Origin of the sequence: Aquitalea sp. LB_tupeE, assembly GCF_013391415.1 — a bacterium.
In the GTDB taxonomy this organism is placed as follows: domain Bacteria; phylum Pseudomonadota; class Gammaproteobacteria; order Burkholderiales; family Chromobacteriaceae; genus Aquitalea.
Window position 1 is genome coordinate 167,284 of the sequence record NZ_JACAXB010000010.1, and the last position, 41,581, is coordinate 208,864.

35 protein-coding genes (1 of these 35 cut by a window edge) are annotated in these 41,581 nt (G+C 59.2%); 11 read left to right on the forward strand and 24 right to left on the reverse strand.

What is annotated here, in order from left to right:
• The 6 genes from dacB to HWX34_RS04040 all read right to left on the reverse strand — a co-directional run.
• Window positions 1-474, reverse strand: the beginning of a protein-coding gene (gene dacB / locus HWX34_RS04015; protein ID WP_178971093.1) for a D-alanyl-D-alanine carboxypeptidase/D-alanyl-D-alanine-endopeptidase. Its footprint begins 954 nt before the window's first position; 474 of the gene's 1,428 nt are visible here — the first part of the coding sequence; it begins with the start codon at window positions 472-474; its stop codon lies off the left edge, out of view.
• The gene (locus HWX34_RS04020; protein WP_370459666.1) at window positions 475-2,649 is read right to left on the reverse strand and encodes a primosomal protein N'; all 2,175 of its coding nucleotides are present in this window, start codon (window positions 2,647-2,649) and stop codon (window positions 475-477) included.
• Window positions 2,650-3,139: 490 nt separating this feature from the next.
• Window positions 3,140-4,201, reverse strand: a complete 1,062-nt coding sequence (gene hemE, locus HWX34_RS04025) for a uroporphyrinogen decarboxylase (RefSeq protein WP_178971095.1) — start codon at window positions 4,199-4,201, stop codon at window positions 3,140-3,142.
• Between the two features lie 62 nt (window positions 4,202-4,263).
• Complete coding sequence (locus tag HWX34_RS04030) at window positions 4,264-5,184, reverse strand: fatty acid desaturase (protein ID WP_178971096.1); 921 nt, start codon at window positions 5,182-5,184, stop codon at window positions 4,264-4,266.
• A gap of 75 nt (window positions 5,185-5,259) precedes the next feature.
• Window positions 5,260-5,781, reverse strand: a complete 522-nt coding sequence (locus tag HWX34_RS04035; RefSeq protein ID WP_218645044.1) for a chromate transporter — start codon at window positions 5,779-5,781, stop codon at window positions 5,260-5,262.
• Window positions 5,775-6,338: a chromate transporter gene (locus tag HWX34_RS04040; RefSeq protein ID WP_178971097.1), complete on the reverse strand. Its 564-nt coding sequence runs from the start codon at window positions 6,336-6,338 to the stop codon at window positions 5,775-5,777. The genes HWX34_RS04035 and HWX34_RS04040 overlap by 7 nt, the downstream gene beginning before the upstream one ends.
• 76 nt (window positions 6,339-6,414) lie before the next feature.
• Between HWX34_RS04040 and gcvA the strand changes: the two genes are divergently transcribed.
• Window positions 6,415-7,302 (forward strand): transcriptional regulator GcvA, encoded by an 888-nt coding sequence (gene gcvA / locus HWX34_RS04045; protein ID WP_178971098.1) that lies wholly within the window; start codon window positions 6,415-6,417, stop codon window positions 7,300-7,302.
• 15 nt (window positions 7,303-7,317) lie between these two features.
• On the opposite strand, the gene HWX34_RS04050 is transcribed toward gcvA, so the two are convergent.
• The 4 genes from HWX34_RS04050 to HWX34_RS04065 form a co-directional block, all read right to left on the reverse strand.
• Window positions 7,318-8,172 (reverse strand): transporter substrate-binding domain-containing protein, encoded by an 855-nt coding sequence (locus HWX34_RS04050; protein WP_178971099.1) that lies wholly within the window; start codon window positions 8,170-8,172, stop codon window positions 7,318-7,320.
• Window positions 8,173-8,318: 146 nt separating this feature from the next.
• Complete coding sequence (locus HWX34_RS04055) at window positions 8,319-11,429, reverse strand: efflux RND transporter permease subunit (protein ID WP_178971100.1); 3,111 nt, start codon at window positions 11,427-11,429, stop codon at window positions 8,319-8,321.
• Between the two features lie 10 nt (window positions 11,430-11,439).
• Window positions 11,440-12,552, reverse strand: a complete 1,113-nt coding sequence (locus HWX34_RS04060; RefSeq protein ID WP_255496565.1) for an efflux RND transporter periplasmic adaptor subunit — start codon at window positions 12,550-12,552, stop codon at window positions 11,440-11,442.
• 33 nt (window positions 12,553-12,585) lie between these two features.
• On the reverse strand, window positions 12,586-13,833 hold the full coding sequence (locus HWX34_RS04065) for a murein transglycosylase A (protein ID WP_255496566.1): 1,248 nt from the start codon (window positions 13,831-13,833) through the stop codon (window positions 12,586-12,588).
• Between HWX34_RS04065 and HWX34_RS21215 the strand changes: the two genes are divergently transcribed.
• A complete protein-coding gene (locus HWX34_RS21215) occupies window positions 13,799-14,392 on the forward strand; it encodes a BON domain-containing protein (protein WP_255496567.1) in 594 nt (197 codons plus the stop codon). The genes HWX34_RS04065 and HWX34_RS21215 overlap by 35 nt on opposite strands.
• A 408-nt stretch (window positions 14,393-14,800) precedes the next feature.
• Entirely contained in the window at window positions 14,801-15,919 is a 1,119-nt protein-coding gene (locus HWX34_RS04075) for a porin (RefSeq protein ID WP_178971101.1), read from the forward strand.
• A gap of 337 nt (window positions 15,920-16,256) precedes the next feature.
• Here HWX34_RS04075 and lysA read toward each other — a convergent pair whose 3' ends face one another.
• Window positions 16,257-17,492 (reverse strand): diaminopimelate decarboxylase, encoded by a 1,236-nt coding sequence (gene lysA, locus HWX34_RS04080; RefSeq protein ID WP_178971102.1) that lies wholly within the window; start codon window positions 17,490-17,492, stop codon window positions 16,257-16,259.
• Window positions 17,493-17,609: 117 nt separating this feature from the next.
• Between lysA and HWX34_RS04085 the strand changes: the two genes are divergently transcribed.
• The 4 genes from HWX34_RS04085 to HWX34_RS04100 all read left to right on the forward strand — a co-directional run bounded on the left by HWX34_RS04085 (window position 17,610) and on the right by HWX34_RS04100 (window position 23,645).
• Window positions 17,610-18,512, forward strand: coding sequence for a LysR family transcriptional regulator (locus tag HWX34_RS04085; RefSeq protein ID WP_178971103.1), 903 nt, complete (start codon window positions 17,610-17,612; stop codon window positions 18,510-18,512).
• A 193-nt stretch (window positions 18,513-18,705) separates the two neighbouring features.
• A complete protein-coding gene (locus HWX34_RS04090) occupies window positions 18,706-20,295 on the forward strand; it encodes a PAS domain-containing methyl-accepting chemotaxis protein (RefSeq protein WP_178971104.1) in 1,590 nt (529 codons plus the stop codon).
• 166 nt (window positions 20,296-20,461) lie between these two features.
• Window positions 20,462-22,321 (forward strand): ATP-binding protein, encoded by a 1,860-nt coding sequence (locus HWX34_RS04095; RefSeq protein ID WP_218645045.1) that lies wholly within the window; start codon window positions 20,462-20,464, stop codon window positions 22,319-22,321.
• On the forward strand, window positions 22,314-23,645 hold the full coding sequence (locus HWX34_RS04100; protein ID WP_178971105.1) for a sigma-54 dependent transcriptional regulator: 1,332 nt from the start codon (window positions 22,314-22,316) through the stop codon (window positions 23,643-23,645). The genes HWX34_RS04095 and HWX34_RS04100 overlap by 8 nt, the downstream gene beginning before the upstream one ends.
• Before the next feature lie 186 nt (window positions 23,646-23,831).
• Here the strand turns inward: HWX34_RS04100 and HWX34_RS04105 are convergent, their stop codons facing one another.
• Window positions 23,832-24,908, reverse strand: coding sequence for a type II asparaginase (locus HWX34_RS04105; protein ID WP_082696095.1), 1,077 nt, complete (start codon window positions 24,906-24,908; stop codon window positions 23,832-23,834).
• A gap of 165 nt (window positions 24,909-25,073) precedes the next feature.
• Window positions 25,074-26,342, reverse strand: a complete 1,269-nt coding sequence (locus HWX34_RS04110) for a dicarboxylate/amino acid:cation symporter (RefSeq protein WP_178971106.1) — start codon at window positions 26,340-26,342, stop codon at window positions 25,074-25,076.
• Window positions 26,343-26,744: 402 nt separating this feature from the next.
• Between HWX34_RS04110 and HWX34_RS04115 the strand changes: the two genes are divergently transcribed.
• Window positions 26,745-27,506: a tyrosine-protein phosphatase gene (locus tag HWX34_RS04115; RefSeq protein ID WP_178971107.1), complete on the forward strand. Its 762-nt coding sequence runs from the start codon at window positions 26,745-26,747 to the stop codon at window positions 27,504-27,506.
• A gap of 477 nt (window positions 27,507-27,983) precedes the next feature.
• Here HWX34_RS04115 and rpoD read toward each other — a convergent pair whose 3' ends face one another.
• The 9 genes from rpoD to gmk all read right to left on the reverse strand — a co-directional run bounded on the left by rpoD (window position 27,984) and on the right by gmk (window position 36,836).
• On the reverse strand, window positions 27,984-29,915 hold the full coding sequence (gene rpoD / locus HWX34_RS04120) for an RNA polymerase sigma factor RpoD (RefSeq protein WP_178971108.1): 1,932 nt from the start codon (window positions 29,913-29,915) through the stop codon (window positions 27,984-27,986).
• A gap of 71 nt (window positions 29,916-29,986) precedes the next feature.
• On the reverse strand, window positions 29,987-31,768 hold the full coding sequence (dnaG, locus tag HWX34_RS04125) for a DNA primase (protein ID WP_178971109.1): 1,782 nt from the start codon (window positions 31,766-31,768) through the stop codon (window positions 29,987-29,989).
• Between the two features lie 61 nt (window positions 31,769-31,829).
• On the reverse strand, window positions 31,830-32,276 hold the full coding sequence (locus tag HWX34_RS04130; RefSeq protein ID WP_178971110.1) for a GatB/YqeY domain-containing protein: 447 nt from the start codon (window positions 32,274-32,276) through the stop codon (window positions 31,830-31,832).
• Window positions 32,277-32,382: 106 nt separating this feature from the next.
• Window positions 32,383-32,595, reverse strand: a complete 213-nt coding sequence (rpsU, locus tag HWX34_RS04135; protein ID WP_045845443.1) for a 30S ribosomal protein S21 — start codon at window positions 32,593-32,595, stop codon at window positions 32,383-32,385.
• Between the two features lie 131 nt (window positions 32,596-32,726).
• The gene (locus HWX34_RS04140; protein ID WP_045845442.1) at window positions 32,727-33,521 is read right to left on the reverse strand and encodes a thiazole synthase; all 795 of its coding nucleotides are present in this window, start codon (window positions 33,519-33,521) and stop codon (window positions 32,727-32,729) included.
• 24 nt (window positions 33,522-33,545) lie between these two features.
• The gene (gene thiS, locus HWX34_RS04145) at window positions 33,546-33,746 is read right to left on the reverse strand and encodes a sulfur carrier protein ThiS (RefSeq protein ID WP_178971111.1); all 201 of its coding nucleotides are present in this window, start codon (window positions 33,744-33,746) and stop codon (window positions 33,546-33,548) included.
• Between the two features lie 3 nt (window positions 33,747-33,749).
• Window positions 33,750-35,906 carry a bifunctional (p)ppGpp synthetase/guanosine-3',5'-bis(diphosphate) 3'-pyrophosphohydrolase gene (locus tag HWX34_RS04150; RefSeq protein WP_178971112.1) on the reverse strand — a complete coding sequence of 719 codons (2,157 nt, stop codon included), beginning with the start codon at window positions 35,904-35,906 and terminating at the stop codon, window positions 33,750-33,752.
• Window positions 35,907-35,929: 23 nt separating this feature from the next.
• A complete protein-coding gene (rpoZ, locus tag HWX34_RS04155; protein ID WP_045845439.1) occupies window positions 35,930-36,136 on the reverse strand; it encodes a DNA-directed RNA polymerase subunit omega in 207 nt (68 codons plus the stop codon).
• Between the two features lie 70 nt (window positions 36,137-36,206).
• On the reverse strand, window positions 36,207-36,836 hold the full coding sequence (gene gmk / locus HWX34_RS04160; RefSeq protein ID WP_178971113.1) for a guanylate kinase: 630 nt from the start codon (window positions 36,834-36,836) through the stop codon (window positions 36,207-36,209).
• A 167-nt stretch (window positions 36,837-37,003) separates the two neighbouring features.
• On the opposite strand from gmk, the gene HWX34_RS04165 reads away from it, so the two are divergent.
• Together HWX34_RS04165 and HWX34_RS04170 are read left to right on the forward strand one after the other, a co-directional pair.
• On the forward strand, window positions 37,004-38,302 hold the full coding sequence (locus tag HWX34_RS04165) for an NCS2 family permease (protein WP_178971114.1): 1,299 nt from the start codon (window positions 37,004-37,006) through the stop codon (window positions 38,300-38,302).
• 100 nt (window positions 38,303-38,402) lie between these two features.
• Window positions 38,403-38,960, forward strand: a complete 558-nt coding sequence (locus HWX34_RS04170; protein ID WP_178971115.1) for an adenine phosphoribosyltransferase — start codon at window positions 38,403-38,405, stop codon at window positions 38,958-38,960.
• 67 nt (window positions 38,961-39,027) lie between these two features.
• Here HWX34_RS04170 and HWX34_RS04175 read toward each other — a convergent pair whose 3' ends face one another.
• Window positions 39,028-39,858 (reverse strand): DUF1700 domain-containing protein, encoded by an 831-nt coding sequence (locus HWX34_RS04175; RefSeq protein WP_178971116.1) that lies wholly within the window; start codon window positions 39,856-39,858, stop codon window positions 39,028-39,030.
• Window positions 39,855-40,193, reverse strand: coding sequence for a PadR family transcriptional regulator (locus HWX34_RS04180; RefSeq protein WP_131355748.1), 339 nt, complete (start codon window positions 40,191-40,193; stop codon window positions 39,855-39,857). Before HWX34_RS04180 ends, HWX34_RS04175 begins: the two co-directional genes overlap by 4 nt.
• A 214-nt stretch (window positions 40,194-40,407) precedes the next feature.
• Between HWX34_RS04180 and HWX34_RS04185 the strand changes: the two genes are divergently transcribed.
• Window positions 40,408-41,445, forward strand: coding sequence for a patatin-like phospholipase family protein (locus HWX34_RS04185; RefSeq protein ID WP_178971117.1), 1,038 nt, complete (start codon window positions 40,408-40,410; stop codon window positions 41,443-41,445).
• Window positions 41,446-41,581 lie beyond the last annotated feature (136 nt).

Consider the following 41,581-nt stretch of genomic DNA (forward strand, 5'->3'; position numbering starts at 1 on the left):
TTCCACGGTGAAGGATTTGCCTTCGTCCCCGCCAAAATTGTCAGCCGTCCCTATGCTGCTGAAGGCGCTCTTGTCCAGCAGCAGCCGGCCTTCAATCTGGCGAATGCCACGCAGACGCAAGTCATGCAGCAGGCTGCGCAAATTGGCCATGCCAAAGCGCGGATCGCCGGCCCCCACCCACACCAGGTCGCCCTTGAGCACGCCGTCCTGCACCGGGGCGGCGGAAACCAGCCGGGTGGTCCAGCGGTAGCCGGGGCCCAGCCGGCTAAGCGCAGTCCAGCTGGTGAGCAATTTCATGGTGGAGGCCGGGTTGACCGGCACATCCGCACGCAAGCTGGCCAGCTCCGGGCCGCCTTCTACCGGAGCAGCCCAGACAGCTACTTCGTCCGGTTTGAGTCCGTGCAGGTCAAGCGCGGCGGCAGTGGCAATGTGGCAGGACAGCGCCAATACCAGGACGGAGGAAAACACCTTCATTTACATCTCCTGCGGGTCGACATCCAGCGACCAGCGCAAACCGCGGCCATACTGGCGGGCCAGTTGATCCAGCAGCGGGGGTAGTTGATCGAGAAACTGATGCAGTTGCTGACGGTTGGCACATTCCAGCACCAGCTGGGCGCGCTCACGGTTGGCCAGCCGCACCATCAAGGCCGGGGCCGGGCCGGAAATCAGCACGCCTGCAGCTATGTTCTGTACCTGGTTGCGCACCTGAGTGAGAAAGGCCGTGGCCTGCGCCAGTTCGGTGGCATCGGCGCGCAGCAGGGCCTGATGCACCGACGGCGGAAAGGCCGCCTGACGACGCTCTTGCAGCAAGCTGGCGGCAAAACCGTCAAAATCGTGCGCCACCAGTGCCTGATACAGTGGGTGATCCGGCCATTGCGTCTGCACCAGCACTTCACCCGGCGCATCCGCCCGGCCAGCGCGGCCCGCCACCTGGGTGAGCTGGGCGAACAGGCGTTCGGAGGCGCGATAGTCAGCGGAATACAAGCCGCCATCGGCATTCAGTACCGTCACCAGCGACAGCGTGCCGAAATCGTGGCCTTTGGCCAGCATCTGCGTGCCCACCAGCATGTCCACCTCTCCGGCATGCACCTGGCGGTAAATCTCCTCCCAGGCCTGTTTGCGCTGGGTGGTGTCGCGGTCTATGCGCAAGATGCGCGCCGTCGGGAACAAGCGTCCCAGTGCGGATTCCAGCCGCTGCGTCCCCTCGCCCAGCGGCTTGATGTCCGGCGCACCGCACTCCGGGCAGGCATGGGGTACCGCTTCCTCCCAGCCGCAATGATGGCAGCGCAGCTTGCGCTCCAGCAGATGCAGTACCAGCCGGGTGGAGCAGCGCGGACAACCACTGGTCCAGCCGCAATCACTACAAGCCAGCACCGGGGCAAAACCACGCCGGTTGATGAATACCAGGCTCATTTCCCGTCGTTCCAGCCGGACGGCCAAAGCCTTGATCACCGGGTCGGACAACCCTTCGGTGAGCTTGGCGCGCCGGGTATCCACCAGCCGTACCTGCGGCAGCTTGGCCGCGCCATGTGCCCGCTGGCTGAGTTTGAGCTGGCGATAGCGCCCGGCTTCGACATTGGCCACGGTTTCCAGACTCGGGGTGGCGCTGCCCAGAATAATGGGCAAGCCGGCCCGGTGTGCGCGCCAGATGGCCAGATCGCGCGCATGGTAGCGCAAACCGTCCTGCTGCTTGAACGAACCATCATGCTCTTCATCCACCACAATCAACCCCAACCGTGGCATGGGGGTAAAGACCGACAAGCGGGTGCCGATCACGATATCGGCACGCCCTTGCCAGGCGTCCAGCCAGTTGCGCAGGCGCTCGCCCTCCGCCAGCTGGCTGTGCTGTACCGCAATGCGGGTAGCCGGAAAACGCTGGATGAAGCGCTCCACCAGTTGCGGAGTGAGATTGATTTCCGGCACCAGCACCAATACCTGCTGCCCGGCAGCCAGGCTATGGGCAATGTGCTGCAAATACACTTCGGTCTTGCCGCTGCCGGTAATGCCATGCAGCAGCCAGGGCTGAAAGCCGCCGGGCTGCGCCAGCAAGGCATCCAGAGCCGCCTGCTGGTCGGCATTCAGTTGCGGTGCACTGCCTAGCTGCAAGGCAGGCTTTTCTGCTGCCACACGCAGCACCAGCCCCTCGGCCAGCCAGTCCGCCAGAATCTTGCCCGCTTGCGGGGTGACCTGCCGGGCTTGTTCCTGTGTGAGCGGGCCATCGCACAGTGCCTGCCACAAGGCCAGACGCGCCCGTTGCCGTGCTGGTGGCTGGGCAAGCTGCCCCTGATCGCTCAGGCCAAACGGACGTTCATCGGCCGGAATGATGTCGCGTGCTTCACGCAGACCGGTGGGCAAGGCGGTAAACAGCGTCGGCCCCAGCGGATAATGGTAATAAGCGGCGGCAAATTCGGTGAGCGCCAGAAAATCCGCCGGTAGCGGCGGCAAGCCGTCAAACACCTGCTCTATGGCTTTGAGCTGACTGTCAGGCAAACCCTCGGGGGGTATGCCCGTGACAGCCACGCCACACAGCTGGCGTTTGCCAAAGGGAACCGCCACCCGTTGACCGGGTATGACATCAAAATGAGACAGGTAGGTAAATGCGCCAAACAGGGGCAGATCAACCACCACCTGAACTCTCTGAGAACCCACGGTAAATTTTCCCTTTACAGCAAACCCAGCACCGACAAGGCTTTGCGCCATCTATGCACAGAAGCTGTGGATATCTTTGTGAACAACTCTGCATCCCGGCATGGAAAGGCCATTAAATCAGCATTTCCATTAGATTGCACAAAAATTAATCAGAACAATATTTCTTTTAATTTCAATAACTTAACTACATTGCACTAATTTTGCCCATCGGACTTGACAATTTGCCGCCAAGGGCGATTCCAGTGTGCATAACTCCGAGAACAACAGTCGGTGCAACTGTCAACACCCCTTTCATGCATGCCATCCATTTACCGCGAGAAGCAGACAAAACCGCACGGCAAGGCAGGGTATACCCCCTCCCCCGCAGCCAGGAGAAAAGATACAGCAAGTGCGGAAAATCGAAAAACAATTGGAAATCAGGCAGGAAATAAAGCTTGGATTCTTGCAAATGGACAGGCCGGGGCAGCATGCCCCAGCCTGTCAGCAAGACTTACTGATGGTAGGAACGGGACAGGCGATGTACCGCTTCAACCAGAGCCGCGGCATGGGCCGGGTCGGCATGCTGGGAAATGCCATGCCCCAGGTTGAACACATGGCCGGAGCCCTGACCATACGCAGCCAGAATACGACCGGCTTCGGCCTCGATGGCCGCAGGCGAGCCGAACAAGGCATTCGGGTCGAAATTGCCTTGCAGTGCCACCTTGTCACCCACACGCGCACGGGCCAGGCCGATGTCGGTGGTCCAGTCCAGGCCGACACAGTCCGCACCGATGGCGGCGATGTCTTCCAGCCATTGACCGCCATTCTTGGTGAACACGATCACCGGCACGCGACGGCCGTCGGCTTCGCGCTTCAGGCCGGACACAATACGCTGCATGTAAGCCAGCGAGAATTCCTTGTAGGCCGCGTGGCTGAGCGCACCGCCCCAGGTATCGAAGATCTGCACCGCCTGGGCACCGGCGTCGATCTGGGCATTCAGGTAGTCGGTCACTGTCTGGGCATTGACCGCCAGGATGTGGTGCAGCAGTTCGGGACGGCTGTAGAGCATGGCTTTCACGTGGCGGAAGTCATCCGAACCACCACCTTCAATCATGTAGCAGGCCAGGGTGAACGGGCTGCCGGAGAAGCCGATCAGCGGCACGCGACCATCCAGCGCCTTGCGGATGCTGGACACGGCGTCGAACACGTATTGCAGCTTGTCCAGTACCGGTACCTGCAGTGCACGGATGGCTTGCTCGTCGCGCAGCGGGCGTTCGAACTTGGGGCCTTCGCCCTCGGCAAAGTACAGGCCCAGGCCCATGGCATCCGGCACGGTGAGAATGTCGGAAAACAGAATGGCAGCATCCAGCGGGAAGCGGTCCAGCGGTTGCAGAGTCACTTCGGTGGCGTAGTCAGGGCTGGTGCACAAGCCCATGAAGCTGCCTGCGCGTGCGCGCGTGGCGCGGTATTCCGGCAGGTAGCGGCCAGCCTGGCGCATCATCCAGATGGGGGTGTATTCAACCGGCTCCTTCAGGAGCGCACGCAGGAAAGTGTCATTCTTGAGCTGGGTCATGTCGGTGTGGGCTTGCTAGCCTGGCGTAATGAATTCAGCGGCATTATACCCATCCCTGACTTCTACAGGGGTATTACCGGCAGATGGTCTCTGGCCTGAAGCTGCCATTGCACCCCGGTCAAACGCTCCAGATAAGCCCCATCCCAGTCCAGGCCGGTACTGGAAAACTGCTGTGGCAGCGCTTGCCAGGGTAGATGCGGCCAGCGCTGGTGTACACCGCGCAGATGGCTGTTGAGCAGGCAATATCCCAGCCAGCGCGGCAAGAACAGATTGGCCGCTCGGCGGGGACAACCCAGCGCCTGGGCAGCAAAGCAGACATGGTCGGTGAGGGAAATCAGCACGGCGCGTGACAGCAGTGCCAGCCACAACATCCAGTCATGCTGGCCGTACACCAGCAAGGACAGCAGCGGCAACAGCAGTGCCAGCGCGGCATCGGTGCGCGCAGCGGACAGACGGCGACAACGCTGCATGCGCACATGCAGGCGCGGCCACAAGGCAAAGTGCCGACATAACAAGGGCCAGCGGGCCGCAGCCGGGACAAACAATAGCAACAGGCTACCGCACCAGGCCAACAAATAAGCACCACCACTGATGCGCAGTATCAGCAACAACTGGCGTGACCAGTAGCGTTCGCAGGACGGGTCGTACACTTCCACCTGATGCCAGCGGCTACGGCTGTAGCGATGGTGCAATTGATGCGCCTGCCGCCACACATCAAACGGCAGACCCAGTGCAATGCCCATCAATCGCCCCGCCAATCTGTTATGTGTGGCGGAGGGCAACAAATGGCCATGTGCCGCCTCGTGCAGCAATTGCCAGCGCAGCGGAATCAGCAACAAGGTGAGCAACAATATCAGTCCGCAAGCCGGGTGCAGATAGAGCAGTGCCACAGGAACGGCCACCAGCTCCACCAGATACAGGCGCAAGGCCAGCAGGCACAACAGCAGGTTTTGCCGGGCAGGCGTCAACGACCACAGCCGCATGGTTTCTCCATCAGCTTGCAAACGGCTTAGTCTGCCCACGCTGCGTGAAACACTGATGACGCGCCGGAGCAAGCTTCAGATCCACCCCAGCCAACCCAGTACGGCACCGCCAGCCAGTAGCCACAGCGGATTGATGCGGCTGCGCCAGGCGATGACAGCGACTACGCCGCACAGCAACCAGCCGGTCCAGCGCGCATTGGCCGCCTCACTCATCAGCATGGCACTGCCCGCCACCAGGCCGATGGTCAGCGGGGCCAGGCCGCGCTCGATGGCGCGTCGCCATGGCGAACCATGAAAGCGTTGCCACAGCCGGGTGACGTAGTAACACAGCAGCGAGGACGGGCCACACATGCCCACAGTGGCCACCAGCGCACCGGCGAGGCCTGCCACTTTCCAGCCAATCAGGCTGACCACCAGCACGTTCGGCCCCGGTGCCGCCTGAGCAATGGCAAACAAGGCGGCAAACTCCTGTCCGCTCATCCAGTGATGGCTGTCCACCACATAGCTGTGCATGGCGGGAATCAGCGTTACCGCCCCCCCCACCGCCATCAGCGAAAACAAGGAAAAACTGGCCAGCAAGGACAGCAGGATCAGCATGATTCATCTCCAGATCGCTGGCGTCGACGGGCCAGCCACACCGACAGCGGGCCCAGCACCAGTAACACCGGCAGCAAGGGCAGGCGCCATACGCCGACCGCCACAAAGGTGAGTATGGCCAACGACACCGTCTGCCAGTGCAGCTCTATTTTCTGCCCCATGCGCAACACCATGGCCAGCAGCAAACCTGCCGCCGCCGAGGCCAGTCCGTGCAAGGTGCCCTGCACGTCCGGCAGGCTTTGGTAGTGGTCGTACAGCATGACCATGCTCAGCACGATGATGAGCGGGGCCAGCATCAGCCCGGCCACAGCCAGCCAGGCTCCGGCCACGCCATGAAAGCGCGAACCAATGGCGATGGACATATTGACGATATTGGGCCCGGGCAGAATCTGTCCCAGCCCCAAGAGTTCGGTGAACTCTTCCTCGTTCAGCCAGCGACGCTGCTGCACCAGCATGCGGTGCGCCAGTGGCAGCACACCGCCAAAACCGCTCAGACCGATGCTGAAGAAACCCAGAAACAACTGGCGGCGAGTGGGAATAATCAGTGATGAATTCATCGTGCAAGGCTAGCCCGCCAATGCCGTCAGAACAAACGAGTTTTTATGGCATTCTTTGTGAGCTAAACTCACCAGCATGAACCGTCGCCTTCCCCCACTCAATGCGCTAAAGGCCTTTGAATCTGCTGCACGACAAGGCAGTTTCACCGCTGCAGCCGAAGCCCTGTATGTGACCCACGGTGCCATCAGTCGCCAGATTCAACAGCTGGAGGACTGGCTGGGCGTCAGCCTGTTTGAACGCCATGGCCGCCGGGTTCGGCTATCGGCGGCCGGTCAGGCTTATCTGCCAGCCATCCAGACTGCGCTGGACGGCATTGCCACTGCCACCGAAAAACTGCAGGCCCGCCAGCAGGGACACCGGCTGAACATCAACGTCACCCCCACGCTGGCCATGCACTGGTTATTGCCCAGGCTTACCCGCTTTCAGCTGCGCTACCCAGGGGTGGAATTGCGACTGGCTACATCCGATGCCAGCATCAACAACCAGAATGCCGACTTCGACATTGCCATCCGTCGTGGCAAGGACCACTGGCATGGCTTTGTCTCGCATGCCTTTCTCACCGAGCGGGAAATCCCGGTATGCAGCCCGGCCTTGCTGGCGCGCCTGCCCATCCGGCAGCCTGCCGACCTGGCGCAACACACCTTGCTGCACGCGGAAACCAGGCCGGTGGCCTGGGCACGCTGGCTGGCAGCTGCCGGGGTGCCCGGCTTGCAGTCCGGCGCAGACCAGCATTTCGATCATTACTACCTGGCCTTGCAGGCGGCAGTGGACGGGCTGGGTGTGACGCTGGGCGCGCTGCCGGTGATTGAAAGCGAATTAGCCAGCGGCAAACTGGTGGCTCCACTGGCGGGACCGGAAATCTCCGTACGGGGTTATTCCTGGGCCGTACCGCAATCACTGGTGGGCGATGAGCTGGTCACCGCCTTTTGTCAGTGGCTGGAGGAGGAAGGGCAACAACATTGATGTGCCAGTACCGGATCAGGGCCGATACCATAGCGTACGGTCCTGCAAGGGCGTAGCCGGAGGCAGCAGCGGATTGTCGAGCGGAATTTCCCGCCGTGTGGCCAACGCCAGCTGTGACAGCAGTTGGCCGTTATAACGCTGGAACAGCTGGTTGAAACGGCCATCCTTCAATGCCTTGCGCAGTCCCTGCTCCAGTTGGGCCGCCAACTCTGGTTTGTTGCGGCTGACAAAGAAATACATGGCGGTGGGGTAGTGCAATACCAGATGACGGTCGATCAGCAAGCCCTTGGCCACCGGCAAGGCTGCTTCGCGCTGCACTTCGATCACACTGCGCGGGAAATAATCAAAACGTTTTCTTTGCAGCATGGGAAACAGGTTGCCGTAATCCTGTGTGGTCAGTACCGGCAAGCCGGCATGACGCAAGATCTCGGTATCCGGCCAATCCGCCACCTGCCCTGCCATCAGCCGGGAAAGCTGCTTCACATCACGCACACCGGCCAGCAAGTCTGGCTGACTGGCATGGATCAACGCCACCCGCCAGCCCAGCAAGCCCTTGTCCAGCGGAATGCGGATGGAGATGGCCTGCTGTTCGCGCTCACGACTGGTCATGCCCCAGAACAGATCAATACCACCTTCACGCTTGCCCAATTGCACCATCGCCCGCGACTGGTTCATGGTGGAGGCGGCCTGCAGCTGACAGCGCAAGCCCGCCTCGTCACAGGCCAGTTGCAACAGCGACAGCATGTAGGGCAGGTGCGGGTCTTCCAGCCCGGACACCAGCGCATAACGCACCGGGACGGGCCGCACGGTAGCAGAGGCCGACAGTGACATCAGCAAACCCGACAAACAGCAGACAATCCAGCGGTACATGACGTTCTCCCCTGCCCTTCCGCTACCGTTCAGGCCGCGGGTCGGAAAACCGGATGCTTCAGACAGAATCAAGAATCCGATTATAGAAAACGAGACTGTTGGCTATCTGTTCTTTCGGTCAGTCGGCTCAAACCACACCGCCGGCCTCAAGCATGCGGGGGGCTGCCCGCGCCCAATATGCGCCGCAAGCACTGGCGTACGCCATCCAGATAGCTGTACACCACCGGCAGTACCAGCAAGGTCAGCACGGTGGAACTCACCATGCCGCCGATGATGGCAAAGGCCATCGGCGCGCGTGTTTCCACCCCTTCGCCACTACCGATGGCCATGGGCAGCATGCCGAAGATCATGGCCAAGCTGGTCATCATGATGGGGCGCAGCCTCACCCGGCCTGCGGCGATGATGGCATCGGTACGCACCATGCCCTCGCGGCGCGACTGGTTGATGAAGTCCACCAGCAGGATGCCGTTCTTGGCGCACAGGCCCATCAGCATGATGATGCCGATGACCGAGAACATATTGAGTGTAGAACCCGACAGCCAAAGCGCCACAAACACACCGACGAAAGCCAGTGGCAGAGCCACCATGATGGCCAGCGGCAAAGTAAAGCTGCGGAACTGGGCGGCCAGAATCATGTAGATGAAGATCACCCCCATGGCCAGCGCCTGCAAGGCATAGCCCAGCGACTCTTCCATGTCGCGCCGTTCGCCTTCTTCGGCCAGGCTGACACCGGCGGGCAGCTTGAGGCTGGCGGTGATTTTGCTGATATCGGCAAAAGCCGAACCGGCGTCACGCCCGGCGATATTGCCGGTCACTGTCACCTGGCGCAGCAGGTCTACACGGTCGATCTGGCGTGGACTGAGCCCCGGGCTCAGCCGGGTAACCGTGGACAGCGGCACCATGCTGGCCGCACCATTGGCATCGGCCCGGCCGGCCACGGTAATGATGTCCAGCAAGGCATTGCTGCGTTCGCTGCGTGGCACTTGCAGCAGCACATCGTAGTTTTCTCCGTCCGGCGCTTCCCAGGTACTGACCACATCCCCGGCCAGCAACTGCGACAAGGTGCTGCCTACCTTGTTGAGGTCCACGCCCAGGCTGGCGGCGGCATCGCGGCGCACTTCCAGCTTGATGGCCGGGTCGGCATCGGACAGGCTGCTTTGCAGATCGCCCACCCCTCTTACCTGCGCCAGCCGGCTCATCAACTGACTGGCTGCGGCATCCAGCTCGTCAAGATTACTGCCACGCAGGCCAATGCTGACGGGCTTGCCACCCGGACCTTCCTTGCCCATTTCCTCGACCGATTCCACCTCCACACCCGCCACCCGGCTCGCCTTGGCCCTGGCCTGTTGCATCAGCGAGAACAGGCTGTGCTGGCGGCTGTTCTTGTCGCCCAGGTCCACCACCAGCCGCCCGTCACTCTTGCTGGCACCAAAGCTGCTGCTACCGGCGGTCAACTGGATGGAACGCACAGCGGGCAACTGGCGCAGCAAGGCTTCCAGTTCGCGGCCCTTGGCCACGGTGTAATCCAGCGAGGAGCCAGGCGCCGTCTTGAAGGAGAGTGAGAATTTGCCCTTGTCCTGACGCGGCATGAATTCGCCGCCGATATGCGGCAACAGCATGAAACTGCCCAGCAATAGCAGGACAGCCAGGGACAGTACCGTCTTGCGATGAGCCAGCGACCAGCTGATCACCCCGACATAACGATTGGCCAGCTTGTCCAGCGAGGATTCAAACCAGTCCAGCATGCGCCCCAGTGGGCCACGGTGCCGGTCGCCATGCTGGTGCGGGTCCGGCCAGATGGAAGACAGCATGGGGTCCAGCGTGAAGCTGACCAGCATGGAAATCAGCACCGCTACCGTGACGGTCAGGCCAAACTGGTGAAAAAACTTGCCGATGATGCCGCTCATGAAGCCTACCGGCAGGAACACCGCCACCACGGTAAGGGTGGTGGCCAGTACCGCCAGGCCGATTTCATTGGTGCCATCCAGCGCCGCCTGCACATGGCTTTTGCCCAACTGGCGATGACGCACGATGTTTTCCCGCACCACGATGGCGTCGTCAATCAACAGGCCGATGGACAGCGAAAGTGCCATCAGCGTCATCAGGTTGAGGGTGAAGCCCAGTGCCTGCAAGGCAAACAGGGTGCCCACCAGCGCCACCGGCAGGGTGAGGCCGGTAATGACCGTACTGCGCCAGCTGCCCAGGAACAGGAACACGATCAGCACCGTCAGCGCCGCGCCTTCCAGCAAGGTGGCTTCCACATTGGCCAGCGACTTTTTCACCTCGGCGGACTTATCGTAGGTGAAGTGCACCTGGGTGCCGGCCGGCATGTGGTCTTGCATGGCATCGATCACCTGCTTCACACCATTGGCCACGTCCACCACATTGGCCCCGCGTGCCGCGCGGATGTCTATCCCTACCCCGGGTTTGCCATCAATCAAGGCCGTACTGCTGGCTTCGGCTTCGGCATCACTGACACTGGCCACATCCGACAGCCGGATAGGGCTGCCATTGCGGTAGCCGGTAACCAGATTGGCAAAGTCTTCCGGCGACTTGAGCTTGCCACTCACCCGCACATTCAGTTCGTTGCTGGCGCTGCTGACCGCACCTGCCGGAAAGTCCCGGTTGCCGGCGCGGATGGCATCGGCCACTTCCTGCAAGGACAGGCCGCTGGACTCCAGCCGGTAAGGGTCGACATCAATGCGGATTTGCCGCCTTACTCCGCCTACCACTTTGGCCTCGCCCACGCCAGATACCATTTGCAGGCGCTTTTTCAGCGTATTTTCCAGCCAGGTGGTCAAGCTGCGTTGCGACACCTGGTCCGAACTGAAGGTGATGGACAGCAAGGGCTGATCATTCGGATTGAACTGCGACACCGAAGGTGTGCCGATTTCACGGCGGAAGCGGCCTTGCACGCCGCCCACCCGGTCGCGTACATCCTGCACCGCCACCGCCGGGTCCACCGTCAGCGCAAACTCCACCACGATGGTGGAACTGCCTTCAAACGAATAGGAACGGATATGCTTGATGCCGTTGATGGTATTGATGGCCTCTTCCAGCGGACGGGTTACTTCGCTTTCGACCACCTCGGGCGAGGCACCGCCATACCCGGTACTGACCACCGCTACCGGGAAGCGGATGTCCGGCAACTCCTCCACCGGCAGCCGCGTCCAGGCAAACAGCCCCAGTACCAACAGGGACAACATCAGGACGGTAGCGAAATAGGGATTGCGCACGCTGACGCGGGTCAACCACATGCCATTCCCCTTATTTCAGATCAGTCGGCAAGCGCACGGCATCGCCGCTGCGCACACCCAGCAAGGGGGCGGCCAGCAACACCTTGCCAGGCGACAGACCGGCAACGGCAACCTTGTGTTCGGTCTGCGACCATAACAACAGCTGCACCGGCTGGCGCTGCAAGCGCCCCTTGTCCACCAGCATCACCCAGGGATGTGCGGGCAAATCCTGCACCGCCTCTTGTGGCAGTACTACCTGCCCGCGCTCCTCATGCAAAACCAGGCCGCCCTTGGCAAACTGCCCGGCCTTGAGGCGGCCATCCGCATTATTCACCCGGATATAAATCAGAAAACTGCGGGTGCCGCTTTGCGCCACCGGATTGACCCGCACCACGTCCCCCAGTACTTCATCCGGCAGGCCTTCCACACTGAAACGCGCTTGCTGGCCCGCCTTGATTTGCCCTATCCACTGCGATGGCACACTGGCACTGAGCTCCAGCACCGATAAATCGGCAATGGAAAACAGCCGGGCGTTGCGGGCGGCAATTTCACCGGGATTGATCTTGCGTTCGTACACCACACCGGCAATCGGAGCACGCACCACACTATCCGCCTGCTGACGGCGGGCACGCGCCAACTGGCTGGTTTGCGCCTGCAACTCGCCCTGGCGCACGGTGAACTCGCTTTCGGCCTCGTCGTAGGCCAGCTGGGAGATAAACCCCTTTTGCAAAAGCTCGTGCTGCTTGTCCAGCTTGGTACGTGCCAGTTTCAGCCGCGACTGGTTGGCCGCCAGCTGGGCCTGTTGCTCGGTCACCGACTGGTCCAGCGATTCGGAGTCCAGCCGGGCCAGCACTTGCCCGGGTTTTACCGTCTCCCCTTCCCGCACCAGTACCTGCTCCACCCTGGCTTCCACTTCAGCAGCGATACTGCTGCTTTTCAGCGCTGTCAGCGTCCCGGTAAACGGCAAGGTGTCACGCAGCACACCAGTCCGTGCCACCACCACATCGGCGCGCGACAATGTCCGCACCATGGTCTGCGCGCTTGCGGCAGAAGCCGGCTGGTCAGCCACAGCACCCTCTGGCGCACCATGACACGCGGTCAACCCCATCAGCAATACGCACCACCCCAAGCTGGCTGACTTCATTTCTTATGGTTCCACTGGTTTTACTGGCATTCATTACGGTAACGCCACCCTGGATGGCGTCATGCCTCTGGGCAGCAACATCCACAGCTTGCCGTTCTGTTTCATCCTGCCTGCATACATGCCGGCCTCACTGCCAAAGCCCCAGAACAAATCGGCCCGTGCCGCACCGCGAATGGCATTGCCTGTGTCCTGTGCGTGCACCAGCCTGGCCAGCGGCTGCGCACTGCCAGGCCAGCTGGTGGACAGGAAAACCGGTGTTCCCAAGGGGATATAGCGCGGGTCCACCGCAATGCTGTAACCACCTGTCAGCGGAACCCCCAGCGCACCAGCCGGGCCGCTGTCGCCACCGGGCAGTGTCTTGAAAAACACATAGCTGGGGTTAACGTCGAACAGAGCTTGCTGACGCCCGGGGTTGGCCTTGATCCAGGCCTGGATGCCCTGCATCGAAGCATTGGCCAGCGTCATTTCCCCTTTATCCACCAGCCATTTGCCGATGGACTGGTAGTTGTAGCCATTCTGCTCGGCATAACCCAGGTGCAGAAAGCTGCCATCTTCCAGCTGAATGCGACCCGAACCCTGTACCTGCAGGAAGAACAACTCTACCGGGTCTTCCACCCAGGCCAGCACCGGAGCGCTGGCCACTCCCTTGCCCTGGGCGATTTCCGCCCGGGTGTAATACGGCAGCAAGCGGTTGCCCGCCAGACGGCCCTTGAGCTTGCCGCTGCGGTTATCCGCCGGGAAATCTGCCGGATGGATTTCAATCTCTCCACTACCGGCCTGGGCCTTGCCCGGCAGCCATTGCAGGCGGTTTTGCCCGATTTTGCGCGCCACCAGCACGCTATTACCGCGCGCTGCGGGCGGGTAATCCATCACCAGCAAGTCGGCGGGCACGCCGTAAACAGGCCATGGCGTGCGCGGACTACGCGTGTGGCTGCCATTGAGCAAGGGTTCGTAATAACCGGTGATCAAACCATTGGGATTAACGGCATCCTGCACCGCCCAGGCATTGAAGTGCTGCTCGAAGAACTGGCGCACCTGTCCCTCGTCTTGTTCGGCAATACGGGAGGCATCGCTACAGACCGGCTGCCAGGCGGACTTGTGCGCCAACACCTTGCAGCTTTGCAACAAGGCTTGCAGGCTATCGCCGGTGCGCTGCTGTTGCCAGCCAGGCAAGGCTGACGGGCTGAGCGGGCCACTGCCGACAGATGGCGGCGGTGTTGACGTGGTGGAGCAAGCAGCCAGCCAGATGAGCGGCAGCAGTAACAGCAAGCGTCTGAACATGATTTGCAACATCGAGAAGAGAGTGAGAAAGACCGACATACTGCGCCGGTCGCCCATGTTACCGCGCAGCGAAACAAGCTGCACGGACAAGGCCTTGGGACCATCCGTGCCACGGCGGGTTCTGCCGCCTGCGCATTTCATCGAGCTGCAACAAAAATGCAAACAAAGCTGGCTAACATGGCGAGCACAACATTATTCACTGGCGCGCTACCACAAGCTTGGCCAGGCCATCACTCAGCTTGAAGCAAGGAGATATCCGATGAAACGCCTTTTCGCCCGTTCTGCCCTGTTGGCTAGCCTGGCCCTGTTCATGGGCTCGCACGCTATCATCGCCCACGCCGAGGACGCCCCGGTCAGCGATGAACAGCTGGCAAGCAACGTCAAGAACGCGCTGGACAGCGATCCGGAATTGAAAGCCCTGAACCTGCATGTAGTCAGCAAGAAACAGGAAGTCACCATTGACGGCAAGATGACCGATGACCAGCAAATGTACAAAGCCGGTGTAATTGCCGAAAAAGTACCCGGCGTCAAATTTGTCATCAACAACATGAATATGTAAGCCTCAGGCTGCACCTGCTTGCCGCGCGCCCCCGCCTGTCGGGGGCGTTTGCATTAATGCAGGCAGAACATGACATTTCCCGTCCTGGCCGCTGATCGCGCAACGATTCTGCCATCCGATTGCCAATGAATATGCTGAATCTTCCTGGTGGCTGCTCACTCCCCAGGCATTCCGTACAGTCCTTGCCAGCCCACAGCCGCACCGTGGCCAGCAGTGTCGCCGAAATTGAACGGTAATTAAACGAAAATACCCCTGAAAACAGGAAAATTATCGTAAAAACACGCTAACAACTCTCCTCACCCTGAGCCATTGACGCCTGAACAGGCGGATTTGCACACTCTGCACCGCAAGCACCTTCCCCTGATCCAGCGGAAGGTTTTTTTATCGCCTTCATGCTCAGGAAACATCATGTCCCACCGTATCTTGCCCATCACACTATTCACCTTGCTTCCGGCCATCGCCATGGCCGATACCACGCTGTACGGCAGCCTGCGCGTTGGTATCGACAGCATGCAAAGCGTGGACACCCGTTTCAAGCGCAGCACCGGCATTGACGACTTCAGCAGCCGTATCGGCTTCAAGGGGAAGGAAACCCTGGCTGGAGCATTGCAGGTCATCTGGCAGCTGGAAACCGGCCTGGCCATGGATGGCGTGGCAACCGGCGGCACCGGCAGCGGCACCCTGGCCAACCGCATGAGCTTTGTCGGCCTGCAGGACAGCTGGGGCAGGCTGCGTGTCGGCTATCTGGATGATGTGCTGACCAGCACCCAGGCAACCGACATCTTTGCCAGCCCGCGCCGCGAAGCCAGCAGCGGCATTGCCTACCCGCTGTATGAAGCACGCGATATTTTTGGCAGCAACAACTACGGCGACAGCCGGGCCAAAAACAGCCTGCGCTACGACAGCCCGCGCTGGAAGGGCATGGAGGCCTCGCTACAGTATGGTGCCGGAGAAAGCCAAAGCGATGGACACAAGTCCGGCGAAACCTGGGGCTTACGCCTGGGATATGCCGATGCCGGCTATTTCATCAACTACGCAGTCATGACCCGCCTGAATGCCATCAACACCAATAACAGTGCCATCCAGCGCGTGGAACTTGGCTATCGCGGTGATGCACTGCAACTGGCCGCCACCGTGCAAAAAATCCGCCTGTATGGCAATGCACTGAAGAACAAGAATGGCAGTGATGATTTCGAGATTCCCGGCATCTTGCAGCAAACCGGCATTGCCCAGGACGGGGTAAACAAGCTGAGCAGCCAGGTAGTGGCGCTCAGTGCCGGCTATCAGCTGGGCGCCTTCAAACCCATGGCGCTGTACTCACACCGAGGCCGGGTGTACATGGATGGTCAGCATCTGAATTGGTCAGCCAATCAGTGGGCAGCGGGTGTTGAATACACGCTGAGCAAGCGCAGCCTGCTGCAAGCGGGTTACGGCGCGGTACGCCAGAATGCCGGGGGACAAAGTGCGCTGACCTGGGCCAAGTCCAGCGCCAGCACCGCGTGGATGATGATGCGGACCGATTTCTAAGCAAACCGGGGCAGTTTCATCGCGCTGTTGTACACAGGAAACCCCCGCCCACCGGCCCTGTCCGGCATGCCGGCGGGTAGCCGGTGCAAGGTGTCAAGGGCCTGCCCTGTCTGAGCGATTTGACCTTAGCCAATCGCGCGTTCAGGCGCACCCTGGCCCGGGCTGGGCCTGTCGGGCAGCCGCAGGCCATGCTTGCGGGGCTGGTCTTGAGGTAAAGGAGGGCTTGACCAGGCAAGCCCTCCTTCCCGTTTACCGCGCGGCAGCGGCATCGTAATCATCCTCCGCATGCGCGGACTCTGACTCAAAATTTATTCACAGACCCAACGCCAAGCCGGATTTACACCGTCTCCAGCGCCAGCAGTTCGGCCATGGTTTGGCGGCGACGGATCAGCCTGGCTTCATCGCCATCCAGCAACACCTCTGGCAACAGCGGGCGGCTGTTGTAATTGGAGGACATGGTAGCGCCATACGCACCGGCATCATGGAACACCAGCCAGTCGCCTACCGTGGCTGGCGGCAAGTCGCGGCTCTCCACCACGCCGCCTTCCTGCTGGGTAAATACATCACCCGATTCGCACAGCGGACCAGCCACCACGGTCGGCACCGCGCCGGCCTTTTCGCTGCCATTGCGCTCCAGCACCGAAATGGCGTGGTAACTGCCGTACAAGGACGGGCGCATCAAGTCGTTGAAGCCGGCATCCACCAGCACAAAATGGCGGCTGCCCATGTCCTTCACCGCCCGCACCTCGGCCACCAGCGCGCCGGACTCGGCCACCAGGAAGCGACCCGGTTCGATCTCCAGACGCACCGCGTGGCCCAGCAGCTGTTCCACTTCCTTGCGCGCGCTGTCCCACAGCTGGAAGTAGTGTTCGGTATCAATGCGGCTGTCACCGTCGCGGTAAGGAATGGACAGGCCGCCGCCAGCGGAGATGGCCTCAATATCCTGTCCCAGGCTGCGCACCAGCTCCACCATGGCACCGCACACCTGTTGCAGATGGCCATAATCCACCCCGGAGCCAATATGCATGTGGATGCCCACCAGTTTCAGACCGGTTGCGTCAATCACTTGCAGTGCCTGCGGCAGGTCCGCATGCCAGATGCCATGCTTGCTGTTTTCACCGCCGGTATTGGTCTTGTGGCTATGGCCATGACCGAAACCGGGGTTGATGCGCAACCATACCCGATGACCGGGGGAGCGTTCGCCCAGTTGGCGCAGCATGTCGATGCTGCCTGCATTTACCACGATGCGCTCGGCCACCACCTTGTCCAGTGTGGCGCGATCCAGCACGTCAGCAGTAAACACCACCTCGGAAGGTTCGGCCGTGCTCAGATCGTAACCGGCGACGCGCGCTCTTTCGATTTCCCCCAGCGACACGGCATCCACCATCACGCCCTGCTCGCGCATCAGACGCAGGATATGGGTATTGGAGTTGGCCTTTTGCGCATAACGAATGACATCAAACTGCTTGAGCTGGGCAATGCGCTCGCGAATGAGCCGGGCATCATAAACCCATAGCGGAGCGGAAAACTGTTCGGCCAGCGCGGCCAGGCGTGAGGGGGCAAAGGTTTTCATGGCAATCCATTCATGGTTTTCCAGCAGTGTGAGGCTTGCATGGACAAAAATAAAATATCAATTCATCGCCATGTCTTTCATTTATGATATGAGTCTTCTCTGTCACTACCAGATGCCATGTCCTTCAACCTGCGCCATGTGGAAATTTTCCACGCCATCATGACCAGCGGCAGCGTGACCGAAGCGGCCACCTTGCTGCATACCTCCCAGCCCACCATCAGCCGGGAACTGGCCCGGCTGGAGCAACTCAGCGGCCTAGTGCTGTTCGAGCGGGTGCGCGGGCGCTTGCGCCCTACCCTGCAAGCCTTGCAGCTGTTTGAAGAGGTGCAGCGTTCCTATCTGGGCCTGGAGCGGATAGTCAGCACCGCGCAGGCTTTGCGCCATTTCGATACCGGTCAGCTGTCCATTGCCTGTCTGCCCATGTTTTCCCAGGCGGTACTACCCACGGTGTGCCAGCGCTTTCTGGCGCGCTATCCCAAGGTAAAGCTGAATATCACGCCGCAGGAATCTCCCTTGCTGGAAGAATGGCTGGCCGCCCAGCGCCATGATCTGGGCCTGAGCGAAAGCCATATCCAGCCACCGGGCACCAGCCAGCAGCAGCTGTTCTGCGGTGATGAAGTGGCGGTACTGCCCGACACCCATCCGCTATGCAGCAAGTCCGTGCTGGAACTGAGCGATTTTGCCGGGCAGCCTTTTATCAGCCTGTCTGCCAACGATATCTATCGCCAGCAACTGGATATGCTGTTTGCCAATGCCGGGGTCACGCGGCAACTGGTGCTGGAAACCAACAGCGCAGCCTCGGTGTGCTGCATGGTGCGCCAGGGCATAGGCATGGCGGTGGTCAATCCGCTGACCGCGCAGGAATATGCCGGCCAGGGTGTTTGTATTCGCCCATTGGCGGTTTCGCTACCGTTCCGGGTTAATCTGATTCGCCCGCTGCATCGCCCTGCCTCGGCACTGGTGGAACATTTTGCCGACGAATTGTGTGCGGCTATGGCGGTCCGTCAACCATCATCCTGATGATTTAAAAGTACTTAAAAACACAGACATCAATAATGCTTTGCAAAAAAATGATTATGGCATTAGCCTTTTTCAGCTATACCGCTATCAGGACAGTATATTACTGAGCTGAAACCGGGCGTCACGCCAAAGCAGAACCATGCCATGCCAAAACTGGCGGATTGGCTGACGCTGTCATTTTCCAGAGAAAACCATGCGTAACAACCAGCCTGTCACCCAGCACGAGCTGTTTTTGCATCCCAAACGGCCCATCGTCACCAAGACTGATATCAAGGGGCTGATTACCTATGCCAACCGTGCCTTCATCGACATCAGCGGTTTTACCGAGGAAGAGCTGATCGGCCAGCCGCACAACGTCGTGCGGCATCCGGATATGCCCGCCGAGGCGTTCGAGGATTTGTGGCGTACGGTGGAAGCAGGCCACCCCTGGCGCGGCCTGGTGAAGAACCGCAGCAAGCAGGGTGACTTTTACTGGGTGGATGCCTATGTGACGCCGATCCGGGAAAACGGCCACACAGTGGGCTACATGTCGGTACGCAGCGCACCGGACAAGCAGCAATGCCAGCAGGCCGACCAGTTGTACGCCGAGATTCGCGCCAGGCGCAGCGCCTTCCCGGTCACCCGACATCACAGCGGGATCTCCATGCAGCGCCTGCTGTTGCTGGCCATGCTGCCACCGGTACTGGCGCTGCTGGCCCAATTCATCCTGCCGGACAGCATCGTCCACGACATTCTCAATGCTGGCAGCATCATCTGGCTGATTGCGACTGGACTGGTCATTTACCAGAGCATTGCCACACCATTGGCGCAAGCCAAGCAAGGACTGGGCAGGCTGGCCGAAGGCAACTTCAAGGAGCCGATTACACAATCTGGCTGCCAGGACATGCGCCAGATGATGGAAATGCTGGAAACCATGCGCATCAATACCCGTGCGGTGCTGGCCGATGTGGTGTCCGGCGCGCATGACATCAGCCAGGCGGCAACCGCTACGCATACCGAAGCCTCCCATCTGGAAAAACGCGGCGAACACGCACTGGAAGGCATCACCCGTGTTGCCGCCGCACTGGAACAGCTATCCGTATCGGTGAATGAAATCTCCCTCACCACTCAGGCCGGCAAAGGCCATGCCAGTGCCGCCACCCAGCTGGCGGATCAGGGTGAAGACAAAATGCGGGAAACCAGCCAGGCCACCCGGCAGGTGATGGGTGAGTTCGAACATACCCGCGATGCCATTCTGGTACTGGAAAAGTCGGCAGAAGAAATCGGCTCGGTCACCTCGGTCATCAAGGAAATTGCCAACCAGACCAACCTGCTGGCACTGAACGCCGCCATCGAAGCGGCCCGCGCCGGCGAACAAGGCCGCGGCTTTGCCGTGGTGGCCGATGAAGTACGCAAGCTGGCAGAGCGCACTGCCGGCAATACCCTGGAAATCGAGCAGTCCATCAATGTGTTGCACGAACGCACCCGCCAGGTATTGCAAAACGTCCAGCAGGCCCTGAACAAAGTGGAAGGGGTGGAAAGTGCCATCAGTATCGCCAGCGAAAGCCTGGAAGCCATCCGCGAGGCCAATCAGGGCGTGTCGGCCTCTGCGGCCAATGTAGCCGAGATGTTGCAGCAGCAATCCTCGGCCTCCACCGAAGTGGCACAGAACATGGAAACCATGAGTGTGCTGACCGAGCAGAACAGTCACAGTATTGCCACCACCCGCGAGGTCGCCCAGCAACTGCACACCACCGCGCACGATCTGAAGCGACTGGTCAGCCACTTCGAACGTCATCTCTGAGCCGGAAGGCATCACCGCGAACCCTGGCGCTTTTGCTACAATAGCTCCTGCCCCGTCAACTGGGGCATCACTAATCTGAACAAGGCGGCCCTGGGCCGCCTTGCTGTGTTTTACGGCCAGCCAGACCGCCAGCCGGGCAACTTTCGACCTCAGGATTGGATTTCGCTTGAAACTGCGTACCGTGCTACGAATTGCGCTGTTATTGGTGTTGATGGACATTGCTGCCGTCAGTGCCTTTCGCGCCAGCGTGGACGGCTCGCTGGAAGAACTGCGTGCGGCCAACACCCAGCGGCTGGAGCTTTACGCCAACAGTCTGGAAAGTGAAATCGGGCACTACGCCCGCCTGCCCAGCCTGCTGGGCCTTTCCCCTTATGTAGACCGTTTGCTGCACGCGCCGGACGATGTCCAACGGCAACAGGCTGCCAATGATTATCTGGAACGCCTGAGCCAGCGCACCGGGGCCAGCGCCATTTACATCATGGATGACAAGGGCGTGGTCAAGGCCACCAGCAATTGGCGCCAGCCAGACAGTTACCTGGGTGAAAACGATTCCTTTCGCGCCTACTTCACCGATGCCATGAACGGCCAGCCCGGCCGCTTTTTTGGCGTTGGCACCACCCGTAGCGAAGCCGGTTACTATCTGTCCGAACCACTGAGCAACCGCGGTCGCATCATCGGAGTGGCGGTGGTGAAGGTAAACATGGAGTACCTGGAAAAACTGTGGCGGGAAAACAAGACTACCGTCATGGTATCGGACCAGAACGGCGTGGTGATTCTGGCCACAGAACCCGGCTGGAAATTCAACACCCTCAAGCCCTTCAGCAAGGCCCTGCAGGACGCATTTGACCGCAATTTGCAATACAACCGCAAACGCCTGCCACCGCTGGGGCTGGAAGAGCGGCGCAGCCTGGGCGATGGCAGCCACATCTATAGGCTGGAACAGGCAGGACGCAAGCCACTGAGCCGTCTGGCCTACCCGCGCGACATGCTGGGCCAGTCGCTGCAGCTGCCCTTGTCCAACTGGCGGCTGACCGTGTTGTCCAGCCTGGACCCGGTCTACCAGCTGGCCTACAACCGCGCCGCGCTGGCCGCAGTGCTGACCTTGCTCAGCCTGACCGGTATTTTGTGGCTGAACGAACGCCGTCGCCGCCTGCGCGACAAGCTGGCCGCCCGCGAAGCACTGCAGCAAGCCTACCGCGAACTGGAACGCAAGGTGGAAGAACGCACCGCCGACCTGTCGCTGACCAATCAGCGGCTACAAGAAGAAGTCAGCGAGCGGATTCGCACCGAACAGCATTTGCGCCAGACGCAGGACAATCTGGTACAGGCCGGCAAACTGGCAGTACTGGGCCAGCTGGCCACCGGGGTGGCCCACGAACTGAACCAGCCACTGGCAGCGCTACGCACTTTGTCGGGTAATGCCATCAAGTTTCTGGAGCGCGCACAAACCGACACGGTGCGTACCAATTTGCAAACCATCTGCCAGTTGGTGGACAAGATGGGCGAAATCACCAGCGCGCTCAAAAGCTACTCGCGCAAATCCACCAACAGCCTGGGTACGGTGGACATCAGCATGGCCATCGACAGCGCCTTGTTATTGCTGCGCAACCGGCTGGAGGGAAGCGGCATCCGGATATTGCGCCCCCATGCCCCGGAACCATGGCAAGCACGCTGCGACCCCAACCGCTTTGAGCAGGTGCTGGTGAATCTGCTGGCCAATGCACTGGACGAACTGCAACAGCGCCCGGAAGGGCAGATTGAAATCAGCGGCCATCGCACCACCACGCAGCTGGTGCTGCAAATCCGTGATAATGGCCCCGGCCTGCACGAGTCGGTGCGTGCCCAGCTGTTCGAACCCTTTGTCACCACCAAACCCGCCGGTATCGGCCTGGGCCTGGGGCTGACGCTGAGCGCCGGCATCATTGCCGAGGCCGGCGGCAGCCTGAGCGCCGACAATCACCCGCAGGGCGGTGCCGTGTTCACCATCACCCTGCCGCTTGCCACAAAGGAAAACCGTCATGTTTGATGGGATGAAAGTGTTGATCGTCGAAGATGACCCGGACGTGCGACTGGGCTGCGAGCAAGCGCTGATGCTGGAAGGCCTGGACGCGCGCGGCGTGGCCAGCGCCGAACAGGCCCTGGCGCTAGTCACCCCCGGCTTTCCCGGCGTCGTGGTCAGCGACATCCACCTGCAAGGACAGGATGGCATGGCGCTGATGCGCAACTTGCTGGCTCGTGATGCCAGCCTGCCGGTGATTCTGATCACCGGCCATGGCGATGTCAGCCTGGCGGTACAGGCAATGAAAGATGGCGCTTACGACTTCATCGAAAAGCCCTTCTCCCCCGAACGCCTGCACGATGTGGTGTGTCGCGCCATGGAGCAGCGCCGCCTGAGCCTGGAAGTGGAAACCCTGCGTCGTCAATTGCAGGACAAGCAAAGCCTGGAGTCGCGCCTGATCGGCCGCTCGCCGGCCATGGAAAAAGTACGTCGCATGATTGCCGACCTGGCCGACACCTCGGCCAATGTGTTGATTCTGGGCGAAACCGGCACCGGCAAGGAGCTGGTGGCACGCTGTCTGCATGAAGTCAGCCGTCGGCAAAAACATAATTTTGTGGCGGTCAACTGCGGTGGCCTGGCCGAGAACCTGTTCGAGAGCGAGATTTTCGGCCACGAGGCCCATGCCTTTACCGGCGCGGCCAAACGCCGCATCGGCCGTATCGAATATGCCCACAACGGCACGCTGTTTCTCGATGAAATCGAGAGCATGCCGCTGCCGCTGCAAATCAAGATGCTGCGCGTGCTGCAAGAACGCACGCTGGAAAGGCTGGGTTCCAACACCCCCATTCCGGTGGACTGTCGCGTGATATCCGCCACCAAGGCCGACCTGAAAGCCATGGGCAATAACGGCAGCTTCCGCAGCGACCTTTACTACCGGCTCAACGTAGTCACGCTGCAACTACCGCCGCTGCGCGAACGCCGCGAGGATATTCCGCTGCTGTTCGAGTATTTCCTGCTGCAATCGGCCAGCCGCTTCGACCGCCCCACGCCGCAACTGGAAGCGCATGAGCAAGCCGAACTGCTGGCCTACGACTGGCCCGGCAATGTGCGCGAATTGCGCAATGTGGCCGAACGCTATGTGTTGGGCATTCGCACGCCATTGTCCGAATCCGGTGAGCCAAGCCAGAGCCTGCCGCTGGCCGAAACGGTGGAAGCCTTCGAGCGCGCACTGATTGCCGAAGAATTCCGTCGCCACGGTTATAGCCTGAGCCGCACCAGCGAAGCGCTGAAAGTGGCCAAAACCACCTTGTTCGACAAACTGAAAAAATACGGTCTGAACCAGGCGGGTTGATGGCCGGGCTGACGGCTAACCCGCAGTCCCGGCCCAAGCCTGAAGCGGGCATAAAAAAAGCGGCCACCAGGGCCGCTTGCCAAAGGCTGTGTGATCAGTCGCTACACCGTGCTGTCGCTGCGGGGGGTCCCACCCCAAAGGGTGTCGCAGTCGACAGACAGGCCGGTGCCGCGCCTGTCAGCCAGCTCAATAGGTGTAGAACATGCGTTGCAGTTCTTTGGTGTCGTGGGTCTTGGTCAGACCCAGCATCAGCAGAATGCGGGCTTTTTGCGCATTCAGCGTGTCGCTGACGACCAGATCTTCCTGATCGTCGTTGGCTTCACCATTACGCGCCACGATACCGCTGCCCACGCGCGAGCTACGCACTACGATCACACCCTTTTTACGGGCGTCACGGATGGCAGGCATCATCTGGGCGGCAATACTGCCATCGCCCACACCGGCTTGCACGATGCCCTGGGCACCGGCAGCAATGTCGGCGTCCATGGCCACGCGGTCCATGTTGGCGTAACCGTAAACGATGTCGACGCGCGGCAGGCTGTTCAGCTTGGAGATGTCAAATTCGGTATCTGCAGTGTTCTTGCGGGTGGACATGCGGTAGAAGTGCGGCTTGTTGTCCTGCATGTAACCCAGATAACCCAGTTCCGGCGTCTTGAAGGTGTCGGTAGTGGAAGTGTTGGTCTTGGTGACTTCGCGGGCGGCGTTGATCTGGTCGTTCAGCGCAACCAGCACACCCTTGCCAACCGCATCCTTGCTACCCGCCAGAATCACGGCGTTATACAGGTTGATCGGGCCGTCAGCACTGATGGCGGTGGACGGGCGCATGGAACCCACCACAACTACCGGCTTCTTGCTCTTCACCACCAGATCCAGGAAGTAAGCGGTTTCTTCGATGGTGTCGGTACCGTGGGTAATCACCACGCCGTCCACATCCTTCTGGGCCAGCAGTTCGTTCACCCGCTTGGCCAGCTTCAACCACACTTCATTGGTCATGCTTTCGCTGGCAATCTGGGCAACCTGTTCGCCACGTACGTCGGCCACCTTGGACAGCTCGGGCACGGCGGCAATCATCTTGTCCACGCCCAGCTTGGCTGCGGTGTAACCAATGGTGGTGGTGCTGGTGGCACCGGTACCGGCAATGGTGCCGCCGGTGGCCAGAATCACCACATGCGGCTTGGCCGCATCAGCCGCCTGGGCGGACTGACCACACAATGCAGCCATGACAGCTGCGCTGGACAACAACATTTTGAAGGTTTTTTTCATGTCTCTTCCTTTGTAGAAAGACAAGTGGGAGATGACGTTGCCGGGGAGCAACTCACTGCAGCGATCCCCCCGTCACCAGCTTGTCCGCCTGTATCGGCAGCTTTGGCTGGGCGGGGAGTCTCGCCTGATTTTTTATTTGTTTATGCGTGGCAGGGACGCCGAGGCTCAGGCCTGATCTTCGGCCAGGGCCGGGTTGGCATGGGCAGCTTCGGCATCGATATCGCCTTCCGAAGCGGCAACCACGGTAGTGGCAATAGCGTTACCCAACACGTTGGTTGCGGTACGGCCCATGTCCAGGAAGTGGTCGATACCCAGAATCAGCAGAATGCCGGCTTCAGGCAGGTTGAACATCGGCAGCACGGCAGCTACCACCACCAGCGAAGCACGCGGTACACCGGCAATACCCTTGCTGGTGATCAGCAGAATCAGCAGCATGGTGATTTGCTGGCCCAGGCTCAGGTTGATATTGGCAACCTGGGAGATGAACAGGGCGGCAAACGAGGTGTACATGATGGAACCGTCCAGGTTAAACGAATAACCCAGCGGCAGGACAAAACCGGAAACACGTTCCTTGATGCCAAAGCGTTCCAGCTGCTCCAGCAGGGTCGGGTAAGCAGCTTCGCTACTGGCGGTGGCAAAACCCAGCATCAGCGGCATGCGGATGGTTTTGAGCAGGGCGAAGATCTTCTTGCCAACAAAGCCATAGGCCGCGGCAATCATCAGCAGCCACAGGCAAGCCAGGGCCAAGTAGAAGCTACCCATGAACTTGGCGTACATGGACAGTACGCCCAGGCCATCAGCGGTAATGGTGGAAGCAACGGCACCAAATACACCAACCGGGGCAAACATCATCACGATATTGGTGACGCGCAGCATGATGTTGGCCAGTTGTTCCAGGCCTTTCATCAGGATGTCCGGTTTCGGGCCCTTGTAAGAAGCAATGGCAAAACCGAAGAACACCGAGAATACCACCACTTGCAGCACTTCGTTTTTCGCCATGGCGTCAAAGAAGCTGGTGGGGAACATGTGGGTGATGAAGTCTTTCAGGTTCAGCGCACTGGTTTTCAGGGCCGGAGCAGCAGCATCAGCCACCGGCAGGGTGTAACCCACGCCCGGTTGCAGGCTGTTGGCGAAAATCAGGCCCAGGAACAGGGAAACCAGCGAAGCACCCATAAACCAGCACATGGCCTTCAGACCAACACGACCCACAGAACGGGAATCGCTGCTGCCAATACCATGCACCAGGGTGGACATCACCAGTGGGGCGATGATCATCTTGATCAGACGCATGAACACGTCGGTCAGGATGGAGAAGTAACCGGCAACATCTTTCAGTTGTTTCGGATCGGTAATCGAGGTGTGACAGCCGTAGCCGACTGCGATGCCCAGCACCAGGGCGATCAAGACCCACAGGGTAATCTTGTTGGTTTTCACGAGCGTTTCTCCAGAGTAACCCGGCTTTATGGCCGGTGTTGAGTACGCTCTATACAGCAGAAAACGTGCCAAGAAATTTTCACATTTTCAGGACGTAAATATCTGATTTTTATAAGAAATAATAAAAATACAATAGCATGCATTCGGAAAACCGAATCAGGCAGAAAAAGGGCGTTTGGAAAACCGACCGAAATGCAGGAGTACAGCTCAGAAGGAAGGATTATTCCGACCGCCTGTTCATCAAAAAGTTTCCGCACTGCAACATACACTTACGGACAGTTCTACCTCGACCACCACCCTTTGGTGCGCCTGACAGAATCACCGAAAATGACCGACTCCATCGGCAAGCGGTCTACCAGGGCAGCTGCTGCATCATGATCAAACCACCTCAGGAAGCCTGCCTTGAGCATCATCACAAATTTCCGCGATCTGGGTGGCATCCAGACCATAAACGGTCAGCACCTGCTGCCACGTCGTCTGCTGCGCTCTGCCGAACTATCGCAATTAGCTGCCGAAGAGGCCCGGCAGTTGCTGCAGGATTACCGGCTGAACAAAGTCGTTGATTTTCGCAGTGAGGAGGAAGTACTTCAGCGACCGGACCTGCACATTGACGGCATCTGTTATGTCCATATCGACCTGCAACCCGAAGTAAGGCACATGGCACACGCCTCCATCAGCACCCTCAGCAGGCTGGAAAGCATCAGCCAAACCCATGACTACATGTTGGCGCTGTATCAGCAACTGGCTGTTTCCCCGACCTCTCAAGCCGGGTATCAGCAGTTTTTCCTGGAGCTGCTCAATAATCCCGCACATGAAAGTGTGCTGTTTCATTGTGCAGCAGGCAAAGACCGAACCGGTATTGCCACCATGCTGATTCTGGAAGCACTGGAAGTAGCCAGACCACGGATCTATCAGGACTACCTGCAAACCAACCGCTTGCGCCAGGCGGAAAATACCCGTCTGCTTGCCCAGGCCGCGGCCGCGGGAGCAGACCAGGCTCAACAGGCCGCCTTCGCCATTGCGCTACAGGTCGACAGCCGGTATCTGGATAGGTTTTACCGCACGGTGGAGGAACACTACGGCTCGATGGATGATTACTTGCAATCTGCCATCGGCCTGGATACACACAGCAAACGACAATTGCGCCAGCAGTATCTGCAATAGACTTGGCCCGACGGCAGGAAATGAAAAAGCCGCTGTGAATGAATCACAGCGGCTTTTGATTTGGTGGGCCCCCCGGGAGTCGAACCCGGCACCAACGGATTATGCTTACCCGCTACGGCTTTCGCCGCCCCTTTCGGGTTTGTGGTCTGGACTGTCTCTTGTCTTTACGACCTGCCCGTACAGTCTCTACACGTTCTCTCTCGCGAGAGCTTCGCTCGGGATTGCCACGCTGCCAAGGCAACAGAGGTTTCCCCGAATTTGAGCAGTTCTACCAGGGAGCAGAGTCAACTTGCTCCAAGGCAACCCAATCAGTGCGCTCCGTACCCTTGCGAGTCGTAGGAGTTCACTTGTTAAGTCCGCTGCTCTAACCAAGCATGAGCTAGAGGCCCGAAGCTGCGCAGTATACCAGAATGAAATAAAAATCCCCAAGCCCTGATGCAAGCCGCTTGGGGATTCTGTCTTAAAAGACAGGCTGTATTACTGACCGCCTGGCTCGTTGTCCAGGAAGCTGCGCAGACGTTCCGAGCGGGTCGGGTGACGCAGCTTGCGCAGAGCCTTGGCTTCGATCTGACGGATACGCTCACGCGTCACGTCAAACTGCTTGCCCACTTCTTCCAGCGTGTGGTCGGTATTCATGTCGATACCAAAACGCATGCGCAATACCTTGGCCTCACGCGGGGTCAGGGTATCCAGCACTTCCTTGGTGGCGTCCTTCAGACTGGAGTACATCGCAGCATCAGACGGTGCCAGGTTGTTCTGGTCCTCGATGAAATCACCCAGATGGGAATCGTCGTCATCGCCGATCGGGGTTTCCATGGAGATAGGCTCCTTGGAAATCTTCATGATCTTGCGAATCTTCTCTTCCGGCATTTCCATCTTTTCCGCCAGTTCGGCCGGGTCCGGCTCACGGCCGGTTTCCTGCAGGATCTGACGCGAAATGCGGTTCATCTTGTTGATGGTTTCGATCATGTGCACCGGGATACGGATGGTGCGGGCCTGGTCCGCAATGGAGCGGGTGATGGCCTGACGAATCCACCAGGTGGCATAGGTCGAGAATTTGTAACCACGACGGTATTCGAACTTGTCCACCGCCTTCATCAGGCCGATATTGCCTTCCTGAATCAGGTCGAGGAACTGCAAGCCACGGTTGGTGTACTTCTTGGCAATGGAAATCACCAGACGCAGGTTGGCCTCGATCATTTCCTTCTTGGCACGACGTGCCTTGGACTCACCCGCCGACATCTGGCGGTTGATTTCCTTGAGCTCCTTGATCGGCAGCATGGCGCGATCCTGCAGCTCGGACAGCTTGGTCTGCTTCTCGATGATGGCGTACTTGAAGCGGGTCAGCGCCTCGCTCCAGGCTTTGCCGGAATCGATTTCGGTTTCCACCCAGGCGGTGTTGATTTCGTTGCCGGGGAATACCTTGATGAAGTGGGTGCGGTCCATGCGCACGCGCGTCACGCAAATATCCTGGATATCGCGTTCGAAGGTACGGATTTCATTGACACGGCGACGCAGCGATTCACACAGCGACTCGATCTGACGGGTGGAGAAACGCACCATCATGAATTCGGTGGTGATGGCGTCTTGCAGTTCCAGATAAGCCTTGGACTTGGAGCCTTCCTTTTCCAGCACCTTGATCATCTTGTCGAACATCATGCGCACGCCGGCAAAGTGCTCCAGCGTTTGCTGCTTGAGTTCTTCCAGATTGGCCAGATTGGCGGCCTCGGCGCTGGCTTCGTCGTCCTCGCCCTCTTCTTCCTCATCTTCCAGCAGGGCGTCTTCTTCGACTTCCGGCTCGGCAAACGGGAGCGCAGCGGCTTCCGCTGCTTCGGCGTTGGGATCGATGAAACCGTCGACCACTTCGTCAACCCGGATTTCTTCCCTGCCAATGCGTTCTACCAGCTCCAGCACTTCCGCCACGGTACCCGGACAGGCCGAGATCGCCAGAATCATGTGCTTGAGGCCGTCTTCGATACGCTTGGCAATTTCGATTTCGCCTTCGCGGGTCAACAGCTCAACCGAACCCATCTCACGCATGTACATGCGCACCGGGTCGGTGGTACGGCCAAACTCGGAATCCACCGACGACAATGCCGCCTCGGCTTCTTCCACCGCATCTTCGTCGGCCACGGCCGGCGTGGCATCGGACATCAGCAGGGTTTCTGCGTCCGGTGCTTCGTCATAAACCTGGATGCCCAGACCGGAAATCATCGTGACGATGTTTTCAATCTGTTCGGCATCGGACACATCTTCCGGAAGGTGGTCGTTGATCTCCGCGTAGGTGAGATAACCACGTTCCTTGCCCAGGGCAATCAGCTGGCGCAGCCGTTTACGCTGCTCTTCCAGGCTCATGACCTGTTCTTCGTTGTCCTGCACATCTTTTTGATTTTCGGGAGAGGCCGCCATTTTGCTTCCTGCTTTAAAAAAGCCGAAAAAAACAGTTGATTATAACACAACTACGTCACTTCCGCCCGGGCTCACGGTGGCGAGCCGAGCAGGTCTCGGAGCAGTTCCCTGAATAATGCTTTTTCTTCCGGACTTAGACCTTCATTACGGTCTTTCAGTTTTAGCCTTTCCACCTGAGCTTCACGCAACATTTTCAACAGTCTGGCATTGCCATGCTGAAACTGAATGCGGTCATCCTCACCGGGATCGACAAACTCGTCCGGATCCTGCATGGCCTGGTGCAATACACTGTCGATCAGCCCTTCGTAGGGGGTGCCACGCAGCCCCTCTATCAATTGCGCCGTATTGGGCGGCTGTTCGTGTTGTTGCACACTTTCGGCCAACATCGCAAAGCAGGCCAGCTCGTCAGACAGCGGCAGGCTGTCCGGCAAACTCACATCACTGGCCCACGCCGGGTTCATCAGCAGCCATTTGATCTGCTTGTGAACAATGGGCGTGTTGATCTGGCGATATGATTCCTCCGGCAAACGGTATTCCCGCTTGCCCTTGCGCTCCGGCGCTTTCTTGCCCGTGGTCAGCATGTCAAAATCGTCGACGTCCATGCCGGCAAGCTCTGCCAGCCGCTTTCTGATCATGAAGCCAAGCGCCGGTGCTGCAATCTGAGCCAGAAGCGGGCTGGCCTGTTTGATCAGGTCAGCACGCCCTTCCGGCGTATTCATGTCCACGCGGCCTGTCAGCTCGCGGGTAAAGTAAACCGACAGCGGCAGGCTGTGCTCTACCAGCTGCTGTTCGAATGCTTCTGCACCGAACTCCCGTACATAACTGTCCGGGTCGTGTTCTGACGGCAAGAACAGAAAATTCAGCGCCTTGCCATCCTGCAATTGCGGCAGGCTGTTTTCCAGCGCACGCCAGGCTGCCTTCTGGCCAGCCTTGTCACCATCAAAACAGAAATAAACCTGGTCGGCATGGCGCATCAGCTTGCGTACATGCTCACCGGTCGTGGCCGTACCCAGGGTGGCAACCGCATAGTTGATACCGTATTGGGCCAGCGCCACCACATCCATATAACCTTCAACCACCAGCACGCGATTCTTCTCGCGAATAGCCTGGCGGGCTTCATACAGGCCGTACAGCTCACGGCCTTTTTCGAACAGCACCGTTTCCGGCGAGTTCAGATACTTTGGCTCCCCCTTGCCCAGCACACGACCACCAAAACCGATGATGGCACCGCGCTGATTGCGGATGGGGAACATGACCCGCTCACGGAAACGGTCGTAACGCTTGCCGCTTTCTTCATTGAAAATGACCAGGCCAGCATCCACCAGCTTGTCATCCTGATACTGCGGAAAAACAGCTTGCAGGTTCTGCCATTCACCCGGGGCATAGCCCAGACCGAAACGACCGGCCACTTCACCGCTAACGCCGCGCCCTTTCAGGTAGCTGATGGCAACCGGTGCCGACTTCAACTGCTGCTTGAAATAACCGGCAGCCAGTTGCATGGCTTCTTCCAGCGACATCTGGCGCTCGCGCGCCACCCGGCTTGCTTCCGGATTGGCGGTGCGCTCTTGCGGCACCTGCATGCCGATACTTTCGGCGAGCAGCTTGACAGCGTCGACAAAGCCCAGCCCCTGATACTCCATGACAAAGCCGATGGCCGAGCCATGCGCACCACAGCCAAAGCAGTGATAGAACTGCTTGCTGGGGCTGACCGTGAAAGAGGGGGATTTTTCCTTGTGGAACGGGCAGCAGGCCAGATAGTTCTGGCCAGCCTTTTTCAGCGGGACATAGCGATCCACCACGTCGACCAGATCGACACGGGACAGCAACTGATCAACAAAGTCCTGTGGAATCAACGCCGAACACCTGCCTTACACGGAAAAAACATTACCGGAGCCATGCGACACCGGGCGGAGATCAGGCAGAGAGCCTGGCCTTGATACGCGTCGAAACCAATGCCATATCGGCTCGACCCGCCAGTTGCGGACGCAACAGACCCATGACCTTGCCCATGTCCTGCATGGAAGCCGCACCGCTGTCGACCACGGCCTTGGCAACCAGCTCGTCGATTTCGGCCTCGGACAGTTGCTGCGGCATATAGGCCATCAGCACGGTCATTTCGGCTTTTTCCTTGTCGGCCAGATCCTGGCGCTGGGCAGCTTCGTACTGGGAAATGGAATCACGGCGCTGCTTGAGCATCTTGTCGATCACCGCCACGATGGCGGCATCATCCAGCTCGATGCGTTCGTCCACTTCTTTCTGCTTGATGGCTGCCATCAGCAGACGAATTGCGGCCAGACGCTCGGTTTCCTTCGCCCTCATGGCGGACTTCATATCATCGCTGATACGGACTTTGAGGCTCATGTCGTGCTCACGGGAGGGCCATGTCAAGACATGGCGAGAATTCTGGAGTACAAATGGCAAAACCGCAGGCATGGCCTGCGGTCCCGCTTTATGACCGATGCAACTCTTAGTAGAGTTTCGGCGGCAGCATCTGGCTGCGAATGCGCTTGTAGTGGCGCTTAACGGCAGCAGCGTGCTTACGCTTGCGTTCGGTGGTCGGCTTTTCGTAGAACTCGCGAGCACGCAGTTCGGTCAGCAGACCGGTTTTTTCTACAGCGCGCTTGAAGCGACGCATGGCGACTTCGAACGGCTCGTTTTCTTTAACGCGAATATTCGGCATTGACTCAAGTATCCTTAGATTTCTAGGCTGCGCCCATAGGGCAACCTATAAAAAACAGCATTTTAACAACAATACGCAGTTTGTAAAAGTCTGAAGCATTCCCGGCAAGCTTTTTGTGGCGCTTTTGTGCATCACGGCTTGCGAGAAGAAATCACCCCCTCACTAGGAGAACTTGGTACAGCGCTATAAAAACGTTTCGGCATCCGCTCTGCACAGTAGGCAGCACGGCCAGCCTCGACAGCCAGTTTCATGGCATGCGCCATCAATACCGGATTGCCGGCAGCGGCAATTGCGGTATTCATCAGCACGCCATCACAACCCAGTTCCATGGCGATGGCCGCATCGGAGGCGGTACCCACCCCGGCATCCACCAGCACCGGCACACTGGATTGCTCGATGATCAGTTTCAGGTTCCACGGATTCAGAATGCCCATGCCGGAGCCAATCAGGCTGGCCAGCGGCATGATTGCGCAACAGCCTATCTGTTCCAGCTCACGCGCAATGATCGGGTCATCGGAGGTATACACCATGACATCAAAGCCTTCGGCCACCAGCACTTCGGCAGCTTTCAGGGTTTCCTTGACGTTGGGGAAGAGATTGCCGGAATCACCCAGCACTTCCAGCTTCACCAGCCGGTGATCATCCAGCAGCTCGCGCGCAAGGCGCAAGGTACGGATGGCATCCTCGGCGGAATAACACCCCGCCGTATTGGGGAGCAGAGTGTAACGGTTTCGCGGCAAAAAATCGAGCAGATTGGGTTCGCCTGCGTTTTGGCCCAGATTCACGCGCCGGATGGCGACGGTGACGATATCGCAACCGGAGGCATCCAACGCCTGGGCGGTTTGTTCGAAATCGCGGTATTTGCCGGTGCCAACCAGCAAACGGGAATTGTATGCCTTGCCTGCGATGACCAGTTGATCCTGCACTGTCTACTCCTTGCTACGGTGTTGTCAGCCGCCGCCAACGGCAACGACGATTTCCAGCTCATCCCCGTCGGCCAGGGCCATCACGGCATGCTGGCTGCGCGGTACGATTTCTCCATTCAGCTCGACGGCGATGCGCTTGTCTCCAATTTGCAGCGCCTGCACCAGCTCAGCCACCGTGGCCAGCCGGGCGAATGTTTTCATTTCACCATTGATGCGCAATTGCATGTGTTATCTCCGCTCCGTCCGCTGCACCACCACCAGGCTTTGCACGGCATTCAGTACGCGGGAGAGGTGATCCACACTCTCCACCTGCAAACGGAAATGAATGTGGATGAAGCCATCGCCCACATGGGTATCCTGCGTGTCCACGCTTTCGATATTGGCTGAAGCCTGCGAGATGGCAGCGGCGATGTCCGCCAGCGCGCCACGCTCGTTACGCGCCAGCACGCTGACACTGACGCCGAACATGCGGTCGCGCTGGGTTTCCCAATTCACATTCAACAGCTTGTCATGATCGACACGCTGCACATTCGGACAGCTTACCCGGTGAATCACCAGGCCCTGCCCCTTGGTGATGACACCAAGGATTTCATCACCCGGCAACGGATTACAACAGCTGGACAGCTGCACCGTGCCCCCTTCATTACCACGGATGGTGACAGGGCCAACCTTGACGTCCTCGCCAAGACGCTCGCCCGCCAGCTCTACCAGACGGCGCGCCACAGCAATCGGCAACAGCTTGCCGGCGCCGATTTCGGCCAGCACCTCGGCAAAGCCTTGCAGCTTGTCGCCATGCACCGCCATGTATTCGGCCTTGAGCGCATCGTCCAACAGCAGCGGTGACACCGCCAGGGCACCAATCGCCTGCTTGAGCAGTTTTTCGCCCAGCGTGGAAGCTTCTTCGCGCTGCAAGCTCTTCAGATAATTGCGAATGCCGGAGCGCGCCCGGCCACTTTGCACGAAAGTCAGCCAGGACGGGTTGGGCTTGGCCTGGGTGGAGGTGATGACTTCCACCGTATCGCCATTGCGTAGCACGGTGCGCAATGGCATCAAGACATGATTGACGCGGGCGGCAATGCAGCGATGACCGACGTCGGTATGTACGGCATAGGCAAAGTCGACCGGGGTGGAGCCTTGTGGCAACACCATGATCTTGCCCTTGGGGGTAAACACGTACACTTCGTCCGGGAACAGGTCGATCTTGATGTGTTCGAGGAATTCGACGGCGTCGTCGCTCTCCTCCTGCATGTCCAGCAGACTTTGCAGCCACTGGTGCGTGCGCTGCTGGGCGGTATTGATGCCGGCATCGCCACTCTTGTACATCCAGTGGGAAGCCACACCGGCTTCAGCCACGCCGTTCATTTCCCGGGTGCGGATCTGCATTTCCACCGGCGTGCCGTAAGGGCCGAACAAGGTGGTGTGCAGGCTTTGGTAGCCATTACCCTTGGGAATGGCGATGTAGTCCTTGAACTTGCCCGGAATAGGCTTGTACAGGCTGTGAAGGGCACCCAGCGCCAGATAGCAGCTGGGGATGTCATTCACCACCACGCGGAAGCCATAAATATCCAGCACCTCGGAAAACGACAGGTGTTTTTCCTGCATTTTCTTGTAGATGCTGTAGAGGTTTTTCTCGCGCCCCTTGATGGTGGCTTCGATATTGCTTTCCACCAGCCGCTGGCTGACGGTTTTCAGAATCTTGTTGACCACTTCGCGGCGGTTGCCACGTGCGGCGCGCACTGCCTTGGACAGTACGCTGTAGCGATGCGGATGCAGGTGCTTGAAGGCCAGATCCTGCAGTTCGCGATATACCTTGTTCTGACCGATGCGATTGGCAATTGGCGCGTAGATTTCCAGCGTTTCCAGCGCAATGCGCTGGCGCTTGTCCTCACGCATGGAGTCCAGCGTGCGCATATTGTGCAGCCGGTCAGCAAGCTTGACGATGATGACGCGAATGTCGCGCGCCATGGCCAGCACCATCTTGCGGAAGTTTTCCGCCTGGGCGGTTTCCTTGGTCTGGTATTCCAGCCGTTCCAGCTTGGAGAGGCCGTCCACCAGGTCGGCCACTACTTTGCCAAACTTCTCCACCAGAGTGGGCTTGGTCACCCCGGTATCTTCCAGCACGTCATGCAACAACGCCGCCGCCAGGCCCTGCACATCCAGCCGCCAGTCGGTCAGCATGGTGGCTACGGCCAGCGGATGGGTGATGTAAGGTTCGCCGCTCTTGCGCGTCTGGCCTTCGTGCGCTTCACGACTGACTTCGAATGCCTGGCGCAGCAGTTGCACGTCTTCCGGCTTCAGGTAACGCGCCGCCGCCTCGAAAAAGGCCGCGGCTTCGCGCTCGATCAGTGCGTTGTAGTCGATGACGCTCTGAACTCCGGTCTCCATGCTTCGCTCCGCCACCACCCAGATCAGCCCTTGTTGCGTGTCAGAACTTCACGGCCAACATGACCAGCTGCGATTTCACGCAGTGCAACCACGGTAGGCTTGTGACGGCCGGCATCCACAAAGGCGGTGGCACCGGAGGCTACCTGACGGGCACGGTAAGCCGCGGCCAGGGTCAGGTCAAAACGGTTCTGGATACGATCCAGGCAGTCATCTACGGTAATACGTGCCATGTGATTTCTTTCATGAATGAAACGCAATGCGTTTAACTATATCGAGTTTTGCCGGGGCAACCAATGCGTGCTAGCTGCGCTGCACGCCCATGCGCGCCAGTGCCGGGGCCAGCCGTGCCACTTGCACGGCAGCACGCAGGCGGCGGGCACGGAAAATACTGATCAGATCGAGCCGGGCGCGTTCGAAGTCATCGTTGACCACGATGTAGTCGTATTCTGCGACCTTGTCGATTTCCGAGCGGGCCGAGGCCAGACGACGCAGAATGACTTCTTCGGTGTCCGTACCACGACCACGCAGGCGGCGTTCCAGTTCTTCGATGGACGGCGGCAGAATGAAAATGCCCAGCGCCTCAGGGAATACCTTGCGCACCTGCTCTGCCCCTTGCCAGTCAATTTCCAGCAGGATGTCGCGGCCCTCTTCCAGGCGGCTTTGCAACCAGCGCACGCTGGTGCCATAGAAATTGCCATACACTTCGGCATATTCCAGGAAGTCACCCGCGGCAATCATGGACTGGAAAGTTGCATGATCAACAAAATGATAATGCTGACCGTCCACTTCACCAGTACGCGCTGCACGCGTGGTATAGGAGATGGACAACTCCACCGTAGGCTCTGCCTGTAACAGGGCAGACACCAAAGAGGTTTTGCCGGCACCGGACGGGGCCACTACGATATAGATGTTCCCGACTGCTTTGGTCATCAAACGCGCTTCCTGCCAAAGAAAGGGTAATTTTTCAGAATACCACAGACTGCTTTTCCGGTTAAGTGTAAAAGTATCTTCATGTCAAGATTTAGGTATTTGTCTTCACACCGAAGTAAAATCGCGCGTCTTCACCAAACCATAACAAGGCTCGGAGCATCTCTGACATGCAAATACTGGAAAGCTTTTTCAAGCTGAGGGAACACGGCACTTCGGTCAAGACCGAAGTCATTGCCGGCTTCACCACTTTCCTGACCATGGCGTACATCATCCTGGTCAATCCGCTGATCCTGTCGGCCACCGGCATGGACCTGAACGCAGTCTTTGTGGCCACCTGCCTGGCCGCTGCGCTTGGCACCGCCATCATGGGACTGGTAGCCAATTATCCGATGGCACTGGCACCGGGCATGGGCCTGAATGCTTACTTCACCTTCAGCGTGGTCAAGGGCATGGGGATCCCTTGGCAAGCGGCGCTGGGTGCGGTTTTCATTTCCGGCATCGTGTTCCTGGCAGTCAGCCTGTTCAAGGTGCGTGAAGCCATCGTTAACGCCATTCCGCGTTCGCTCAAGTTTGCCATTTCTGCCGGTGTCGGCATGTTCCTGGCCATCATCGCACTGAAGGATGCCGGCGTGATTGCCGCCCATCCGGCCACCTACCTGACCCTGGGCAACATCCACAACCCGACCACCCTGCTGGCCATTCTGGGCTTTTTCCTGATCGTGGCGCTGGAATACCGCAAGGTGCCTGGCTCCATCATCATCGGTATTCTGGTGGTGACTGCGCTGTCCATCGCGCTGGGTCTGTCCAAGTTCGAAGGCATCTTCGCGCCGGTACCGAGCATGGAACCCACCTTCATGAAGATGGATCTGCACGCTGCGATGAGCGCCGGTCTGGTAGGCGTGATCTTCGTCTTCTTCTTTGTCGATCTGTTTGACACCACCGGCACTCTGGTGGGCGTGTCGCACCGCGCCGGCCTGCTGGACAAGGACGGCAAACTGCCGCGCCTGAAGCGCGCCCTGCTGGCTGACTCGGTGGCCATCACCGCCGGTGCCATCATGGGTACCTCCTCCACCACCGCCTATATCGAATCCGCCGCTGGCACCGCCGTGGGTGGCCGTACCGGCCTGACCGCCACCGTGGTGGCCATCCTGTTCCTGGCCTGCCTGTGGATTTCGCCGCTGGCGAAGACCGTACCGGCCTACGCCACCGCCCCGGCCCTGTGCTATGTTGCCGTGCTGATGGCACGCGGCCTGGCAGAAATCGACTGGAGCGACCTGACCGAGTCCGCCCCTGCGGTGATGACTGCACTGGCCATGCCGTTTACCTTCTCGATTGCCGACGGTATCGCTTTTGGCTTTATCAGCTATGCTGTGATCAAGATTCTGGCCGGCCGCTTTGCCGACCTGAAACCGGCGGTCGTGGTAATTGCCGCACTGTGGATCTTCAAGCTGGCATTCTTTGCCTGATCCTTATCCGGCGAATCAAGGCCTGCCGCGTGGTGCGGCGGGCCTTTTTGCTTTGTGCAACAGCAAACACGGTCGCTTCATTTGAAAGTACAATAGCGCCATGGAAAATCTCAGCAATCTCGACTATTCCAGCTATCTGAAAGGCTGGATCCGCACCGTGCCCAACTGGCCCAGCCAGGGCGTGATGTTCCGCGACATCACCCCGCTGCTGCAAAACCCGAAAACCTTCCGCATGCTGATTGACATCTATGTGCATCGCTACATGCTGGAAAAGGTGGATCTGATCGCCGGGCTGGATGCACGTGGTTTCATCATTGGCTCGGTTCTGGCTTATGAGCTGAACGTCGGCTTCGTGCCCATCCGCAAGAAGGGCAAGCTGCCGTTCACCACGGTGGCGGAAGAATACGAACTGGAATACGGCAATGCCACGGTGGAAATCCACACTGATGCCTGCAAGCCGGGTGACCGGGTGGTGCTGATTGACGACCTGGTGGCTACCGGCGGCACCATGATGGCTGGTTATAATCTGCTGAAAAAACTGGGGGCGGATGTACTGGAAGCTGCCGCGATCATCGAACTGCCGGAACTGGGTGGCGGCAAGCTGATCCGCGATAGCGGGCTGGATGTCTTCACCGTCTGCTCCTACGACGGCCATTGAGGCTCTCAGCGTCATCACCATGCAAAACGGACCCGCGGGTCCGTTTTTGTTTGTCATCTCCAACTACTCAGTCATCCCGTCCCCTGGCCTTGTCCAGAAGACCCAGCTGGTAACGGCCATAGGCCAGCAAGCCACGCCAGGTCCAGCGTGCCAGCAGGTAGCACAGAAACAAACCGCCACCACCCAGCGCCATCAATACCAAGCCAGTCAGCAGCATGCCATGTCGGCTGGGGCCCCAGTCCAGGCCACCGATATCCACCTGCCCGGTTTCATCTTTGATGTGCAGCCGGCCAAGCGCAGCGCTCGCATTGCGCTCCAGGCTGACCGTCCCATCACTGGACTGGATATGGATGCTGGCGCGGCCCGAAGAAGCCTCCCGCACCACATCCACCGTTTCGCCGTTACTACCACGGATATGAATATTCCCCGCCGGACCACCCTGGGCAAAATCGGACCAGATGGCACGAACATCGCGCGATTCATGAATGGCAGGCCAGCCGAACAGCTCATTGCACGCCAGTGTGCCAAACAGCACCAGACCGCCAATCAGGATGCCGGTGGAAGCCAGTGCCGCCATGGTCAGCATCCACAGATAAAACAGGAAGGGTACGGCCAGCAGGAAGTTGAGCAGCCCCATGCCGGCAATGGCACCGACCACGGCAAACAGGTTGCCGACCGTCTTGCGGTCTTCCCAGCGGGCTATATGGTGGCGCGCCATCAGCTCCCTGGCCAGCTGGCGCGGGTCGCCCAGGGCGGCAGCGATCTCCTCCTCCGTCCGGCCGGCCGCCAGTCCATCGCGGAAGTATTCCTGATAATCGGCAATGATTTCCTGCTTTTCTTGCTGCGGTAGTCGCACCAGGGCGTCCTGCAACTGACGAATGAATTCTTGCTGGTTCATGCTGTTTCTCCCGTGGCCCGGCCTGCGGCCAGTTGCAACACACTGTTTACATCGCCGACAAACTCCTGCCATTCCTGCTGCATCAGTGCCAGCTGGCGTCGTCCTTCTGCGGTCAGGGTGTAGTACTTGCGCGATGGCCCGCTGGCTGACTCCACCAGATAAGTCGACACCCAGGCTTCGGCCTGCAAGCGGCGCATCAAGGGGTACATGGTTCCTTCACTTACCTCCATGCTGCGCGACAGGATGCTCACCAATTCGTAGGCGTAGCTATCCCCCGCCGCCAGCGCCGCCAGCACACACATGTCCAGCGTGCCCTTCTTCAACTGTGTTTTCATGTTTCACCCCCTACCTTGCATTACACGATAGTTTGGCGTGCCCAATGCAAAGTCAGATCCGAGTCTAGCTCCAACTATCATGTATTACAAGGTACATGGTAAAACCACGTAGTCAAGCAGACAGCGCCTGCCAAAGAATTTTCTGAATAAATCAAAGAAAATTCACAATTCATAAAGCATAATTCTTATTATTTCCCATGCAGGAGTGGCAGACATGAGCAGCAAAAAGAAATCGCTGGCGCTGGTACTGGGCGGTGGTGCCCCCAATGCCACCTTGATGGCAGGCTCGCTGGTGGCCTTCATCGAAGCGGGCGTGGAGTTCGACATCATTTCCACCTCGGGTGCGGGTGCCATTGTCGGCTTGCTGTATACCGCCGCCAAAGGACAGGACCCGAAAGCCGCGCTGGAAAAACTGGCCGACATGGGGGTGGCCGATGCGCTGTACTCCGTCTTCCCGGTCAACTTCAAGGTATTCAACAAGCCCGGCCCGATGGCCGACCTGTGGCGCCAATGGCAGCAGGCCAACCCGGTATTGCAAGCCATCCAGGCCCAGGCAGACCAAGGCCCCTTGCAACGCTTGGCGGCCGACTGGAGCAGCTGGCTGATGGCCACCCTCTGCCCTAGTGACCTGAATGCGAAAAGCCAGGGTCTGTGCGCGCATGTGCCCTTCATCGACCAGGTAGTGGACTTTGCCAAACTGGCCGACATCAAGCCGCAGTTTTATCTGAATGCCTACAATCTCAGCAAAAAACGCATGGATTGCTGGAACAAGCAGCAGATCAACCACGACCACTTTCTGGCCGCACTGTCCTTCCCGCTGATCTACCCGCCTTACCTGCTGGATGGTGATTACTACATCGAAGGCGCTGCCATCGACACCCTCAACTTCAAGCGTCTGTTCCAGGATCATCCTTATATCGATACCACCGTGGTGTTCGATGTATTGGGCAGCGAAGAGATCCTCCATCCGCCACGCGATCTGTACGACGCCTGGGTGCAGTCCATCATCACACCGCTGACTGAAATTGCCCGCGATGACCTGAAGCTGTTCGAAGCCCTGCATAACAAGGATGCCGAGGGCAAGCCGCGTACCCGCTTGCTGCGTGTGGCTTACGACCAGTTCATCCGGCCGGAGCAGCGCGAGCAGGAACTGGACTGGTCCTACTCCAACCTGTCGCAGATGTATCAGGCCGGCTATGCCGCCGGGCAGGCATTGTGCCGCGACCATGCCGCCGAACTGGGCTTGGCCTGATTCCGCTAGTATCATGCAACAAGGGCTGCCATGGCAGCCCTTGTTGTTTAACACCTCAACCGCCCTGCAGCCGAGGCCACAACGCCGCCGCAGGTGTTTCAGCGCCCTGCCTCAGTACCACTCAATCCCGGCCTGT

Coding starts and splice junctions, on each gene's coding strand:
- hemE (WP_178971095.1), bottom strand. CDS start 4,201: ATGACCCAGCTCAAGAATGACACTTTCCTGCGTGCGCTCCTGAAGGAG.
- HWX34_RS04030 (WP_178971096.1), bottom strand. CDS start 5,184: ATGCGGCTGTGGTCGTTGACGCCTGCCCGGCAAAACCTGCTGTTGTGC.
- HWX34_RS04035 (WP_218645044.1), bottom strand. CDS start 5,781: ATGCTGATCCTGCTGTCCTTGCTGGCCAGTTTTTCCTTGTTTTCGCTG.
- HWX34_RS04040 (WP_178971097.1), bottom strand. CDS start 6,338: ATGAATTCATCACTGATTATTCCCACTCGCCGCCAGTTGTTTCTGGGT.
- gcvA (WP_178971098.1), top strand. CDS start 6,415: ATGAACCGTCGCCTTCCCCCACTCAATGCGCTAAAGGCCTTTGAATCT.
- HWX34_RS04050 (WP_178971099.1), bottom strand. CDS start 8,172: ATGTACCGCTGGATTGTCTGCTGTTTGTCGGGTTTGCTGATGTCACTG.
- HWX34_RS04055 (WP_178971100.1), bottom strand. CDS start 11,429: ATGTGGTTGACCCGCGTCAGCGTGCGCAATCCCTATTTCGCTACCGTC.
- HWX34_RS04060 (WP_255496565.1), bottom strand. CDS start 12,552: ATGAAGTCAGCCAGCTTGGGGTGGTGCGTATTGCTGATGGGGTTGACC.
- HWX34_RS21215 (WP_255496567.1), top strand. CDS start 13,799: ATGAGCGGCAGCAGTAACAGCAAGCGTCTGAACATGATTTGCAACATC.
- HWX34_RS04065 (WP_255496566.1), bottom strand. CDS start 13,833: ATGTTCAGACGCTTGCTGTTACTGCTGCCGCTCATCTGGCTGGCTGCT.
- HWX34_RS04075 (WP_178971101.1), top strand. CDS start 14,801: ATGTCCCACCGTATCTTGCCCATCACACTATTCACCTTGCTTCCGGCC.
- lysA (WP_178971102.1), bottom strand. CDS start 17,492: ATGAAAACCTTTGCCCCCTCACGCCTGGCCGCGCTGGCCGAACAGTTT.
- HWX34_RS04085 (WP_178971103.1), top strand. CDS start 17,610: ATGTCCTTCAACCTGCGCCATGTGGAAATTTTCCACGCCATCATGACC.
- HWX34_RS04090 (WP_178971104.1), top strand. CDS start 18,706: ATGCGTAACAACCAGCCTGTCACCCAGCACGAGCTGTTTTTGCATCCC.
- HWX34_RS04100 (WP_178971105.1), top strand. CDS start 22,314: ATGTTTGATGGGATGAAAGTGTTGATCGTCGAAGATGACCCGGACGTG.
- HWX34_RS04105 (WP_082696095.1), bottom strand. CDS start 24,908: ATGAAAAAAACCTTCAAAATGTTGTTGTCCAGCGCAGCTGTCATGGCT.
- rpoD (WP_178971108.1), bottom strand. CDS start 29,915: ATGGCGGCCTCTCCCGAAAATCAAAAAGATGTGCAGGACAACGAAGAA.
- HWX34_RS04130 (WP_178971110.1), bottom strand. CDS start 32,276: ATGAGCCTCAAAGTCCGTATCAGCGATGATATGAAGTCCGCCATGAGG.
- rpsU (WP_045845443.1), bottom strand. CDS start 32,595: ATGCCGAATATTCGCGTTAAAGAAAACGAGCCGTTCGAAGTCGCCATG.
- thiS (WP_178971111.1), bottom strand. CDS start 33,746: ATGCAATTGCGCATCAATGGTGAAATGAAAACATTCGCCCGGCTGGCC.
- HWX34_RS04150 (WP_178971112.1), bottom strand. CDS start 35,906: ATGGAGACCGGAGTTCAGAGCGTCATCGACTACAACGCACTGATCGAG.
- rpoZ (WP_045845439.1), bottom strand. CDS start 36,136: ATGGCACGTATTACCGTAGATGACTGCCTGGATCGTATCCAGAACCGT.
- gmk (WP_178971113.1), bottom strand. CDS start 36,836: ATGACCAAAGCAGTCGGGAACATCTATATCGTAGTGGCCCCGTCCGGT.
- HWX34_RS04165 (WP_178971114.1), top strand. CDS start 37,004: ATGCAAATACTGGAAAGCTTTTTCAAGCTGAGGGAACACGGCACTTCG.
- HWX34_RS04170 (WP_178971115.1), top strand. CDS start 38,403: ATGGAAAATCTCAGCAATCTCGACTATTCCAGCTATCTGAAAGGCTGG.
- HWX34_RS04175 (WP_178971116.1), bottom strand. CDS start 39,858: ATGAACCAGCAAGAATTCATTCGTCAGTTGCAGGACGCCCTGGTGCGA.
- HWX34_RS04180 (WP_131355748.1), bottom strand. CDS start 40,193: ATGAAAACACAGTTGAAGAAGGGCACGCTGGACATGTGTGTGCTGGCG.
- HWX34_RS04185 (WP_178971117.1), top strand. CDS start 40,408: ATGAGCAGCAAAAAGAAATCGCTGGCGCTGGTACTGGGCGGTGGTGCC.